This window comes from Xanthomonas sp. NCPPB 1132 (assembly GCF_056629235.1).
In genome coordinates this window covers 4,610,502-4,666,609 of record NZ_CM152819.1, presented here as the reverse complement: position 1 = coordinate 4,666,609, position 56,108 = coordinate 4,610,502, and the positions used below count along the sequence as shown (strand labels likewise).

General features: G+C 68.5%; 53 protein-coding genes (2 of these 53 cut by a window edge). 27 read left to right on the top strand and 26 right to left on the bottom strand.

The features are described from left to right. Positions 1-249, top strand: partial view of a PepSY domain-containing protein gene (locus AC1G9L_RS20045; RefSeq protein ID WP_481071200.1) — the 3' portion only. Its footprint begins 2,259 nt before the window's first position; the window shows 249 of its 2,508 coding nt (coding positions 2,260-2,508); its start codon lies beyond the left edge, outside the window; it ends in the stop codon at positions 247-249. Between the two features lie 395 nt (positions 250-644). On the opposite strand, the gene AC1G9L_RS20040 is transcribed toward AC1G9L_RS20045, so the two are convergent. Beyond that, positions 645-1,535 (bottom strand): TolB family protein, encoded by an 891-nt coding sequence (locus tag AC1G9L_RS20040; RefSeq protein ID WP_481069811.1) that lies wholly within the window; start codon positions 1,533-1,535, stop codon positions 645-647. Positions 1,536-1,587: 52 nt separating this feature from the next. On the opposite strand from AC1G9L_RS20040, the gene aroE reads away from it, so the two are divergent. The 8 genes from aroE (at position 1,588) to AC1G9L_RS20000 (ending at position 10,290) form a co-directional block, all read left to right on the top strand. After that, the gene (gene aroE, locus AC1G9L_RS20035; RefSeq protein ID WP_481069810.1) at positions 1,588-2,436 is read left to right on the top strand and encodes a shikimate dehydrogenase; all 849 of its coding nucleotides are present in this window, start codon (positions 1,588-1,590) and stop codon (positions 2,434-2,436) included. A 49-nt stretch (positions 2,437-2,485) separates the two neighbouring features. Further along, entirely contained in the window at positions 2,486-2,812 is a 327-nt protein-coding gene (locus AC1G9L_RS20030; RefSeq protein ID WP_019799419.1) for a hypothetical protein, read from the top strand. 63 nt (positions 2,813-2,875) lie between these two features. Further along, positions 2,876-3,208, top strand: a complete 333-nt coding sequence (locus AC1G9L_RS20025; RefSeq protein ID WP_481069809.1) for a hypothetical protein — start codon at positions 2,876-2,878, stop codon at positions 3,206-3,208. A gap of 67 nt (positions 3,209-3,275) precedes the next feature. Beyond that, positions 3,276-5,414, top strand: coding sequence for an ATP-dependent DNA helicase DinG (dinG, locus tag AC1G9L_RS20020; RefSeq protein ID WP_019799421.1), 2,139 nt, complete (start codon positions 3,276-3,278; stop codon positions 5,412-5,414). A 125-nt stretch (positions 5,415-5,539) separates the two neighbouring features. Beyond that, positions 5,540-6,037, top strand: coding sequence for a hypothetical protein (locus AC1G9L_RS20015; protein ID WP_234006623.1), 498 nt, complete (start codon positions 5,540-5,542; stop codon positions 6,035-6,037). A 305-nt stretch (positions 6,038-6,342) separates the two neighbouring features. Then, positions 6,343-7,866, top strand: coding sequence for a catalase KatB (gene katB / locus AC1G9L_RS20010; protein WP_481069808.1), 1,524 nt, complete (start codon positions 6,343-6,345; stop codon positions 7,864-7,866). 64 nt (positions 7,867-7,930) lie between these two features. Next, on the top strand, positions 7,931-8,488 hold the full coding sequence (locus AC1G9L_RS20005) for an ankyrin repeat domain-containing protein (RefSeq protein WP_481069807.1): 558 nt from the start codon (positions 7,931-7,933) through the stop codon (positions 8,486-8,488). 233 nt (positions 8,489-8,721) lie between these two features. Next, positions 8,722-10,290: an SDR family NAD(P)-dependent oxidoreductase gene (locus tag AC1G9L_RS20000; RefSeq protein ID WP_019800553.1), complete on the top strand. Its 1,569-nt coding sequence runs from the start codon at positions 8,722-8,724 to the stop codon at positions 10,288-10,290. Positions 10,291-10,384: 94 nt separating this feature from the next. Here the strand turns inward: AC1G9L_RS20000 and AC1G9L_RS19995 are convergent, their stop codons facing one another. The 3 genes from AC1G9L_RS19995 to AC1G9L_RS19985 all read right to left on the bottom strand — a co-directional run bounded on the left by AC1G9L_RS19995 (position 10,385) and on the right by AC1G9L_RS19985 (position 12,061). After that, entirely contained in the window at positions 10,385-10,915 is a 531-nt protein-coding gene (locus AC1G9L_RS19995; protein ID WP_481069806.1) for a hypothetical protein, read from the bottom strand. A 115-nt stretch (positions 10,916-11,030) separates the two neighbouring features. Beyond that, complete coding sequence (locus tag AC1G9L_RS19990; RefSeq protein ID WP_019800555.1) at positions 11,031-11,453, bottom strand: hypothetical protein; 423 nt, start codon at positions 11,451-11,453, stop codon at positions 11,031-11,033. A gap of 140 nt (positions 11,454-11,593) precedes the next feature. Further along, a complete protein-coding gene (locus AC1G9L_RS19985; RefSeq protein ID WP_019800556.1) occupies positions 11,594-12,061 on the bottom strand; it encodes a YfcE family phosphodiesterase in 468 nt (155 codons plus the stop codon). Between the two features lie 373 nt (positions 12,062-12,434). On the opposite strand from AC1G9L_RS19985, the gene tcuC reads away from it, so the two are divergent. After that, positions 12,435-13,742, top strand: a complete 1,308-nt coding sequence (tcuC, locus tag AC1G9L_RS19980; protein WP_019800557.1) for a tricarballylate/proton symporter TcuC — start codon at positions 12,435-12,437, stop codon at positions 13,740-13,742. A 67-nt stretch (positions 13,743-13,809) separates the two neighbouring features. Here the strand turns inward: tcuC and acpA are convergent, their stop codons facing one another. The 7 genes from acpA to AC1G9L_RS19945 all read right to left on the bottom strand — a co-directional run bounded on the left by acpA (position 13,810) and on the right by AC1G9L_RS19945 (position 19,654). Further along, positions 13,810-15,531 carry an acid phosphatase gene (gene acpA, locus AC1G9L_RS19975; protein WP_019801956.1) on the bottom strand — a complete coding sequence of 574 codons (1,722 nt, stop codon included), beginning with the start codon at positions 15,529-15,531 and terminating at the stop codon, positions 13,810-13,812. 155 nt (positions 15,532-15,686) lie between these two features. After that, on the bottom strand, positions 15,687-15,977 hold the full coding sequence (locus tag AC1G9L_RS19970) for a hypothetical protein (RefSeq protein WP_019801340.1): 291 nt from the start codon (positions 15,975-15,977) through the stop codon (positions 15,687-15,689). 37 nt (positions 15,978-16,014) lie between these two features. Next, on the bottom strand, positions 16,015-17,013 hold the full coding sequence (locus AC1G9L_RS19965) for an AI-2E family transporter (protein WP_010340324.1): 999 nt from the start codon (positions 17,011-17,013) through the stop codon (positions 16,015-16,017). A gap of 255 nt (positions 17,014-17,268) precedes the next feature. Beyond that, on the bottom strand, positions 17,269-17,658 hold the full coding sequence (locus tag AC1G9L_RS19960; protein ID WP_019801338.1) for a VOC family protein: 390 nt from the start codon (positions 17,656-17,658) through the stop codon (positions 17,269-17,271). Continuing rightward, positions 17,655-17,993, bottom strand: coding sequence for a hypothetical protein (locus AC1G9L_RS19955; RefSeq protein ID WP_019801337.1), 339 nt, complete (start codon positions 17,991-17,993; stop codon positions 17,655-17,657). Before AC1G9L_RS19955 ends, AC1G9L_RS19960 begins: the two co-directional genes overlap by 4 nt. Positions 17,994-18,699: 706 nt before the next feature. Then, positions 18,700-19,146, bottom strand: a complete 447-nt coding sequence (locus AC1G9L_RS19950) for a hypothetical protein (RefSeq protein WP_481069805.1) — start codon at positions 19,144-19,146, stop codon at positions 18,700-18,702. A gap of 106 nt (positions 19,147-19,252) precedes the next feature. Continuing rightward, a complete protein-coding gene (locus AC1G9L_RS19945; RefSeq protein WP_481069804.1) occupies positions 19,253-19,654 on the bottom strand; it encodes a hypothetical protein in 402 nt (133 codons plus the stop codon). Between the two features lie 380 nt (positions 19,655-20,034). Between AC1G9L_RS19945 and AC1G9L_RS19940 the strand changes: the two genes are divergently transcribed. Continuing rightward, entirely contained in the window at positions 20,035-20,253 is a 219-nt protein-coding gene (locus tag AC1G9L_RS19940) for a SymE family type I addiction module toxin (protein ID WP_481069803.1), read from the top strand. 93 nt (positions 20,254-20,346) lie between these two features. On the opposite strand, the gene AC1G9L_RS19935 is transcribed toward AC1G9L_RS19940, so the two are convergent. The 4 genes from AC1G9L_RS19935 to AC1G9L_RS19920 form a co-directional block, all read right to left on the bottom strand. Further along, on the bottom strand, positions 20,347-20,733 hold the full coding sequence (locus AC1G9L_RS19935; RefSeq protein ID WP_481069802.1) for a hypothetical protein: 387 nt from the start codon (positions 20,731-20,733) through the stop codon (positions 20,347-20,349). Between the two features lie 86 nt (positions 20,734-20,819). After that, a complete protein-coding gene (locus tag AC1G9L_RS19930) occupies positions 20,820-21,293 on the bottom strand; it encodes a hypothetical protein (RefSeq protein WP_481069801.1) in 474 nt (157 codons plus the stop codon). A gap of 1,186 nt (positions 21,294-22,479) precedes the next feature. Beyond that, complete coding sequence (locus tag AC1G9L_RS19925; RefSeq protein WP_481069800.1) at positions 22,480-22,938, bottom strand: surface-adhesin E family protein; 459 nt, start codon at positions 22,936-22,938, stop codon at positions 22,480-22,482. Between the two features lie 149 nt (positions 22,939-23,087). After that, on the bottom strand, positions 23,088-23,534 hold the full coding sequence (locus AC1G9L_RS19920; RefSeq protein WP_481069799.1) for an HIT family protein: 447 nt from the start codon (positions 23,532-23,534) through the stop codon (positions 23,088-23,090). 87 nt (positions 23,535-23,621) lie between these two features. On the opposite strand from AC1G9L_RS19920, the gene AC1G9L_RS19915 reads away from it, so the two are divergent. The 3 genes from AC1G9L_RS19915 to AC1G9L_RS19905 all read left to right on the top strand — a co-directional run bounded on the left by AC1G9L_RS19915 (position 23,622) and on the right by AC1G9L_RS19905 (position 26,073). Then, positions 23,622-23,927: a hypothetical protein gene (locus AC1G9L_RS19915; protein WP_481069798.1), complete on the top strand. Its 306-nt coding sequence runs from the start codon at positions 23,622-23,624 to the stop codon at positions 23,925-23,927. 652 nt (positions 23,928-24,579) lie between these two features. Continuing rightward, on the top strand, positions 24,580-24,804 hold the full coding sequence (locus AC1G9L_RS19910) for a SymE family type I addiction module toxin (RefSeq protein ID WP_481069797.1): 225 nt from the start codon (positions 24,580-24,582) through the stop codon (positions 24,802-24,804). 222 nt (positions 24,805-25,026) lie between these two features. Then, positions 25,027-26,073 carry an integron integrase gene (locus AC1G9L_RS19905; protein WP_481071198.1) on the top strand — a complete coding sequence of 349 codons (1,047 nt, stop codon included), beginning with the start codon at positions 25,027-25,029 and terminating at the stop codon, positions 26,071-26,073. Between the two features lie 13 nt (positions 26,074-26,086). Here AC1G9L_RS19905 and ilvD read toward each other — a convergent pair whose 3' ends face one another. Continuing rightward, complete coding sequence (gene ilvD / locus AC1G9L_RS19900) at positions 26,087-27,925, bottom strand: dihydroxy-acid dehydratase (RefSeq protein WP_019800549.1); 1,839 nt, start codon at positions 27,923-27,925, stop codon at positions 26,087-26,089. A gap of 246 nt (positions 27,926-28,171) precedes the next feature. Between ilvD and AC1G9L_RS19895 the strand changes: the two genes are divergently transcribed. The 4 genes from AC1G9L_RS19895 to AC1G9L_RS19880 all read left to right on the top strand — a co-directional run bounded on the left by AC1G9L_RS19895 (position 28,172) and on the right by AC1G9L_RS19880 (position 32,079). After that, positions 28,172-29,533 (top strand): glycoside hydrolase family 5 protein, encoded by a 1,362-nt coding sequence (locus AC1G9L_RS19895; protein ID WP_481069796.1) that lies wholly within the window; start codon positions 28,172-28,174, stop codon positions 29,531-29,533. Between the two features lie 102 nt (positions 29,534-29,635). Beyond that, on the top strand, positions 29,636-30,190 hold the full coding sequence (locus AC1G9L_RS19890) for a DUF1190 domain-containing protein (RefSeq protein ID WP_209245121.1): 555 nt from the start codon (positions 29,636-29,638) through the stop codon (positions 30,188-30,190). A gap of 34 nt (positions 30,191-30,224) precedes the next feature. Beyond that, a complete protein-coding gene (locus tag AC1G9L_RS19885) occupies positions 30,225-31,406 on the top strand; it encodes a glutathionylspermidine synthase family protein (RefSeq protein WP_019800927.1) in 1,182 nt (393 codons plus the stop codon). A gap of 67 nt (positions 31,407-31,473) precedes the next feature. Further along, entirely contained in the window at positions 31,474-32,079 is a 606-nt protein-coding gene (locus tag AC1G9L_RS19880) for a hypothetical protein (RefSeq protein ID WP_481069795.1), read from the top strand. Positions 32,080-32,373: 294 nt separating this feature from the next. Here the strand turns inward: AC1G9L_RS19880 and AC1G9L_RS19875 are convergent, their stop codons facing one another. The 8 genes from AC1G9L_RS19875 to AC1G9L_RS19840 all read right to left on the bottom strand — a co-directional run bounded on the left by AC1G9L_RS19875 (position 32,374) and on the right by AC1G9L_RS19840 (position 41,227). Continuing rightward, entirely contained in the window at positions 32,374-33,672 is a 1,299-nt protein-coding gene (locus AC1G9L_RS19875) for a DUF58 domain-containing protein (RefSeq protein ID WP_481069794.1), read from the bottom strand. A 166-nt stretch (positions 33,673-33,838) separates the two neighbouring features. After that, positions 33,839-34,831, bottom strand: coding sequence for an AAA family ATPase (locus tag AC1G9L_RS19870; RefSeq protein ID WP_481069793.1), 993 nt, complete (start codon positions 34,829-34,831; stop codon positions 33,839-33,841). Then, positions 34,828-36,015, bottom strand: a complete 1,188-nt coding sequence (locus tag AC1G9L_RS19865) for a DUF4350 domain-containing protein (protein ID WP_481069792.1) — start codon at positions 36,013-36,015, stop codon at positions 34,828-34,830. Before AC1G9L_RS19865 ends, AC1G9L_RS19870 begins: the two co-directional genes overlap by 4 nt. Beyond that, the gene (locus AC1G9L_RS19860) at positions 36,012-37,721 is read right to left on the bottom strand and encodes a DUF4129 domain-containing protein (RefSeq protein WP_481069791.1); all 1,710 of its coding nucleotides are present in this window, start codon (positions 37,719-37,721) and stop codon (positions 36,012-36,014) included. The genes AC1G9L_RS19865 and AC1G9L_RS19860 overlap by 4 nt, the downstream gene beginning before the upstream one ends. After that, complete coding sequence (locus AC1G9L_RS19855; protein ID WP_481069790.1) at positions 37,711-38,766, bottom strand: stage II sporulation protein M; 1,056 nt, start codon at positions 38,764-38,766, stop codon at positions 37,711-37,713. The genes AC1G9L_RS19860 and AC1G9L_RS19855 overlap by 11 nt, the downstream gene beginning before the upstream one ends. Beyond that, positions 38,763-39,440: an RDD family protein gene (locus AC1G9L_RS19850; protein ID WP_209245107.1), complete on the bottom strand. Its 678-nt coding sequence runs from the start codon at positions 39,438-39,440 to the stop codon at positions 38,763-38,765. The genes AC1G9L_RS19855 and AC1G9L_RS19850 overlap by 4 nt, the downstream gene beginning before the upstream one ends. Before the next feature lie 172 nt (positions 39,441-39,612). Continuing rightward, complete coding sequence (locus AC1G9L_RS19845; RefSeq protein ID WP_019800506.1) at positions 39,613-40,536, bottom strand: DUF2167 domain-containing protein; 924 nt, start codon at positions 40,534-40,536, stop codon at positions 39,613-39,615. Between the two features lie 130 nt (positions 40,537-40,666). After that, positions 40,667-41,227: an alpha/beta hydrolase gene (locus tag AC1G9L_RS19840; protein ID WP_019800505.1), complete on the bottom strand. Its 561-nt coding sequence runs from the start codon at positions 41,225-41,227 to the stop codon at positions 40,667-40,669. A 124-nt stretch (positions 41,228-41,351) separates the two neighbouring features. Between AC1G9L_RS19840 and AC1G9L_RS19835 the strand changes: the two genes are divergently transcribed. After that, positions 41,352-41,825 carry an Lrp/AsnC family transcriptional regulator gene (locus AC1G9L_RS19835; RefSeq protein WP_010340355.1) on the top strand — a complete coding sequence of 158 codons (474 nt, stop codon included), beginning with the start codon at positions 41,352-41,354 and terminating at the stop codon, positions 41,823-41,825. A gap of 9 nt (positions 41,826-41,834) precedes the next feature. Here AC1G9L_RS19835 and AC1G9L_RS19830 read toward each other — a convergent pair whose 3' ends face one another. After that, entirely contained in the window at positions 41,835-42,386 is a 552-nt protein-coding gene (locus tag AC1G9L_RS19830) for a gamma carbonic anhydrase family protein (RefSeq protein ID WP_010340356.1), read from the bottom strand. 155 nt (positions 42,387-42,541) lie between these two features. Here AC1G9L_RS19830 and AC1G9L_RS19825 point away from each other — a divergent pair, with 155 nt between their 5' ends. The 5 genes from AC1G9L_RS19825 (at position 42,542) to AC1G9L_RS19805 (ending at position 48,487) form a co-directional block, all read left to right on the top strand. Beyond that, complete coding sequence (locus AC1G9L_RS19825; protein ID WP_481069789.1) at positions 42,542-43,141, top strand: methyltransferase domain-containing protein; 600 nt, start codon at positions 42,542-42,544, stop codon at positions 43,139-43,141. Positions 43,142-43,348: 207 nt separating this feature from the next. Beyond that, positions 43,349-44,863, top strand: coding sequence for a right-handed parallel beta-helix repeat-containing protein (locus AC1G9L_RS19820; protein WP_481069788.1), 1,515 nt, complete (start codon positions 43,349-43,351; stop codon positions 44,861-44,863). Then, entirely contained in the window at positions 44,860-46,188 is a 1,329-nt protein-coding gene (locus AC1G9L_RS19815) for a carbohydrate porin (protein ID WP_481069787.1), read from the top strand. The genes AC1G9L_RS19820 and AC1G9L_RS19815 overlap by 4 nt, the downstream gene beginning before the upstream one ends. A gap of 36 nt (positions 46,189-46,224) precedes the next feature. Continuing rightward, entirely contained in the window at positions 46,225-47,130 is a 906-nt protein-coding gene (gene aroD, locus AC1G9L_RS19810; RefSeq protein WP_481069786.1) for a type I 3-dehydroquinate dehydratase, read from the top strand. Between the two features lie 49 nt (positions 47,131-47,179). Further along, positions 47,180-48,487: an MFS transporter gene (locus tag AC1G9L_RS19805; protein WP_019800864.1), complete on the top strand. Its 1,308-nt coding sequence runs from the start codon at positions 47,180-47,182 to the stop codon at positions 48,485-48,487. Positions 48,488-48,702: 215 nt separating this feature from the next. Here AC1G9L_RS19805 and AC1G9L_RS19800 read toward each other — a convergent pair whose 3' ends face one another. Then, complete coding sequence (locus AC1G9L_RS19800; RefSeq protein ID WP_481069785.1) at positions 48,703-51,132, bottom strand: membrane-bound PQQ-dependent dehydrogenase, glucose/quinate/shikimate family; 2,430 nt, start codon at positions 51,130-51,132, stop codon at positions 48,703-48,705. Positions 51,133-51,429: 297 nt separating this feature from the next. Here AC1G9L_RS19800 and AC1G9L_RS19795 point away from each other — a divergent pair, with 297 nt between their 5' ends. The 3 genes in view from AC1G9L_RS19795 to AC1G9L_RS19785 are tightly spaced (at most 10 nt apart) and all read left to right on the top strand, a layout consistent with a single transcriptional unit that may run on beyond the window. After that, positions 51,430-52,620 (top strand): efflux RND transporter periplasmic adaptor subunit, encoded by a 1,191-nt coding sequence (locus tag AC1G9L_RS19795; protein ID WP_481069784.1) that lies wholly within the window; start codon positions 51,430-51,432, stop codon positions 52,618-52,620. A 10-nt stretch (positions 52,621-52,630) separates the two neighbouring features. Next, complete coding sequence (locus AC1G9L_RS19790; protein ID WP_481069783.1) at positions 52,631-55,759, top strand: multidrug efflux RND transporter permease subunit; 3,129 nt, start codon at positions 52,631-52,633, stop codon at positions 55,757-55,759. Beyond that, positions 55,756-56,108, top strand: partial view of an efflux transporter outer membrane subunit gene (locus AC1G9L_RS19785; protein WP_481069782.1) — the 5' portion only. The gene runs 1,096 nt beyond the window's last position; only the first 353 of its 1,449 coding nucleotides appear in the window; its start codon is at positions 55,756-55,758; the stop codon falls past the right edge of the window. Before AC1G9L_RS19790 ends, AC1G9L_RS19785 begins: the two co-directional genes overlap by 4 nt.

Here is a 56,108-nt window from a genome sequence, read left to right as displayed (position 1 = left end):
GCCGGCCATCTGCAGCGCCTGGATCTGCTGTTCTCGCGCGACCAGGCGCACAAGCGCTACGTGCAGGACGGGCTGTGCGAATCCGCCGACGCGGTCCGCGACTGGGTCGCGCGCGGCGCCACCGTGTACGTCTGCGGCAGCCTCGCCGGCATGGCGCGCGACGTGGATGCGGCACTGCGCGAGATCCTGGGCGAGGACGCGCTGGATGCGCTCAGCGCCGAGGGGCGCTACCGGCGTGACGTGTACTGAGGCGCTGCGCCGATCGCGGCACGATCAGGGGCTTTTGCTTGCCTTGATCGTCGCTGATGAGGACGGTGGGAGCCATTTCAGGGAGCTTCTGATCCGGTGAAATGCACGCACGTAGGAGCGGCTTCAGCCGCGATGCGTTGTTGTTGGCGGCGCTGTTCGCTCGCGACAAGCGAATAGGGCGATGCGTCCAGCTGCCATGCGTCGGGACTGAAGTCCCTCCCACAACGGCCCTTTCTCACGCCGCTCGCCCGCCGGCATGGCAGCAGCCCGGGCATCCCGGAAAATGCCCGGGCGTGGTCGCCGGACGGGGGGCTGCCGCCACGTACTCCTTGGGCGAACCTGTGCGACTGCGCTCGACCAATTGCCACCGTGCGTCGCGCCGTCGCGCAATCCGCTTACCTGCAGTCGTCGCTACCGGTGGCGGCCGGTGCCTTGATCCGGTACAGGTCGCGCTTGCCGGCCCTGGGCGCGCGGGCGCTGCCGGACAGCAACAGCTCGCTGGGCTTGGACGCATCCAGCACGGCGCCGGCGGTGTGGCCGTCGCGACTGTTGAACGACAGCCCCAGCGGCTGAGGATTCGCGTAGCGGCCGCCTGCGCATTGCGCCAGCAGCACCTGGCTGCTCGCATTGCCGTGCGCACGCGCGAACAGCAGCGCGCGGCCGTCGCCCAGCCACGCCGCGCCGGTCTCGTCGTCGGCGCTGTTGACCCCGGCCAGCGCCTGCGGTTGCGCGAACGTCTGGCCCTGCAGGCGCGCCACGAACAGGTCCAGGCCGCCGGCGCCGCCATGGCCGTCGCTGGCGAACAGCAACCGCGTGCCGTCCAGCGACAGGGCCGGCGCGCGCTCGTTGCCCGGCGAATTCACCGCCGCGCCCAGGTTCTGCGGCGCACCGTAGCTGCCGTCGGCCAGCAGCGGCGCGCGGTACAGGTCGCTGCCGCCGTGGCCGCCGGGACGATCGGAGGCGAAGTACAGCCAGTGTCCATCGGCGCTGAAGAACGGGTCGCTGTCCAGGTTCGGCGAGTTGAGCGGCGCCGGCAGCGGCTGCGGATCGCGCCAGCGTCCGTCGCGCAGCACGGCCTGCCAGAGATCGCCGCCGCCGGGCCCGCCGGCGCGGTCGGGACTGGCCCAGACGATGCGCTGGCCGTCTGCCGATACGCTGGCGCGGGTCTCGTCGGCAGCGGTCGATACCACGCCCATGCCCTCGATGCCGAATTCGGAAAGCGCGAACGCACACGGCGCGCAGAGTAAACTCGCGGCCAGCGCGAGCGGCAGGGCAGGGGTCCGCATGAGGGATTCCATGGAATGTCGCCGCCAGTCTAAAACAACCAACGAGCGCTCCATGCCCAACTCCCGTTTTGCCGTGTTCGGCCATCCCGTCGCCCATTCGCTGTCGCCGCGCATCCACGCCGCCTTCGCCAAGCAGACCGGCATCGCCCTGCAATACGAGGCGATCGACGTCCAGGCCGACGGGTTCGCCGCGGCGCTGGCCGCCTTCGCCGCCGACGGCGGTGTCGGCGCCAACGTGACCCTGCCGCTGAAGGAAGCCGCGTTCGCGCTCAGCGTGGTGCACAGTGCACGCGCGCAGTCGGCCGGTGCGGTCAACACGCTCAGCTACCGCGATGGCCAGTGGCACGGCGACAACACCGACGGCGCCGGCCTGGTGCGCGACCTGACCGACCGCAACGGCCTGGACCTGCGCGGCCGCCGCGCGCTGCTGCTGGGCGCCGGCGGCGCCGCGCGCGGCGTGGCGCCGGCGCTTCTGGAGGCCGGCGTGCAGCAACTGGTGGTGGTCAACCGCGCGCCGGAACGCGCCGATGCGCTGGTCGATGCGCTGGGCGAGCCGGCACGCGCGATCTCGCGCTACTGGGAAGACCTGCGCGAGCTGGGCGATTTCGAACTGATCGTCAACGCCACCACCATCGGCCGCGACCCGGCCGCCAGCTTCACGTTGCCGCTGTCGCTGATCAACAGCATGACCCTGGCGGTGGATCTGAACTACGGCGAGGTCGCGATCGCGTTCCTGGCCTGGGCACGCGCGGCGCGCTGCCGCGACACCGTGGACGGGCTGGGCATGCTGGTGGAACAGGCCGCCGAGAGCTTCGAGGCATGGCATGGCGTGCGCCCGGACACCGATCCGGTGTACGCCGCGCTGCGCGAGCGCGATGCGGTCCTGGTCAGCGCCGACTGACGCCTGCGTCTTCATCGAGAGGAACGACTGCGTGGACACTGGACTTGCGATGCAATTGTTGACGACCCTGCTGTTCCAGCTGCCGGTCGTGGTGGTGTATGTGGTGGGCATGGCGCTGCTGGCCACGCGGCGCCCCGGCCGGCCGCGCACCTTGGCCCTGTGTGGGTTGAGCATCATGCTGCTGGTGATGCTGCTGGGCACGACGCTGACGATGTTGCCGATGTTGGCGATGTCGCGCGGCGCCAGCCTTTCCGAGTTCGCCATCTGGTCTGGGATTCTGCGCGCGGTCCTCGGCCTGATGTTGGCGGTGGGCGTGCTGTTGGTGGTGCTGGCGCTGCGCTTCGCCCTGCCACCGCGCGTGGCGCCGCCGCACTGACCGATGCCACCGGATGCGAGGGAGGACGCGATGCTGGCAACGGGGCTGCACCCGCTTCTGGACATGAGCGTACTGACCGGCGCGCTCGGCTTGCTGGCGCGCCTGTTGCTGCCGCTGATCGCCCTGCTGCTGCTCCCGCGGCTGGCGCCGGGCCGCGCGCGCACCCTGGCCCGGCTCGGGCTGACGGTGTTGCTGATGGACGCGATCCTGCCGCGCCTGTTGAACGCGGTGCTGGGCTCGGTGGCGCTGCTGTCTCCGCAGTTCCGCGGCGTCCATCCGGACGCTTCCGCGCTGGTGCATCTGCTGGACGATGCGCTGTACGTGGCCGGCCTGGCGTTGCTGCTGCGCGCGTTGTGGCTGGCGCTGCCGCGCAAGGCCGCGCCGCCGCTGCCATAGCGCGGCGCGCAGCACCGTTCAGTTCCCGCGTTTCAGTCCCTGCGACGGGACGTGAGAAAATGCCGGGATGACCGATTCCGCTTCGCCGTCGACGCCGCCCGCGTCCGGCCCGTCCCCGCGCCAGCTCACCGAACCGGTCAAGCTGGCGATCCGCGATGCCTACGCCAAGCTGCAGGCCAACACGCCGGGCTTTCGCGTGCGTCGTGCGCAGAGCCAGATGATCGGCGTGGTCTCGCGCGCGCTGGGCACCTCCGGCGGGGTGGGCGTGGCCGAGGCGCCCACCGGCGTCGGCAAGAGCCTGGGCTATCTGACCGCCGGCGTGCCGATCGCCCTGGCCAGCAAGAAGAAGCTGGTGATCAGCACCGGCACGGTGGCGTTGCAGTCGCAGCTGGTCGAACGCGACATCCCGGCCTTCCTCAAGGCCACCGGGCTGGAGGCCACGGTGGCGCTGGCCAAGGGCCGCACCCGTTACCTGTGCACGCGCAACGTCGCCGAGCTGCATGGCGAGGCCGCGCAGGACAGCATGTTCGAGGACGAGGCGCCGCTGTACGACCGTCCGCTGAGCCCGGCCGAGGCCGAGCAGGCGCGGGCGCTGGCCAAGGCCTACGCCGACCGGACCTGGAACGGCGATCTGGATGCCGCGCCGGAGCCGGTGCCGCCGTCGCTGCGCGCGCGCATCACCACCAATGCGGCCGGCTGCGCCGGGCGGCGCTGTTCGTTCGCGGTGCAGTGTCCGGTGCTGAAGGCGCGCAGCGAGGTGCGCGATGCGCAGATCGTGGTGACCAACCATGCCCTGCTGCTGTCGGCGCTGTCGCTGGGCGACAGCGACAACGGCCAGCCGCTGATCGCGCCGCCGTCGGACATGCTGCTGGTGCTCGACGAAGGCCACCATATCGCCGGCGTGGCCATCGACCAGGGCGCGGCGAACCTGCCGCTGGACGAGATGGCGCGGCGCACCGGCCGCCTGCAGGCGCTGGTCGGCGCCGCCTACCGGCTCGCCGACAAGGACCGCATCGGCAATCAGTTGCCCAACGAGGCGGTCGAACTCGCCGCGCGGGTGGCCAAGGGCCTGAAGGCGTTCCGCGCCGAGATCGAACGGGTGTGGGTGCCGGAGCCGGGCCAGGACGAGCCGATGTGGCGCGCGCCCAATGGCCGCCTGCCCGAGGACTGGAAGCCGCTGATCGATGCGCAGGCGCAGGACACCGGGGCGCTGCTGAACTGGGTGCAGGCCGCGCACCAGATGGCGGCCAAGTCCAAGCAGGAGGACGCGGCCAAGGAGCGCCTGCAGCGCAACCTGGGCATGGCCCTGGAGATGGTCGAGCAGCAGTACGCGCTGTGGCTGGGCTGGCGCCGCGAGGACCAGGACGGGCAGCCGCCGATGGCGCGCTGGATCACCGCCTCGCGCGATGCCGACCTGATCTGCCATTGCTCGCCGGTGTCGGCCGCGCAGGTGCTGCGCTCGCTGCTGTGGAGCGAGGTGGACGCGGCGGTGCTGACCTCGGCCACGCTCACCGGCGGCGGCGATTTCCAGGCGCTGGCGATCGACAACGGCCTGCCCGCGCACGCGGAGATGGTGTCGCTGTCCTCGCCGTTCGACCTGCCCAACCAGGCCGAACTGATCGTGCCGGCGTTCCCGGTGGCACCGGACGACCGCGAGGGCCATCCGCGCGAAGTGGCGCGCTACCTGGTGCGCGAGCTGGACTGGGGCAAGGGCTCGATCGTGCTGTTCACCTCGCGCTGGAAGATGCTCAAGGTGGCCGACCTGCTGCCGATCGCGCAGCGCAACCGCGTGCTGGTGCAGGGCGACGGTTCCAAGTCGCAGATGATCGGCGAGCACATGCGCCGCATCGCCGCCGGCGAGGGCTCGGTGCTGTTCGGCCTCAATTCCTTCGGCGAAGGCCTGGACCTGCCGGGCGAGGCCTGCACCACGGTGGTCATCACCCAGGTGCCGTTCGCGGTGCCGACCGATCCGCAGACCGCCACGCTCGGCGAGTGGTTCGAGAGCCGCGGCCTCAACGCCTTCAACCTGATTGCGGTACCGCACGCGCTGCGCACCCTGACCCAGTTCGCCGGCCGCCTGATCCGCACCGCCGACGACCACGGCCGCGTGATCATTCTCGATTCGCGGCTGCTGACCAAGCGCTACGGCAAGCGCATCATCGATGCGTTGCCGCCGTTCAAGCGGGTGATCGGTCAGCGGATGTGACGTCCGTTGGGCTGCCGATGTGACGCCGTGCGCCAAGCCGGCATCGCATGCGTGGGAACCCATAAGCACGCGGACAGGTCGCGCGCACTGGTCTAGTATCGCGGGCGACAGGGGGAAACATCATCATGCGAATCGCCACACGCTGGGCGTTCGGAGCGGCGTTGTGCGTGCTGACCAGCATCGCCGCGGCGGGTCCGATCGGTGCACCGACAGATGACGCTGCCGCGGCAGCGCCGGCCAATCCGGCCTATCGCACGCAACTGCTGCAGTTGATCAGCGACGACGCGCAGGCACGCGCCGATCTCAAGCGGGACTACTCGCCGCAGCGGCTGCAGCACGACACCGTATCGCTGCGCGCGTATGCACGCGAGGTGCGCATGGCGCAGAAGCAAAGCCAGGAGCGCCTGACCGATCTGATCCGGCGCCAGGGCTTTCCCGATACGCAGGCGGTCGGCGCCGAGACGGCGCACGCGGTGTTCCTGATCGCCCAGCGCATCAACGAGCCTGGCTTTCGCGCCGATTTCCAGCGCGGCATCGATGCGGCCGTGCAACGCGCCGCCTACAGCCAAGCCGATCAGGCACTGTTCGCCGATCGCAGCCGCGCGCTGAGCGCCAAGCGCTAGCGTCCGCCATCGCGGCGATACGCGGGGTACATCGCGCCGCGGTGCGCTCGCGGCTGCATCGCCAGGCATCGCCGCTGCCGCTGGCACGCGCGCGCGTCTACATTTTGCGGTCGATCTGCAGCTGCATCGTCGTCGGGTGACGCTGCGACGGCGCTGCAGCTGCAACGGATTGCGCGCTCTACCAATGGTCGCGATCACGGTGCGCGGGAGCGATTGGCCGCGTCGATGGCATCGATCGCAAGGAACGAATGTTCTGCGCGTCGCACTCCCGCCATGCTGCAGCTCCCTTCACGCGAGCCGACGCCATGCGCCCTGGATCCTTGTTGTTGCTTGTCCTGTTGTCGCCTTCCCTGATCCTGTCGGCCAGTGCCGCACAGTCCACGCTCACCCGCGACAACGGTGCGCCGGTGGGCGACAACCAGAACTCGCAGACCGCCGGGCCCAATGGCCCGACGCTGCTGCAGGACGTGCAACTGATCCAGAAGCTGCAGCGTTTCGACCGCGAGCGCATCCCCGAGCGCGTGGTGCACGCGCGCGGCACCGGCGTGCATGGCGAGTTCACCGCCACCGCCGACATCTCCGAGCTGAGCAAGGCCAAGGTGTTCGCGCCGGGTACGACCACGCCGGTGTTCGTGCGTTTCTCCTCGGTGGTGCACGGCAACCACTCGCCGGAGACGCTGCGCGACCCGCACGGCTTCGCCACCAAGTTCTACACCAGCGAAGGCAACTGGGACCTGGTGGGCAACAACTTCCCCACCTTCTTCATCCGCGATGCGATCAAGTTCCCGGACATGGTGCATGCGTTCAAGCCGGACCCGCGCACCAATCTCGACGACGATGCGCGCCGCTTCGATTTCTTCTCGCACGTGCCCGAGGCGACCCGCACCCTGACCCTGCTGTACTCCAACGAAGGCACGCCGGCCGGCTATCGCTTCATGGACGGCAACGGCGTGCATGCCTACAAGCTGGTCAACGCGCAGGGCCAGGTGCACTACGTCAAGTTCCACTGGAAGAGCCTGCAGGGCCTCAAGAACCTGGATCCGCAGCAGGTGGTGGCGGTGCAGGGCAAGGACTACAGCCACCTGACCAACGACCTGGTCGGCGCGATCAAGCGCGGCGACTATCCGAAGTGGGACCTGTACATCCAGGTGCTCGCGCCCGAGGACCTGGCCAAGTTCGATTTCGATCCGCTGGATGCCACCAAGATCTGGCCGGGCGTGCCCGAGCGCAAGATCGGGCAGATGGTGCTGAACAGGAACGTGGACAACTTCTTCCAGGAGACCGAGCAGGTGGCGATGGCGCCGGCCAACCTGGTGCCGGGCATCGAGCCGTCGGAGGACCGCCTGTTGCAGGGGCGCATCTTCTCCTACGCCGACACCCAGCTGTACCGCGTCGGCACCAATGGCCTGAGCCTGCCGGTGAACCGGCCGCGCGTGGCGGTGAACAACGGCAACCAGGACGGCGCGATGAACGCCGGCAGCACCAGCAGCGGCGTGAACTACGAGCCGAGCCGGCTCAGCCCGCGTCCGCAGGATCCGAACGCGCGCTACAGCCAGTTGCCGCTGTCCGGCACCACCCAGCAGGCCAGGATCGCGCGCGAGCAGAACTTCAAGCAGGCCGGCGAGCTGTTCCGCAGCTACAGCAAGAAGGAGCAGCAGGACCTGATCCAGAGCTTCGGCGAATCGCTGGCCGGTACCGATGACGCGAGCAAGCACATCATGCTCTCGTTCCTGTACAAGGCCGACCCGGCCTACGGCAGCGGCGTGGCGCGGGTGGCCAAGGGCGACCTGGCGCGGGTCAAGCAACTGGCCGCGCAGTTGCAGGATTGATGCGTCCCACGCGCGGCCCGGCGGCGCTATCGCCGCGCCGCGCACTTTCTTGCGGAGACTCCCCATGCGTCGTGTTGTCCTCTTCCTTCTTGGCCTTGCGGTCAGTGCCACGGCGGCCGCTGCACAGGCCGCGCCTGCGGCGCCCGATCCGGCGGCGGTGCAGGCGCAGTTGCGCACCTATTTCTTCGATGCCGCGCGGCAGGGCCGGCAGGACATGCTGGCCGAGTTCATCCGTGCCCATTACGACCTCGATACCCGCGACGACAAGGGCTACACCGCGCTGATCCTGGCCGCCTATCACGGCCAGCAGACGGCGGTGGAACAGTTGCTGCGCGCCGGTGCCGACCCCTGCGCGCAGGACAAGCGCGGCAACACCGCGCTGATGGGCGCGATCTTCAAGGGCGAGCTGAGCATCGCCAAGCGGCTGATGCAGGCCGATTGCGCGCCGGACCAGCGCAACAACGCCGGACAGACCGCAGCGATGTACGCGGCGCTGTTCCAGCGCACCGAGGTGCTGAAGGAGCTCGCCGCCAAGGGCGCCGACATGCAGGCCAGGGATGCGCAGGGCAACGACGTGGCCAAGCTGCAGCGCGGCGAGTTCGCGACCGCACCGGCACGCTGAGCGGCCCGGCCCGCCTCCGGGGCGGGGTGTCGGGCACGGCGATCGCACCGCGCGTGGATCGCAGGCCGCGGATCGGCGAAAATGCCGGGGTGGCCGGTTCCTCCGGCCCGCCGCGGCCCGTGCCGCTGCCGTTCCCGCTTCGGCGGGCGGTGGCGCATCCGGGTCGCGTGCTGCCCTGTCGGCGTCGTGCCGGCGCTCTGCCGCGGCCCGCCGTCGCCCATCCCGGATCTGTCTTGAACGCCACTGCCTCTGTTTCTCCCGACGACCTGCCCCTGGCCGAGCGCCTGCGCATTGCCCTGGACCTGCTCGAGGCCATCGCCGCCGATCGGCGCGTGCTCGATACCCTGCCGGAGGCCGAGCGCGTGCGCCTGCTGCAGGTGGTCGCCCAGGTCTTCAATCCCGAGCCCAAGGCGCGGCGCAAGCTGCTCAAGGAGCAGGCGCGCGAGCGCCACCAGGAGAAGGTGCGCAAGGCCGAGGAACTGCTGGCGCAGACCGGCATCCGCGCGCTGCGGCGCAAGCCGGTGTTCAGTACGCCCAACTATTTCCCGCCGCACACGCCCGAAGCGCTGATCCACGCGCAGGCCGCGGCGGCCGAGCCGGCTGCGCACTCGCCCGAATTGCGCCACTGCTACGTGTGCAAGCAGAAGTACACCGAGCTGCATCACTTCTACGACCAGATGTGCCCGCCCTGCGCCGAGTTGAACTACTTCAAGCGCACCGAGACCGCAGACCTACGCGGGCGCGTGGCGCTGCTCACCGGCGGCCGGGTCAAGATCGGCTACCAGGCCGGGCTCAAGCTGCTGCGCGCCGGCGCCGAGTTGATCGTGACCACGCGCTTCCCGCGTGACTCGGCCGCGCGCTACGCGCAGGAGCCGGATTTCGCCGAGTGGGGTCACCGCCTGCAGGTGTACGGGCTGGACCTGCGCCACACGCCCAGCGTAGAGGCGTTCTGCAGCGAACTGCTGGCGACCCGCACGCGCCTGGATTTCATCGTCAACAACGCCTGCCAGACCGTGCGCCGGCCGCCGCAGTTCTACGCGCACATGCTGGCCGGCGAAACCGCCGCGCTGCACGACCTGCCCGAGCACGTGCGCCGGCTGGTGGGCCAGTACGAAGGCCTGCGCGGCCCCGACCTGCTGCCGGCTGGTGGCACGTTGCCGGCCGTAGCCGGCAATGGACGCGCCGGTGCCGACGGCCTGCTGCGCGCCGCCGAACTGTCGCAGGTGCCGCTGCTGGCCGACGACCTGCTCGCCCAGCAGCACCTGTTACCGGAAGGGCGCCTGGACCAGGACCTGCAGCAGGTGGACCTGCGCGGGCGCAACTCCTGGCGCCTGCTGCTGGACGAAGTGTCCTCGGTGGAACTGCTGGAGACGCAACTGGTCAACGCGGTCGCGCCGTTCGTCCTCAACGCGCGGCTCAAGCCGCTGATGCTGCGCACGCCCGAGCGCGACAAGCACATCGTCAACGTGTCGGCGATGGAGGGGCAGTTCTACCGCAACTTCAAGACCACCCGGCATCCGCACACCAACATGGCCAAGGCCGCGTTGAACATGATGACCCGCACCTCGGCGGCCGATTATCAGAACGACGGCATCCACATGAACAGCGTGGACACCGGCTGGGTCACCGACGAGGATCCGGCCGAGATCGCCGCGCGCAAGGTGCAGGAAGAGCGCTTCCATCCGCCGCTGGACATCGTCGACGGCGCCGCGCGCATCGTCGATCCGATCATCCACGGCTTCAACACCGGCGAGCACGTGTGGGGCCAGTTCCTCAAGGACTACGCGCCGACGGACTGGTGAGAGGCGGCGCGGGAGCGGACTGCAGCAACGCGTCCGCTTCCATGTTCCGACGATCGCCGCGGCCATGCCGGCAGCGTTGTCGTGCTTGCGGATGTCAGTCGCCGGCGACCACACGCTGCATGGTGCCGCTGTAGCCCCAGGCGAATTGATACCACTGATCGGTCGGGGGAACGTCGAGATTGTTCACCGTGCGCTGCCAGTAGACGATCATCTCGTCCTTGGAGGTCCGCGCAAGCGTGAACGACGACGACTCGACCCAGACGCCGTCCTCATCGCGTCCCGAGGTGGTGCTGTAGATGAGCGCGTGTGGGCCGGAATTGCGCATGCGGAACTGCCCCGGCTTCATTTCCTGCCACGTTCCCCTGACCAGGTTGTACACGCGCACGTGCCAGCGCGAAACCACGAAGCGAAAACGCATGGGGAAGCCTGCGCTATCCACGTAATGCGGCGCGTCGAATCCGTCGAGCACGCCTTCCCATCTGCCTTGGAAGTCGAATCTGGCATCGATCGCGTGGTCCAGGACGGGGCGTGGCCGATACGTGTAGAGCGGTGCGGTGATGGTGGTGCAGGAGCTCGTCAGCAGGCACAACGCAAGCGCAACGGTCCAGGGTCTACATGCTTTCATGGCACATGGCATCCGATTCGATCGGCCAGCAGCCGGTTCGACATGGTGGGTGTGTAATAGACGCATCCGGATCGGGAAGATCGGGCGATGCGCTGGAAGTGTTGCTCGACGCCGCTCAACGGGATGGATCGGAGGCGGCGGTCGCCTCGTCTTGGTCACGTTCGCGGCCCCAGAACTCGACCATGATGGTCATCATGGTCCACACGATCAGCGTCGGCTGCACCTTGTCCGGCAGCAGTGCCTGGCCCTTGAGCATCACGTCGGTCACCTTCGGTAGCGCCAGCACCATCAGCAGGGTGTAGATCGCGTACGCCACCCGGTGGCGGCTGCTGGAAATGAACAGGATCGAGATGACCAGGCTGGCGAGCACGCCCAGGACCACACCGAACTGCCAGGCGTTGAGGTGTTCGGTGCCGGTGAGCACCAGGCCCAGGACGGCGCCGAAGAACATGTTCAGGCCGTTGAGATTGGCCTGGTACTCGTCCTTGGTCATGCGCCCGAGGCCGACCTTGCCGAACACGTTCCATCCCTTGCGCATGCTTGCTCCCCTTCGCGCTGTCGCATCCTGGCGCCGCCACGCCTATCCGCTGGCCGCGCGCCTCCCCGCGCCCACTGTAGCGAAGATCGCGCGCGTTCGTCGCCTGCCCGCCGCGAGCGTGGGGAATGCGGGTGCGTGCGCTAGCCCAGGGTCTGCAACTCGCCGCGTGGGCCGTCTGGTGTCAGGTACAGATGCCCGATGCCGATCGGCAGGCGGAAGCGACGCGGCCCGGCGCTGCCGGGATTGAGGTAGAGCACGCCATCGCGGGTTTGCAGCGACGGCGTGTGCGAGTGGCCGCTGATCACCACGTCCACGCCGTCGGCGACGTGGTCCAGTGTCTTCAGGTCGTGGCGCACGTGCAGGCGCACGCCGTCGATGTCCAGGTCCAGGGTCTCGGGCAGTGCCTGTGCCCACGGCGCTGTATCGATGTTGCCGCGGATCGCGTGCAGCGGCGCCAGCGCCCGCAGCGCCTCCAGCACCTCCGCTTTGCCGATGTCGCCGGCATGCACGATGGCGGCACAGCCGCGCAGCGCCTCCAGTGCCTCGGGCCGCAGCAGGCCATGGGTGTCGGCGATGACGCCGAGATGCAGCGGTCGAACGGGACGCATCGGTGTTGCTTCCTGGGGCATGACCAGCGTGCAGCCTACCGATTCGGAAGTGCTGGTGTGGTCGACATAAGCGTGCGCGCCAGATTCGGCGGAGGTGGCCGCGCCAAGCATCGTGCGCGGATGTGCGGGGTGGATCAACGCCGGTATCGGCACCTGGGCGCATCGCCGGCACGTCGCAGTGCATCCCGGCGTTGCAACAGCGAGTGTCCAGGAACCGCGCCCTCGGACCGCCTTGCATTAACCCGCACGTAGCGGCGCGCGGCTCCATGGCGGCATGCGCACGCGTCGTGTTGTACCGTTGCCACGCGCGCCGCCCACGCTGTCGTACCGCATCGCAACGCGGCGCCGTTTCTTCTCCAGCAGACTTCGACCGATGACCGCTCCCGCACCATCCCCAGCCGCCGCCGATGCCGCGCCGCACGGCGCCGCCGCCGTGTTCCGCGTGGTCACCGGCAACTTCCTCGAGATGTACGACTTCATGGTCTATGGCTTCTATGCCACGGCCATCGGCCATGCGTTCTTCCCGGCGAAAAGCGCGTTCGCCTCGCTGATGCTGTCGCTGGCCACGTTCGGCGCCGGTTTCCTGATGCGGCCGATCGGCGCGCTGGTGCTGGGCGGTTATATCGACCGGCACGGCCGCCGCAAGGGCCTGATCCTGACCCTGGGGTTGATGTCGGCGGGCGTGCTGCTGATCGCCTTCGTGCCCGGCTACGGCACCATCGGCGTGCTGGCGCCGGTGTTGGTACTGCTTGGCCGCCTGCTGCAGGGCTTTTCCGCCGGCGCGGAGCTGGGCGGCGTGTCGGTGTATCTGGCCGAGATCGCCACGCCGGGCCGGCGCGGCTTCTACGTGGCCTGGCAGTCGGCCAGCCAGCAGGTGGCGGTGGTGTTCGCCGCTGCGCTCGGCGTGGCCCTGCATGCGCTGCTGTCCGACAGCGTGATGGACAGCTGGGGCTGGCGTGTGCCGTTCGCCATCGGCAGCCTGATCGTGCCGCTGATCTTCCTGATCCGCCGCTCGCTGCAGGAAACCCCGGAGTTCGCCGCGCGCCAGGCGCCGGACCTGGCCGGCATCGCGCGCTCGCTGCGCGCCAATGTCGGCTTGATCCTGGCCGGCGTGGGCATGGTGATGATGACCACCGTGTCGTTCTACCTGATCACCGCCTACATGCCGACCTACGGCCGTGCCGAGCTGCACCTGAGCGAGCTGGACAGCCTGGTGGTGACCGGCTGCATCGGCCTGTCCAACTTCGTGTGGCTGCCGGTGATGGGCGCGCTGAGCGATCGCATCGGCCGCAAGCCCCTGCTGGTGTTCGCCAGCGTGGCGATGCTGCTGACGGTGTGGCCGGCGCTGCAGTGGCTGGTCGACGCGCCCTCGTTCGGGCGGCTGCTGCTGGTCGGCGAGTGGCTGTCGCTGCTGTACGGCGCCTACAACGGCGCGATGGTGGTGGCGCTGACCGAGGTGATGCCCGCCGAGGTGCGCACCACCGGCTTCTCGCTGGCCTACAGCCTGGCCACCGCCACGATGGGCGGCTTCACCCCGGCGGTGTCCACCTGGCTGATCCACACCACGCACAGCCGCGCGGCGCCGGCACTGTGGTTGTCGCTGGCGGCGCTGATCGGCCTGGTCTGCACCTGGCTGCTGTTCCGCCGCCAGCGCGGCGCCGGCACCTTCCAGGCCGCCTGAGCGCGGCACTGCGTGAGGCAGGGCAGGGCAGCGGCAGTCCGTCGCGCCCTGCGCAGCGCGCGCCGGTCTAACCCAGATCCAGCGCGGCGGTGAGGTCGCCCGGCACCACGCCGCTGGCGGCGTGCATCGCGCGTTCGCGTTCGACCAGGCCCGGCAACGGCTCCAGGCCGAAGCGGCGGGTGATGAAGCGCAGGATCGAGCCGGTGTCGTAGACGCTGTGGTCGACGTGGCCGCGCCTGGCGTGCGGCGACACCACCAGCGCCGGGATGCGCGAACCCGGACCCCAGCGGTCGGCCTTGGGCGGGGCCACGTGATCCCACCAGCCGCCGTTTTCGTCGAAGGTGATGAACACGACGGTCTTCTCCCACAGCGGGCTGGTGCGCAGCGCCTCCACCACCATCGCGATGTGGCGATCCCCGGCGGCCACGTCGGAGTAGCCAGCGTGCATGTTGAGGTTGCCTTGCGGCTTGTAGAACGTCACCGGCGGCAGCGTGCCGGCCTGCACGTCGGCGAGGAAGCGGTTCTCCGGAGCGCTGTCGCCCAGGCCGCCGTCGCGCAGGCGCCGCGCCCGTGCCGGCGTGCCCGGTGCGAGGTTGGCGAAGTAGTTGAACGGCTGGTGGTGGATCTGGAAGTTGGGGCTGCCCGGGAACTCGCTGGTGTCGCCGGTGTCGCCCTTGCCCTGCACCGCCAGCCCCCAGCCACCGGCGTACCAGGCCCAGTCCACACCCTTGGCGTCGAGCGCATCGCCGATATGGCGGTGGGTCTGCGCCGGCAACGTGTTGGGGCTGTTCGGGTCGGCGTAGTCCGGGCGCGTCGGGTCCTGGCTGGTGCTGGGCTGGAACGGCGGGCTCAGGGTGTTGATCGCCCAGAAATCCGGGGTCAGCGCGCCGTTGCGCACGAAGCGCGGCCGGCCGTTGAGTGCGGTGCCCGGCGAATCGTCCTGCACCGCCAGGCGGATCTCGTCGGGCCGGTCGCTGGCCAGCACGCTGATCTGCGTCCGCCCCGGGCTGCTGTCGGCCTTGGGGTAGTACGGCGCCTGCGCGGCGATCAGGTACTGGTGATTGAGGAACGAGCCGCCGAATGCACCCATGAAGAAGTTGTCGCACAGCGTGTACTCGCGGGCCAGGCTCCACAGCCGCAGCGTGGCCGGCGCGTCGGCGTAGTGGCCCATCACCAGGCCGCCGGCGTCGCTCCACGCGGCGAAGCCGTCGTTGCGGCCGCCATTGATTTGCATCTGGTTCTCGTAGAAGCGATGCACCAGGTCGCGGGTCACGATGCCGTGCGGCAGCAACTGACCGTCGGGCGTGCGCAGCGCGAACGGCGCGTTGGGCAGCGGCCCGATCGCGTCCTCGCCGATCTTGTAACGGCGGTGCGCCACCACCTGTTCGTCCGGCGCCAGCCCGCCCCAGATCGGCGGCAGGATATCGAGCACGCTGCCGTCGCGGTCCACCTGCCGCGCCTGCGCCGGCGTCACCTTGGACAGCGGCTGCTGCAGTCCGGGGAACTCCGGGAACAGGTTGTTGAAGCTGCGGTTCTCGGCGTAGATCACCACCACGTGCTCGATCTTCTGCCGCAGCTGCCGATCCAGTTCCGTCGCCGACAGCGCACGCGCTGGCGCGCGCTTGGCGGTTTCGGCGTGGGCCTCGGCGGGGCCGCCGAGCGCCATTGCGCTGCCGGCCAGCGCCAGGCCGCCGAGCAGGCGTCGGCGTTGCGGGTTTTCGGGGGTGGTGTCGGTGTCGGCGGGCGGGGTGGACGCGGGATCCTGGGGCGGCTTCTTCACGGGGGTCATCGGGCGAGGGAAAAGGCACCCGCCAGTGTGGGCCGCGTGAATGACAAGTCAAAGCCAGCCGGCCCCACTCCGGGGCCAGCGTTCAGCGACCGTATCGCAGGCCGCGTTTCTCGGATGACCGATGACGCTGCGGCGCGCGGTGCCAGCGCCCGACCTCAGCGGCGCGCTCGCGTGCTGCCGAAGACCTGCTCGCACAGCGCCACATAGACGCCCGAATCGTCGCGCGCTGCTGCACCGGTGGCGATGGCCGCGCTCAGCGCCGGGCCCAGCCGCGCCTCGCCCAGGCGCGCGGCCAGTTCGGTCAGATGCGTCTGGAACCGGTGCTGCATGTCGGCGATCTGCCGGGCATCGTGTCCGAGCCAGGCATGGCCCTTATCGTTGTACGCGGCGGCACCGTGCAAGGTCTCGGCCAGATCGCGTTGCAGGTCCTGCGGGTCGGTGGGCATCGTCGCGTGCGGAAAACGGGGCCGATCGTCCTGGAGCTCAGGCGGCGGGCTTTCCCGCTCCATCCGCGCCTTCGGCATCGCCCAGCGCGTGTTGCACGTACAAGCGCTTGACCAGCACGTAGAGCACCACGGTGAGCGGCGCAGCCAGCACCACGCCCATCGGCCCGAACAGCACGCCGATGCCGAACAGCGAGAACAGCAGCAGCGCCGGCGGCAGGTCCACCGCGCGCGCCTGGATCAGCGGCTGCAGGATATGGCCCTCCAACTGCTGCAGCACCACGAACAGCAACAGCGCGCCCAGCGCCACCTGCGGGCTGACCGTGAAGCCCAGCAGGATCGCCGGCACCGCCGCCACGATCGGGCCGACGATGGGGATGAAGTCCAGCAGCGCGGTCAGCAGGCCGATGCCCAGCGCCACCGGCACGCCCAGCAGCCACAGGCCGATGCCGGTCAGGGTGCCGATCACCGCCATCGCCAGCAATTGCCCGGTCAGCCACGCGCGCAGCGCCTGGCCGCTGGCGGTCAGCGCCTCGTCGGCGACCCCGCGGCGGTCGCGCGGCAGCAGGTGCAGCAGGCCATGCCGATACAGCCGCGGCTGCGCGGCCAGGTACAGCCCGCCGACCATCATCAGCACCGCATCGGTGACACCGCCACCGGCCGACAGCACGATGGCGCCGGCATGCGTGGCCAGGGTCGAAGCGCCGTCGCGCAACTGGTCGGGGATGCGCTCGATCTGCGGCCCCAGCGGGCCGGACTGCAGCCAGGCATGGAACTTGTTCCAGGCCGCCGGCAGGGTGGCGCGGAAGGTGTCGATCTGCGCGGCGACCTCGGCGCCGAACAGCAGCACGATCGCCGACAGCGCCAGCACCAGCACCAGGATCACCAGCGCCAGCGCCGCCCACTCCGGCAGTGGCAACCACTTGCGCAACAGCGTGGCCAGCCCGTGCAGCAGCACGCCCACCACCACCGCGCCGAACACGATCAGCAGCAGCTCCGACAACTGCCAGGCCAGCAGCGCCAGCGCACCCAGCGCCATGACGACCAGGACCCGCGCCGTGAACGCGCGCAGGGGCGAAGGGGAACCGGGGACGGAGGCATTCATCGGTGGCGCGGATCCCGATCAGGACAATGAGCGCGGACAGTAGTGGCAGGGCGGTGCAGGGCGGGCGAAGATCGTGCGCCGCCCGTCGGGGATGCATCTCCACCGGTCGGTGCGCGCCCGCGCATGTGGGGGGGCTTGATGCGCCTTGGTCGGGCTCAAGCGGCAACAGCTGACGGCCGGCGCCGGGCGCTACTGCCCGGCGGGAGGTTGCCAGAGTTCCACCTTGTTGCCTTCCGGGTCGATGACCCAGGCGAAGGCGCCGTATTCGGATTCGTCGATGCGGTCCAGCACGTGGCAGCCTTCCTCGCGCAGCGCCGCGACCAGCGCGTGCAGATCGTGCACCCGGTAATTGATCATGAAGGGCGCCGTGCCGGGGGCGAAGTGCGGCTCCTGCGCCGCCGCGCCGATCGACCAGACGGTGGAGCCGGTCACCGGCGCGCCGCTGTCGTCGTTCCAGGCGAAGGCGGTGCCGCCCCAGGCCTGCACGTCGATGCCGAGATGCCGCTGGTACCAGGCCTGCAGCGCGGCCGGATACTGTGCCTTGAAGAAGATGCCGCCAATCCCCGTGACGCGTTTCATGGAGCCTCCGCTGGTCCGATGGTGGGCTGGCCGGGCAGCGGCTCGTAGCCGTCGCCGCGGCCGCTCAGCCAGCGCAGTCTACGCTTGCCGGCCTCGCCCAGGTACGCGGCGGCCGCCAGCAGCAGCGGATGCCGCAGATCCGCGTCCGTCAGCGTCCGCGCGTGCCCATCGACTTCGATATTCAGGAAATGCGCCTGGTCCGCCTCGTCGTCGTAGCTGCGCGCCAGCAGCCGATCGCGGCCGTCGCTGAAGCGGTAGAGGGTGTAGGCGTAGTAATAGCCGTCTTCGTCGTCCGGCTCGCTGGCGTCCACGTGGTGGGTGATGTCGACGTGCATGCGGGTGGCTCCGGCGTCGTGCGCGTCACTGGGCAGTGCGCTTTGCGCAATGCTGCCACGTGGCGGCATCATTGCCTTTCAGGCCGGCTGCCGTTGAGTCAGGCGACGACCTAGCTTATCGGCGGCCTAACGCTTGAATTAAGCCGAGCCGCGAAGCGGCTTCGGCTTGAATGAATTGTTAGGCGGCCGCTGGTGACTCACGATAGGTGCGCCAGAATATCTTTGCCACGTTGTCTGTAGAAGGACTCGCTCTGATCTGCCTTGACAACAACTGTGTGGACGGAGAACCCACTCTTTCTAAGACGAGTCGCTAGCGCGTCATGGTTTGACCCTTGCTCTTCACGCGGTCGAGCGGCAAGAACAAGCCAATGGCTCTCCAAATACCTGCCAAGAAATTCTTGCAGATCAAGTAGGCGTCGTTCTTCTGTACTTTGGGAAAGAGCGTAGCCTAGCTTTCTCTCCTCTGTGCTCTGCGATAGAGCCGTTCCGCTCTTGTTGTGGAGCGAAAATATCCTTTGCCGGCCCGAGATGCCCACTAGCGGTTTGAAATACTTGCATATCGTCTTGCTCTTCCCGCTAAAGTGAGGGCCAACGACAAGGACTGCTTTCTTCATGATCGCACCAATGGCTTTTTGTTTCGCCTAACGCCTGAATTAAGCCGCGCTGCGAAGCGGCGTCGGCTTGAATGAATTGTTAGGCGCGTGTTTCATGGCTTGCTACTCCCGCTGATCTTGGCGACTTGCGCACAAGAAGCGGCTACATATGCCTTGTATAGTGACTCAAGCGCACCTTGATAAGGCTGCTTTTGCTCTAGCCACTTGATGTTTAGCTGAGAGAAGAAAAGAGCCGAGAAAAGAAAATCATCTTTTGGATCGAAGCTATAGCTGCGAACAAGACTGTTGAAGTAAGGGTCGTCGCTGGACCCCGTTTGCTTCGCCTTTGCGGCTTGATTGATAATGTCTGACAGCTTCCCGGCTGCATGCGCACTCACTGCGGCGTCTGCAACTTTGGCACAAGAGACAGCAATGATGCTCCTGTTCTGAACCCCAGACATTGTATCGGTGAGTTCAAGTTGAACGTGCCCTTGGGCTGGATCTCGCGCAAATGCGCTAGTGCAAAATAACGCAGCAAGGAGTGAAAGGATGCTCTTCATGCGGATTGGTTCCATTTTTCTCGATAGCGCCTAACGCCTGAGTTAAGCCGACCCGCGAAGCGGGTTCGGCTTGAATGAATTGTTAGGCAGCGCTTTGCAGAAGCCCTCAATTATCATTGAAATAATTGACTAATTGGCGCGGGTAGTTGAGCTTGCCTTGAAGTGATTCAAAGTAATCTTTTCCGCCAGAACTCATTCCCCTACTGAATTCTTGATCTTGTCGAAGCTCAAGCGATTTGACTGCATACGAATCCGTGTCATGCAGATAATCTTTGAGGAAGATATGCCCTTCAATTACAAACTCAAAGAATTCCTCGTCGGATTTCAAGCCGAGGTTAGCAAGCTGACTTGCTGCATCTAGAAATCCAACAAAGTACCCTCGAACATACGGGGACTGAAGCTTTTCCTTGAAATTTTTATTCTTGGACTTGCACATAAACATGTTCATGCCAATCATGGCCGCAGCACGTAAGGCGACGTCAACGCTTCTTTCGTCGAGATAAGCCATTGGCTGTCTTTTTTTCTTAAAAAATCTGAACACCTACACGACCTCATTGGATGTTGGAAAGCCGCCTAACGCCTGAATTAAGCCGACCCGCGAAGCGGGTTCGGCTTGAATGAATTGTTAGGTGGGTGCCGGCATTGGTTGACGACGCCCGCTGAAACCGCTACGTTGACCGCAGGTGCTGAACACACCTCTACTAGCGGACTGACCGTACCCGAAAGCTCGCGGTTTTTTTGTGCCTGTAGTTTATGACTATGGCCGGGTAGCGCGCAGCCATACAAGACCCGAAAGGGGAAAGCTGCGGGCCGTCTAGTAGCGGTGTTCAAGTACCCGGCCGCCCCTCTGGACAAGGGGCGTATTGAACAAACTACTAGGAGGCCATCATGGCTGCTCAAGCTCGTACGCTCCCCGCTCGTCGTGTGCTCACCGTAGGCTACAGTCCGTATGCCCTCAAGCGCGATCACCGGCCGCCACCACTGGCCGTCCCGTACCTGCGCCTGCGTGGCCATTGGTTGCGGCAGGCTGGCTTTGCCGTTGGCCAAAAGGTCAGCATCAATATTGCTGATGGGTGCATCACGATCATTCCGAGCTCGGAAGGCTGATCTGTAAAGATGGGTGGACGAAGCATGCTTTGTTCACCCGCCTAACACCTGAGTTAAGCCGCCGGGCGAAGCCCGTTCGGCTTGAATGAACTGTTAGAGGCCGTGCTCGCGGCGCTTCTGGAGGATGGAGGACAAAATTAGCGACCGATCCCTTTTATTTCCGGCCTCTACCATCTTATCAACCATAACTTTCTGATCGAGCTGGACTGCTTCTGTTGCTGAGGGATCGACGTACGTCCTTAGCAAGAAGTCGCGCATATCATCAAATTTCCCCTGGCAGGCCGACATGGCTGCGTCAACAAGGTCTCCCGCTGTCTCCTTTGTTGACAAGTAAGGCTCAACATGATCGATCATGCAAAGAATAATTGAACCGGCGTATTTGCTTGTCTGTTCTTTAACTTCAGGACTTAGCTCCTGAGCTAGCCCTGCTTTGGCGAAGCCAGAAAGTAGCACTGCTACGAAGACTAGCTTTTTTTGCATTGCAGGCCTCTAACGCCGGAATTAAGCCGCGCCGCGAAGCGGCGTCGGCTTGAATGAATTGTTAGAGCCCGCCCCGGAACGCATTGCTAACTACGCTTTCCGAGGCCCGGCGCTCCGCCTTGGACGCATGGATTCCCGCCGCGCCGCCCCTCTGGATTGAACAGTTTGGCAAGCACTTGCTGCCGTGTTGGTTTGGTTGGAACAATCCCGCCGACATCCTTGGCTGTGCCCGTGTACGTGGCCATGTAGGCTTTGAGGTCTCCCTCCAAGGTGCGAGCGCTAGAAGCACGCTTAAGCACCAGCTCTGCGCCAGAAAAGGAGTAATCAAGGCCGGCAGAATCACAGAACCAAAGTAGCATTGGCTTGAACGACTTGTGGCCCATGAACTGATCCAGCACGAGCTTGATGTAGCGGAAGTCCCCATGCTTTACGAAGTGATCAATCTGATCCTGTCCAATTGCCAAGAACTTTGGAGAAGACAGGAACTTGCGCCAGTCAACGAACTCCGCAATTCGCGGATCTAGAAGTGAACGAAGTAGTCTGCTTGCTTCCTTGTCCATGATCTCAAGTGCGGGCTCTAACGCCAGAATTAAGCCGAGCTGCGAAGCAGCTTCGGCTTGAATGAATTGTTAGGCGGTGGTGCCAAGGGGGCGGTGAAGGATGAACCGTGCTCCCCAGCACAGCCGCCGTGAGCCGAGCATGCCACAGATTGCGGTTGCGAGGCTTGCCCGAGGTGCTGGCCGCTGGATGTAGCCGAAGCCGAAAGCAATGAGCGCAGCGGGGTAATGAAATTGGCCGGCGAAGCGGCGGCCGACCCGATGGCTGGAGAAGAGAGGACAACGCCCCGGAGCCGACTGCTGAAGCGCCAGTGTTGTTGCCGAAGACGAAAGCCGCGCCGCCCGTACAGCACTACCGCCTAACGCCTGAATTAAGCCGCGCCGCGAAGCGGCGTCGGCTTGAATGAATTGTTAGGCGGTGGTGCCAAGGAGGCGGTGAACCATGGACCGTGCTCCCCAGCACTGCCGCCGCGAGCCGAGCATGCCACAGATTGCGGTCGCGAGGCTTGCCCGATGTGCTGGCAGCCGGATGTGGCCGAAGCCAAGGCAGTGAGTGCAGCGGGAGCGGTGAAGCGCGGCGGCGGAGCAGTGACCAAGCCGCTGGCAATGGACGTGAGGATTGCGCCCCGGAGCCGACCACTGAAGCGCCAGTGCTGTTGCCGAAGACGGAAGCCGCGCCGCACGTACAGCACCACCGCCTAACGTCCGAGATAAGCCGACTGGCGAAGCCAGTTCGGCTTGATTGAGTTGTTAGGCTACTTAGCGGGTATGGCAGTCCCTGGAGCACCAGAAGCAGCCATCGACGTTGCTGTAGTAGCCCCTGGCAGCAGCGATAGCATCTTTGCAATTAAAGAATACGCCAAGATAGGTCTTGTTAGTCGGGAGAAAAGCACAAGTCTCCTTGTGTACCTCGTGTTCACCCGTCAATTGAGGGTTGTTGTTTACGTAATAAGAACTCATTTAGACCTCTCTGTTGATTTAGTGGTACTGTGACCGAGCGCCTGAGTTAAGCCCAATTTTCGGAGCGACGTCTGCTTGAATGAACTGTCAGGCGTCATTGGATGAAAGTTGGGAGGGGCGACTTGTGCTTTGGCAAATCCACTGGCTGACTATAGGGGGAAACTTCATCCTATATGTAAGTCAACCTTACGCGGATCTTTGCTCTTGCTACACAAGCCACGCTTGCAGTTTACTTACATGCCCACTCAAGAAGCCATTCTGCATTGCTTCCCGGAGCAACATCAGTCGTTGGCTTAGGCGCATCGTCTGTGCTCAAAGGATTGCCGGCGGCATCGCGGAGAACGGCCGCTTGCACTGACGTTCTTCGGCTGTCGCAATAGAAGATGGTTCGCTGGATCAAAGAACTGTCCTCTGAAATTCCAGGCATTGATCCGGCCAGCACATCCGTGCGAACCCACGCAGTGACCGTATTGCCGGAGGACACAACTGACTTCATATCCACCAAGCTCAATTTAGAAACCGGCATCCATCTGGTTTGCTCAGTAGCGCCATGATTGCGCCAATACGCAACCGAAGTGCTGCGTTTATTCATCGCCTTTTCGAGCATCTCGCGCGAATGAATGTTCTCATCCTCTGATTGAGCTGTGCCAGCCAATGCGAAGAACGCCAGTATTGCCCATCTACCCATGATTTTCCCCTATGTTCTTGTAGCTAGTAGTCAAAACCAAGTGGTCTGACATGCCGCCTAACGCCTGAATTAAGCCGCGCCGCGAAGTGGCGTCGGCTTGAATGAATTGTTAGGCCCTACGGCAGCCCGACCCGCAAGCAAAGTGCACACTACCGCAGTGCAGCCTGGAGAATGCTCGCAAACCTTATGCGCTCCTCGATGGTGTAAGGCGCTTTCTGACCCGTATGCAGCCCGTCGTTTGTGTAGCGAGGAAATACATGAAGATGGTAGTGCCAGACATCTTGATTGCCGGCTGGCCCATTGTGTTGTCGAGTGGAGACTCCTTCACATTGGAAAGCGGTCCGCATAGCCTGCGTCAGACGACGCGTAGCACGAAAGAACTCGCTGCCAAGGTTCTCCGGGATGTCCAGCACGTTCTCATAATGGCTCCGAGGTATCACTAGACAGTTACCCTTTATCCCAGCGTAATGGTGAGTCGGGACGAGAGCGAACACGTTGGCATCCACCAAGACAACGGCTGACTCTCGGGCAGGCGATGGAAGCGTCTCCGAAATACCGCAGAATGGGCATTCGTATCCGGGTGGAGCATTCTTCATAAGGCCTAACGCCAGAATTAAGCCGAGCTGCGAAGCAGCTTCGGCTTGAATGAATAGTTAGACGGTGGTGCCAGAAGATGGTGAACCATGGACCGTACTCCCCAGCACTGCCGCCGAGAGCAGAGCATGCCACAGATAGTGGCCTTGGAGCTTGCCCGAGGTGCCTGCCGCTGGGATGTGACCGAAGCCAATGGCAATGAGCGCAGCGGGGGCGATGAAGCGAAAGGGCGAAGCGGCGACCTATTCAGTGGCATTGAACGTGAGGACTGCGCCCCGGAGCCGACCGCTGAAGCGCCGATGCTGCTGCCGAAGACGAAAGCCGCGCCGCACGTACAGCACTACCGCCTAACGCCAGAATTAAGCCGAGCTGCGAAGCAGCTTCGGCTTGAATGAATTGTTAGGCGGTGGTGCCAAGGGGGTGGTGAACGATGAACCGTGCTCCCCAGCACAGCCGCCGCGAGCCGAGCATGCCACAGATTGCGGTTGCGAGGCTTGCCCGAGGTGCTTGCAGCCAGATGTAAACGAAGCCAAAGGCAATGAGCGCAGCGAAGCAATGAAGCCGGATGGCGAAGCGGTAGCCAACCAGATGGTTGGAGACGAAAGGACTGCGTACCGGAGCCGACTGCTGAAGCGCCAGTGTTGTTGCCGAAGGCGGAAGCCGCGCCGCCCGTACAGCACTACCGCCTAACGCCTGAGTTAAGCCGCCCCGCAGCGGGGCGGTGACTGCGTGCTAGCGTAGCGTAAAGCACGCAGGCGCTGCCACGATGCGGGGTCGGCTTGAACGAATTGTTAGGCCCGTGCACGCGAGTTGACCGCAAGCCGGTGGAGCGCTAGATTGACCCAAGGTACTCAACATACCTTCCGCTAGCAGTGCCCGCGACTGAAACGCGGTTTTTTTGCGTCCATAGTTCCTATGGCCGAGTAGCGTCCAGTCATACAAGACCCGGCTTGCCGGGGAAAGCTGGGGGCCGTCTAGCGGCGGTGTTGAAGTACTCGGTCGCCCTCTCAACAGGGGCATAACTCAACAATCCGCTAGGAGGCCACTATGGCCGTGAAGAAAAAGACTGCACCGCAGGAGCCGCGCTTTTTAACCGTTGGCTATCAGTTCTACGAAAGCCAGCACAGAGACATAGAGCGTCGGACCCGACCACGACAAGTACCGTTCTTGCGTTTAAGTGGCGATTGGTTGCAAGCGGCAGGATTTGCGGTAGGTCAGAAAGCACGAGTGCAAGTGACGAAACGCGGCATCATGATCGTAGCCGAAGAGTAATGCGAACAATGCCGTAGGCGGTCAGACATCCGCCTGCGGCATTCTGCTTTTTACGGGCCTAACTACTATTCGAAGACAAAACCACCGGTAACGCCGGTGCGTAGTCCGGGAATTCCCACGTTGATTCCATGCATGATCCCACACCCTGCAAGGCTTTCCCCCGATCCAGGCGTGTAACTCTGGTGCGTAAACATGTCGCATCCCCCTGCGAGCTTTGTCTGCATGGCACGGTATCACTCGGATCGACTTCTCTCAACGCATTCTCCGGCATCAAGTGGTTCGAGCCAGAAGCAAGCGCCACGCCTGCTCGATCAGGTGCGCGAGCGTCTGCGGCGCCTGGGCAGGGCCAAGCGCACCGAGGAGGCCTACGTCGCTTGGATCCGCCGTTTCATTCTGGCCAATGGCAAGCGCCATCCTGACACGATGGGGGTACAGGAAGTGGAAGCGTTCCTGACCGATCTGGCGGCACGCGACAACGTGGCGCCGTCCACGCAGAACCAGGCGCTGGCCGCGTTGCTGTTCCTTTACCGGGAGGTGCTGGGTCGGGAGCTGCCCTGGATGGACGAGATCCAGCGCGCCAAGCGTCCGCGCCGGCTGCCAACGGTTCTGAGCGAGGGCGAGGTGACCGCACTGTTGGCGCAGATGGACGGTCGCCACGGGCTGATGGCCGCGCTGCTCTACGGTACCGGTATGCGCCTCATGGAATGCGTGCGCCTGCGCATCAAGGACGTGGATTTCGGCCGGAAGGAGATCGTGGTGCGCGATGGCAAGGGCGGGAAGGACCGCCGCACGATCCTGCCGCAATCGCTGCGCGCGGCGTTGCTGGCGCAGGTGGACGAAGCCCGGCGCGTGCATGCGCGCGATCTCCAGGCGGGTCATGGCGAGGTCTGGCTACCGCAGGCGCTGGCACGCAAGTATCCGAACGCGGCGCGCGAGACTGGCTGGCAGTACCTGTTCCCGGCGCCGCGCCGCAGCGTCGATCCGCGCGGCGGCGCGGTGCGCCGGCATCATGTGGACGAGAAGGGGCTGCAGCGCGCGGTCAAGGCGGCTTGTCGGCAGGCGGGACTGGAGAAGCCGGCCAGTTGCCACACGCTGCGGCATTCCTTCGCCACGCATCTGCTGGAAGCCGGTCACGACATCCGTACGGTGCAGGAGCTGCTCGGCCACAAGGACGTGACGACTACCCAGCTCTACACCCACGTACTGGGACGCGGTGCCTCGGCGGTGCGCAGCCCGCTCGATCGCCGGCTGCTGCCGCCTGCGACCTGAGCCTGACGCGGGCTCACCCGTCCAGCAACGCCCTGTCCCGCACCGCGCCCTTGTCCGCGCTGGTCGCCAGCAGCGCATACGCCTTCAGCGCGGTGCTGACCTTGCGCGGGCGCGGCTGCGCCGGCTTCCAGCCCTTGGCGTCCTGCTCGGCGCGCCGGGCGGCCAGTTCCTCGTCGGAGACCTGCAGGTTGATCGAGCGCTGCGGGATGTCGATCAGGATCCGGTCGCCGTCGCGCACCAGGCCGATGGCGCCGCCGGCCGCGGCCTCGGGCGAGGCGTGGCCGATCGACAGGCCGGAGGTGCCGCCGGAGAAGCGGCCGTCGGTGAGCAGGGCGCACTGCTTGCCCAGGCCCTTGGACTTCAGATACGAGGTCGGATAAAGCATTTCCTGCATGCCGGGGCCGCCCTTGGGGCCTTCGTAGCGGATCACCACGACGTCGCCGGCCTGCACCTGGTCGGCGAGGATGCCTTTGGCCGCGGCGTCCTGGCTTTCGAACACCTTGGCGTTGCCCTCGAACACGTGGATGGATTCGTCCACGCCCGCGGTCTTCACCACGCAGCCGTCCTCGGCGATGTTGCCGTAGAGCACCGCCAGGCCGCCTTCCTGCGAGTAGGCGTGGGCGACGTCGCGGATGCAGCCGCTGGCGCGGTCGGCGTCCAGGCTCGGCCAGCGCGTGGCCTGGCTGAAGGCGACCTGGGTGGGAATGCCGGCCGGGCCGGCCTGGTAGAAGGTCTGCACCGCGGGGTCGGCGCTCTGGGTGATGTCCCATTGCGCGATGGCGTCGGCGAGGGTACGGCTGTGCACGGTGGCCTGGTCGGTGTGCAGCAGGCCGCCCCGCGCCAGTTCGCCGAGGATGGCGACGATGCCGCCGGCGCGGTGCACGTCCTCGATGTGGTACTTCTGCGTGTTCGGCGCCACCTTGCACAGTTGCGGCACGCGCTTGGACAGGCGGTCGATGTCGCGCAGGGTGAACGGTACTTCGGCCTCCTGCGCGGCGGCGAGCAGGTGCAGGATGGTGTTGGTGGAGCCGCCCATCGCGATGTCCAGGGTCATCGCGTTCTCGAACGCCTCGAAGGTGGCGATGCCGCGCGGCAGCGCGCGCGGGTCTTCGGCGCCGTACCAGCGGTGGCACAGTTCCACCGCGGTGCGGCCGGCCTTGAGGAACAGTTGCTCGCGGTCGGCATGGGTGGCGACCACGGTGCCGTTGCCGGGCAGGGCCAGGCCCAGCGCTTCGGTCAGGCAGTTCATCGAGTTGGCGGTGAACATGCCCGAGCAGGAGCCGCAGGTGGGGCAGGCGCTGCGCTCGAACGCGGCGACCTTCTCGTCGGAGGCGGTGGGATCGGCGGCGATCACCATCGCGTCGATCAGGTCCAGGTTGTGGTCGGCGAGCTTGGTCTTGCCGGCTTCCATCGGCCCGCCGGAGACGAACACGGTGGGGATGTTGAGGCGCAGCGCGGCCATCAGCATGCCGGGGGTGATCTTGTCGCAGTTGGAGATGCACACCAGTGCGTCGGCGCAGTGCGCGTTGACCATGTACTCCACCGAGTCGGCAATGATCTCGCGGCTGGGCAACGAGTACAGCATGCCGTCGTGGCCCATGGCGATGCCGTCGTCCACGGCGATGGTGTCGAACTCCTTGGCTACGCCGCCGACGCGCTCGATCTCGCGCGCAACCAGTTGCCCGAGATCCTTCAGGTGTACGTGGCCGGGCACGAACTGGGTGAAGGAATTGGCGATGGCGATGATCGGCTTGTGGAAGTCGGCGTCCTGCATGCCGGTGGCGCGCCACAGCGCGCGGGCACCGGCCATGTTGCGGCCGTGGGTGGAGGTCTTGGAGCGATAGTCGGGCATGGGAGCAGCGAACGAGCGGGCGGGGAGGCTGGCGATGGTGGCGCGATCGGATCGTTGCTGCTGCAACCGTCCTGGGCATCCACCGGGTGGGCCGACCACGTTAGCACGCACGCTGGCGCCACCGCGCCCCCGGCCAGGAGTGAGAAGCGGTTCGCAGACCTGCCCGAACACGCTTGGCAGACTGCGGTGGCCGGTGCGTCAGGGGGCGTAGGCCCGGCTCGCCCATCATGACCACAGGAGGTGTCCATGCTTCGGCATGTGCGTTCGTCGTCTTCCGCTGTTTCCTCCCCCGCCCCGTCCCTTGTGTCCACCCCGGCCGATCCGGGCCGCCGCAGCGTGCTGCGCGCCGGTGTCGGCATCGCCGCCGGCGCCGCGCTGTGGGGCCTCGGCGGCCAGGCCCGCGCCGCGGGCACGCTGCCGTTCGCCGGCCTCAACCTGTCCGGATTGGCGTCCAACAACTTCGTCGACAACGCCATCATCGACCGGCACTACCGCGACATCCGCGACCAGCACATCGTCGCCGCTGGCGCCTGCCCGCTGTTCCGCCTGCCCACCACCGCCGCACGCTTCAGCACCGGTCAGGGCATGCCGCTCAACGCCACGTACTGCGACCAGGTCGAGCAAGTGCTGGACCGGCTCGCGCTGCGCGGCAAGGTGGCGATCCTGGAGCTGCACGACTACATGCGCCTGCCGATCAAGGTCGCGAGCAAGTCCGGTTACCGGCGCGATGGCTCCGGGCAATTGATCGGGCCGGACGGACGCGCGGTCACCGACCCCGCCGACCAGGCGGTGTGGAACGGCACCTACCGAAAGGGCAATTTCCTGTACCTGGCCTACTTCGACCCGGCCGACAACCTGCTCAAGCTCTACGAGTACCGCGTGATCGGCACGCCGGGCTGCACGCTGTACAACGCCGCCGGCCTGCCGGATCTGTGGAGCCGCATCGTGCAGCGCTTCCGCTCGCATCCGGCGATCTTCGGCTGGGGCCTGATGAACGAACCCTACGAGGGACCGGAGTACAACGCCGACGGCAGCAAGCTGGTGATGGCCGACCACTGGCTGCGCACCGCCACCGCCACCGCGGCGCGCATCTTCGATTTCGACCGGTCGCATTACGTGTTCGTCTGCGGCAACGAGTACGCTAGCGCCCGCCGGTGGAAAGAGGCGTCGAACACCCTGGACACGATCCCCGACCCGTACGACCGCATCGTCTACGAGGCGCACAACTATCTGGATAACGAGGGCCGCGGAGGCGGCGCCTGGGCCAATCCCAATGAGAACGTTGCGCCGGACACCGGCATCGAGATGGTCACGCCGTTCATCGACTGGCTGGCACGCAGAGGCAAGCGCGGCTTTCTCGGCGAGCACGGCTATCCGGCCGGCAACGCCAGCGCGGAATTGGCGACCAAGCGCATGCTCGCGCACCTGCAGGCCAACAACATCCCCAGCACGCAGTGGTGCTTCGGGCCCGGCTGGCCGGACAACGACGTGCTGGGCATGAGCCGCGACGTCGGCATGGACATCCAGGTCAAGTCCAATATCGCCGCGGTGCAGCCGTATTTCGACGCGCGCCTGTCCAGCTACGTGCCGCCGCCGCCGAAGAGCTGACGCGTCGCGACTGCGTCAGCAGCGAGGTCCAACCGCCGGCCGCGGGTTTCCGCGGCCGGCGGAACCGGGCATCATCGTGCCTGGACTCAGGAAGACGTTGCCATGAAAAGGTCAAAGACGACCGCGTTGTTGCTGATGAGCGCGGCACCATTGCTGTTCACCGCCTGCGGGCGCGAGCCGGAAGCCAAGGCCCAGGAAGGTCTCTACACCTCGGTGGATGCCTGTGTGGCGCAGACCCACGACATCGCCACCTGCCGCGAGGCCTTCGCGCAGGCGCAGAAGCAGGCGGCGGAACAGGGGCCCAAGTACGCCAGCCGCGAGCAATGCGCGCAGGACTATGCGCAAGATCGCTGCGTGGAGCAGCGCGACAGCCACGGCCATTCCTTCATCGGGCCGATGATGACCGGCTTCTTCCTGTCGCAGATGCTCAACAACAACCGCGCCGCCGGGTTCAATGCGGCCCCCGCCTACCAGGACCGGCAGAACCAGTGGCAGCGGCCGGCATCCTATTCCGGCGGCGCCGGTGCGGTGAGCAGCGGCACGATGCTGCGCGGCAACCAGACCATGACCCATATCGGCGCCACGCCGAACCGGGCGGTCACCGTCAGCCGCGGCGGTTTCGGCGAATCCGCCGGTGGGCGCGGCTTCGGCAGCTGAGTCCGGCTTTTTTCCTCAACGCACGAGACCCCGCATGAAACGCATCGCGATCGTCGAGCGCGGCGACTGGCGCGCCCAGGCCGCGGAGTACGGTTTCCGCTTCCACACCATCGACGGTCAGCGCTACTGGGACGAACGCGCCTACTACGCGTTCAGCCTGCGCCAGATCGAGCGCGACCTGGAAGATCCCAGCGCCGAACTGCACGCGATGGCGATGGGCCTGCTCGACGAGATCGTCGCCAGCGAGGCGCTGATGCAGCGGCTGGCGATTCCGCCGGCGTTCCGCGACTGGATCGCCGACAGCTGGCGTCGCCGCGAGCCGCATCTTTACGGGCGCCTGGACCTGGCCTACGACGGTCGCGGCCCGGCCAAGCTGTACGAACTGAACTACGACACGCCGACCTCGCTGTTCGAGTCGGCGTTCTTCCAGTGGCAGTGGCTGGAGGATCAGCGCGCGCAGGGCCGCCTGCCGGACGACGCCGACCAGTTCAACTCCATCCACGAAGCCTTGCTGGAGCGCTTCGCCGCGCTCGCCGGCGGGTTGCCGCCGCCGCTGTACTTCGCCGCGGTGCGCGATTCGGAAGAGGACCAAGGCACGGTCGCCTACCTGCGCGACTGCGCCGCGCAGGCCGGCGTCGGCGGCGAGCTGATCGCCATCGAGGACATCGGCCTGTCCAGCGACGGCCGCTATACCGATTTGGACGACACGGTGATCGGCGCGCTGTTCAAGCTGTATCCGCTGGAGGACATGTTCGCCGAGCGCTTCGGCCAGGCCCTGCCGGGCTCGGGCCTGCGCCTGCTGGAGCCGCCGTGGAAGGCGCTGCTCAGCAACAAGGGCATCCTGCCGCTGCTGTGGGAGCGCCATCGCGGCCACCCGAACCTGCTGCCGGCCGTGTTCGACGACGGCACCACGTTGCCGCCGGGCTGGGTGCGCAAGCCGCTGCATTCGCGCGAGGGCGCCAACATCGCGCTGCACCTGGACGATGGCAGTGTGCTGGAGAGCGACGGCCCCTATGCCGGGCCCTACATCCGCCAGCAGGCACATCCGCTTCCGGCGTTCGAGGGTCGTTACCCGATGGTCGGCAGCTGGATCGTCGGCGACCGCGCCTGCGGCATCGGCATCCGCGAGGACGACGGCCCGATCACCCGTGACAGCGCGCGGTTCCTGCCGCATGCCATCGTCGAAGACGCGCGGCCGGGCGTGCTGTATGCGTGAGTCGGTGTCGCGCGCCGACACGGCGTCGCCTGATGCGCCGCGTCGGCATCGCAACGACGGAACGCCGTTGGCTGCCTATGCCGACCAGGTGGCGGTGCGCTGTCATCGCTGCGGCGCGCCAGGCTGGGTGCTGGCGCAGTGGGAGCCGTATCGCTGGCAGGCACGCTTCCGTTGCGGGCAGTGCAGCGCTGCGTTGGACAGTGCGGCGGACGACTGGGTAGGAATGGTGCAGTTGGTCGGCCGCCGGGCCTGCGGCCACTGCGGACATCAGTGGGTGCATGTCTGCGCAGTGTCAGCCGCCGCTGTACCGCCGCCCAAGACCTTGCCCGGCCGCTGCGCGTCGTGTCGCAAGGACTGCGCAGTGGCGGTGCAGCCGCGGCGCGTGCGCGACGGCTCGCCCCACGATCCGCATTTCGGCATGCCGCTGGCGCTGGTCGCGCCGACCCGCGCCGGCGTGCTGTGGGCCTACAACCCGCGCCATCTGCAGGAGTTGCAGGACTACGTGGCGGCGACGCTGCGCGAACGCCGTGGCCTGTTCGGGCGCTCGATGGTGGCGCGGTTGCCGGCGTGGATGAAGCTGGCACGGCATCGGCCGCTGATGCTGCGGACCTTGCAGCGTCTGCAGCAGGCCAGTGCGCAGCTGCCGTCCGTGCCTGCGACGTCGGGTGTGTAAGCAGCGTCCGTGCGTGTTTTGCCTTTCAGGTGATTCGCGCGATCTGCGCAATCGATGGGGGCGTGCCGCTCAGTCTCTTTCGGTGGCCTGCATCGAGTGCACTGTAGGAGCGGCTTCAGCCGCGACAGAGTCCCGGTGAACGCCCGTCGCGGCTGAAGCCGCTCCTGCATGGGGGCGGCAATTGCAGTGGAACAACAACCGCTCGCACCTGCGTTGCCACGCGACGGCACTGTGCTGGCTGCTGGCATCCAAACCAAGCACGGGAAGGCGCAACGCCGCCCTGGCCAGGGCGCGCTACAGCAACCCGTCGCGCTTCACCGCCAGGTAGCGCTCGATCAGGGCGGCGGGCAGTTCCTCGCCGGTGACGTCGAGCACCATCACCCCGTGGCTGCGCAGCGCCTCGTGCGCGGCGCTGCGTTGCTGCAGGTAGCGCGCCACCGCGCCAGCCTGCACGGCCTGCGGCAGGTCGTGGACCTCCTCGCTCAGCGCCTGGTCCAGCTCGCGCTCGCGCAGGCTGGCCACGCACACCAGGTGGCGGCGCTGCAGCAGGCGCACCGCGGCCAGCAGGTCTTCGATGTCCTCGTCGCGCACGTTGCTGACCAGCATCACCAGCGCGCGGCGGCGCTGGCGCAGCGACAGTTCGGTGGCCGCGGCCAGGTAGTCGGTGGCCACCGGCTGCGGTTGCAGGTCGTAGCTGGCGCGCAGCAGCACGTCGACCGTGGCCATGCCGCGCTGCGGCGCCACCCAGCGCGCGTCGCCGCCGCTGGCCATCATGCCCACCGCATCGCCCTGGCGCAGTGCCAGGTACGACACCACCAGCGCCGCATTGAGCACATGGTCGAAGTGCGACAGGCCGGACTCGCTGGCCAGCATCCGCCGCCCGGTGTCGATCAGCATCAGCAACTGCTGGTTCTTTTCGTCCTGGTACTCGCGCGAGATCAGCTTGCGCGCGCGCGAGGTGGCCTTCCAGTCGATCTGGCGCAGGCTGTCGCCGACCCGGTACTCGCGCATCTGGTGGAAGTCGGTGCCTTCGCCGCGGCGCCGCTTCAGGTGCGCGCCGACCAGACGCGAGGCCTGTTCGGCGCTGAACAGGGCGAAGCGGGTCAGCGGCGCGAAGTTCGGGTACACGCGCACGGTCTGCGCCGGCCCGGCCAGGCGTTGCTGCCGCCACAGGCGCCAGGGCGCATGCAGGCGCAGGTGGGTGCCGTCGAAGACGACGCGGCCGCGCGCGGTCGGGCGCAATTGGTAGCGCACCTGGGTCTGGTGCGCGGCGGGCAGGGTCAGGCGCTGCGGCAGGCCCTGCAGCTCCCAGCCGCTGGGGACCAGGTCGAACAGGTCCACGCGCTGGCGCTGCGCGCTGTCCAGGTGCAGCACCACCTCGCGCTGCACGCCCAGCGGCAGCGCTTCGGGCAGCTCGCGGCGCACCTGCGGCGTCGGCCGCCGCCACAGCCGCCACGCATCCAGCGCCGCGACCAGCGCGATGCCCGCCGCGATCGCCTGCCAGCTCCACAGCGGCAGCCAGCCCAGCGCCACGGCCAGGCCGCACAGCGCCCACAGCGCGAGCAAGGCCAGCAGGAGCGGGGCGGGTCTCATCGCTGGGTGGCCGGGAGGGGGGAATGGGGAATGGGGAATGGGAAAAGCGGCAGCGCTGTAGCGCGACGCATCGCTGCGTTCGTCAGCTCACTGCAATCGGGAATAGCTGGAAACGCCGGGAACCCCGGCTTTTCCCATTCCCCATTCCCCATTCCCGACTCCCCGCTCATTTCCGTGGTGCCTCCACCTTGGCCAGCAGCGCACTGAGGGCGTCGTCGGCGCTCTGGCCTTCGATCTGCAGTTCCGGGGCCAGGGCGATGCGGTGGCGCAGGGCCGGCTTGGCCACGTCGCGGATGTCGTCGGGGATGACGAAGTCGCGGCCGGACAGCACCGCCTGCGCGCGCGCCGCGCGGACCAGGGCGATGCTGCCGCGCGGGCCGGCGCCGAGCGCAATGCCCGGCCAGCGGCGGGTGGCGGCGACGATGCGCACGGCGTAGTCGATCACCTGCGGGTCCACCGCGATGGCGGCGGTGCTGGCCTGCATCGCCACCACGTCCTCGGCGCCGAGCACGCGCGGCACCTGCGACAGGTCGAAGTCGCCGGCGCTGCGGCCGCTGGTGACCGCGGCGACCATGCGCGCCTCGTCCTCCAGTTGCGGGTAGTCGATCAGGATCTTCAGCAGGAAGCGGTCCAGCTGCGCTTCCGGCAACGGATAGGTGCCTTCCTGCTCGACCGGGTTCTGCGTGGCCAGGGCCAGGAACGGCGGCGCCAGCGGGAAGGCCGTGCCTTCGATGGTGACCTGGCCTTCCTGCATCACTTCCAGCAGCGCCGACTGGGTCTTGGCCGGGGCGCGATTGATTTCGTCGGCCAGCAGCAGGTGGGTGAACACCGGGCCGCGGCGGATCTTGAAGCTCTCGGTCTTGGGGTCGTACACGGCGTGGCCGCTGACGTCGCTGGGCATCAGGTCCGGGGTGAACTGCACGCGTGCGTAGTTCAGTTCCAGCGCCTGCGCCAGCGCGCGCACCAGCAGGGTCTTGCCGAGGCCGGGCACGCCCTCGATCAGCACATGGCCGCCGGCCAGCAGCGCGATCAGGATCTGCTCCAGCACCTCCGGCTGGCCGATGAAGGCGTGGCCGACCGCGGCGCGGATCGCCTCGGCGCGTTCGATCAGGGCAGGGCCGGCGAGCGGCGCGACGGCGTCGGAGGGGGCGGTGGTCATAACTGGTTTCTCATCTGGACGAGGAGGCGGATGCGCTCGCGCAAGGCGGCGGGTTGATTGGGCGGCGGCGGCTGCAGCGCCTGTTCGACCTGCGCTACCGGCAGTTGCAGGCGGTCGGCGATGGCGGCGGCCTGGGCCGGGCCGTCCAGCGCGGCGGCGAGCGGTGCGCGCCGGCGCAGCCGCGCCAGGAACGCCTCGCGCACCGCCGCGTGCAGCAGGTCGGCGCGGCCGAAGCGCAGCAGGTGTTCGCCGCTGGCACGCACGTGCTCCAGCAGCGAGCGGCGATCCTCGGCCGGCGCGGCGCGAAGCGGCCCGAAGCGCTGCATGCGCGACCACAGCCAGGCCAGCAGGATCAGCAGCGCCGGCAGCCAGGCCGGCCAGCCGCGGGTGAACAGGGTGCGCCACAGCGACGGCAGTTCGGCCGAGTAGATCAGGTGGATGGTGCCCTGGCCGTAGTTCGGCCCCAGCACCTGCCGCGCCAGCAGGCGGTTGCCGGCCTCGCGCAATCCGCCGCTGCGCAGCATCGGGTCGTTCTCCATCGGCGAATCCTCGAACATCCTGCCGAGCCGGTTGTCCTGGTTCTCGAGGAAATCCAGCTCCGACAGCACGTCCACGCTGCCGTCGCCGTAGGGCACGCGCGCAAACACGAAGTCGTCGTCCTCGCCGCTCCACCAGTTGTCGGGGGTGTCCGGATCGATGTGGAAGCGGCGACCGTCGCAGAACACCTTCTGCGGCGCCGCGCCGGGCACCGCCATCATCAGGCAGTTGTCCGGGCTGCTTGCCTCGACGGTGATGTCCAGTGCTTCCAGGATCGGCACGTCGCCGCGCTTGACCTCGACGGTGGGCGTGCGCAGCACCAGATGTCCGCCGTGCTCCACCCAATCCAGCAGGGTGTCGCCATCGGCCTTGCCGAGCATGCGCGGGTCGCCATACAGCACCACGCTGTCGTGCGGGCGCAGGCGCATCGCCGCCAGGTCCAGGCGTTGCCGCGACTCGGCGCGCACGCCGTCGGCGCGCAGGGTCTGGCGCAGCGCGTACAGCGGGTTGTAGGCGGCCTCGCCGCGCGGCGGCAGCACGATCTCCCGCTCGGCGCGTTCGTAGCGGCCGAAGAACCAGGCCGCGCCGACGCTGACCAGCAGCAGGCCGACCAGGAAGATCAGCGCATTGCGCGTGCCGCTGTTCATGCCTGCCACCGGAACTGGCGCTGCAGCTCGTCGACCAGCGTGTCGAAGGCGTCATCCTCCGGCAGCCGGCCAGCATAGGCGGCGTGCTGCCAGACCCGCACCATGCGCGCGAACAGGCCGCGGTCGGCGTCGTCGGGCAGGCGTTGCGCGGCGCGCAGGCACTGCGCCTCGGTGGCGCTGGGCGGCAGCACCAGGTCGGCGCGTTCGCACAGCGTCGCCACGCTGGCCCGGTACAGCAGCGCCAGCGCATCACGGTGGCGGCCCTCGCGCCAGGCACGTCGCGCCACCGTCGCCACGTCGTCGGGCAGCGGTTGCGGCGCCAGCACCGGCACGTGCTCCGGCGCCGCCGCCACCGTCGCGCGCCGGCGCCCGGTGCCGCGCATCCACGGCAGCCAGTGCCTGGCGGTGAGCAGCAGCACCAGCAGCAGGATTCCCGCCAGCAGCCACATGCCCCAGCGGCCGACGAAGGCGATGGCCTGGGCCGCGGCCTTGATCCATTTGCCGAACGGGGTGAGGTCTTGCTGCTTGTCGTCCGGCTTGGGCGGTTCGTCGGGATTGCGCTTCTTCCAGTAGCCGATGGTGCGCTTGGCGGTCAGCAGCGGGTCGGCGTAGGCACGGTCGGCGGCGCGGGCGAAGCGCGCATCGGCGGCGGGCTCTGTGTCGAACACTTCGTCCAGCGGGACCGGGTGTTCGGCGTTGTGGTGGTGGGTGTCGGCGGCGGGCGCGGCCGCGGCCTTGTCGTCGGTCTCGGCGTTTGCGTTGGTGTCGGCGTCCGCGTCGGTGTCCGTCGCGGGGTCGGTCTCGCCATCGCCATCGCGCGTGTCGTCCGCGGGCGCATCCTGCGCCGCCGCGGTCTGCGTTGCCGCGTCCTCGGCCACCGGTTGTGCACGCAGCGCCGCGGCCGGCGCGGCAAGCAGGGCCACGCACAGCAGCGCCAGCGGCGCGGCGCCGCGCAGGCGCGCGGCCATCCGGCGCAGCGCCATCTCCACGTCCCAGGCTTCGAGCTGGGTACGCCGGTTGAGGTACAGGCCGAAGCCGGCGCCGACGAAGAACGGTTCGATCAGGGTCATCGCCAGCCAGCCGATGACGTTGAAGCCGATGTCCGCCCATGCCGGCGTCTGGTCGCCGATCAGCGCCCAGGCCGCGCGCGCGGTTTCCGGCAGCAGGTCGATGGGCACGAACATGAAGATCGTGGCGATGCAGGCCACGCACAGCATCGCCTCGAAATGCCAGCACACGCTGGCCAGCAGCAGCGCATGGCCGTAGATGGCCCCGCCCAGGGTGCGGCGGCGCTCGCGCTGCTGGTCGGCGCTGGCGCCTTCCAGCAACTCCAGCGGCATGAACACGCTGCGTGCCGGGCTCAGCCGGCGCCAGGTCAGGTAGCCGAGCAGCGTGCGCCAGCCCCAGGCGCCCTGCGCGCGCACGGTGTCGCGCACGCGCGGTACGTCGCCGAACACCGCGCGCGAGATCACGAACAGCGGGATCCGGTCCAGCACCGGCTTCAGCCACCACAGCAACAGCGACGCCAGCCACAGCCGGTCGATCGCCCAGGCGCCGAGGTTGAGCGCGACGCACAGCGGCAGGGTGACCAGCACCCATGGCTTCCAGATCGCCCCGGCGTGGCGACGGACCAGCGCGGTGCCCAGTTCCATCGCTTCCCAGGCCGAGCGTGCGCGCAGCACCACGTCCAGGCGCTCAATCCGCATCGATGGCCTCCACCCGGCCGCGGCCGCCGCGCCACAGCCACGTCAGCACCAGCGTCCACAGCAGCGCCGACACGCTGTACTTGATCCACGCCGGCACGGTCGCGATGGACGACCAGAACGCCTCGATGAAGGCGGCCACCAGCAGCATCGCGGCCACGCCCAGGCACAGCCGTGCGCCGATCTTGCCGCCTTCGACCAGCGCATCGATGCGTCGCCGCCGTCCCGGCACCAGCACCTTCAGGCCGAGCTGCAGGCCGGCGCCGCCGGCGATCACGATCGCGGTCAGTTCGAACGGCGCATGCCCGGCGACGAAGCGCCAGAAGGTGACGCCGTAGCCGATCTGGTGCAGGTGCCCGGCCACCGCGCCGATGGTGATGCCGTTGAACAGCAGCACCAGCACCGTGCCCAGTCCCGCCAGCAGGCCGCTGGCGAAGGTGCGCAGACCGATGCTGATGTTGTTCATGATGTAGTGGCCGAACATCTGCCAATCGGTGCCGCTGTCGCGGCCGAGTTTCTGCGCGCTGGCGGCGGGGTCGTACATGCGCTCGATCTGGCTGACCTGCATCGGATCCATCAGCCCGTGGATCAGTTCCGGACGGAACTGCAGCAGCACGAAGATGGTCACCAGCGGCACCACGAACAGCGCGGTGGCCGCGGCCATGTAGCCGGCCTGGCTGCGCACCACCTGCGGGAATTCGGCGAACAGGAATTCCGCCGCGCGCCGCCAGCGCGGACGCGGCGCCCGGTACAGGACGGTGTGGCCCTGCTGCATCAGGTGCTGCAGGCGCGCGGTGACCTGCGGGCTGTAGCCGCGCTTGCACGCCAGCGCCTGCTGCTGGCACAGGCGCCGGTAGCGCGCCGGCACGTCCTCGTCGGCGAGCGGCGGCGGTTGCTGCGGATGCGGCGGCGCGACCGCGGCCGTGGCATCGCTGGGCGTGTCGGTGGCGGTCGGCGCCGGCTTGCGCGCGCTGCCGCTGCGCTGCAGCCAGGCCTCGAACGCCTGCCACTCGTGCTGATGGCGGAGGACGAACTGTTCCTGTTTCATCGGCGGCCCAGCAACCAGTTGGCCATCGCGTAAAGGCGCAGCACTCCGGCCTGGCCCGGCGTGTCGGTCAGCGGCTGCGCCAGCGCGGCCAGTTCCAGCTGCCGCTCCGGGGTGAGCCGCGGCGCGCGCTCGGCGAAGGCGATCAGCGCCGCCTGTTCGGCCGGCAGCAGCGGCCGCGGCGGTGCGAGGGCGCTGGCGATCGGCGGCAACGCCTCGTCCTCGCGCGGCGCTTGGTGCACCACCAGCGTGCCGGCGACCAGGTCGCCCAGGCGCCGCGAATGGGCATCGAACAGGCAGGCGATCAGGCCGACGGCATAGCCGAACGGCAGCATGTCCACGGTGCGCAGCAGGTTGCGGGTGATCGCGGCCATCCACCCCACCGGCGCGCCGTTGCGCGCCACCACGCGCAGGCCCAGCGCCTGCTTGCCCAGGGTCTGGCCGCGCCAGCCCTCCAGCACGATCGGGTAGGCCCAGAACACCAGGAACATCGCCACCAGGTACAGACCCTGGCCGAGGCCGCCGAGCAGGCCGAGGAGCATGCCCATGGCGGCGAGCAGGGCGAAGCGCAGCGCCAGGTCGATCAGCCAGGCCAACGCGCGCGGCACCGCGCCGGCGGCCGGCAGATGCAGCGGCACGCCTTCGGGGGTGACGACTTCGCGATAGGTATCGAGCATGCCCCTTACCGCCGCCGCATGGTGCGGCGGACACTGACGCCTGCGATGTGGGGAGGCCGTCCTTCCGTTCGGCCGGCTGCCTGTGGCGGCATGCTGCTCTCGACTGCGTCCTGCTCCGACACGGAACTTTAGCCGGGGTGGCGTGAATTGCCCAGCGTGACGGCGGTGCCGGTCAGCGCACCGTGCCGCCGTCGCGCTGGCGTCCGCCGAACAGCTTGCGCACGCCGGCGACCAGGCCCATCAGGCCGACCAGCACCAGCTTCCAGGCCTTGGCCAGCAGCAGGCCGAGTTTGGCGAACAGGCCGGCCTTGGCCGCCAGGCCGCCGCCGATCAGGGTGGCCAGGCCGTAGCTGGCGATCTTGTCAGTGGACGGGTTGTGGTCGGCATAGCGGGCGCCGCTGTCGAACTCGGCCATCGGCAGCAACTGCTGCATGCCCGCGCGCACCTGCGCCAGTTCGCCCATGCCCGAGACCGCATTGAGGCTGAGGTAGCCATGCCGGCCGAGCACGCGGATGTCGTAGTTGAGGGTGTGCTCGCGCTCGCCTGCGAACGCCAGCTCGCGCGCCCAGTACAGCTTCTTGCTGCCGGTGTCGTAGCGCGGCGGCACCGCCCAGCCGACCAGGTCGACCTGCTCGTAGCCGGCCTTCTTGCGCTGCGTGTTCTCCTCGCGGGTGGCCTCCTGCATGTCCTTGAGCATGGCCTGGTAGTCGATCTTGCTGGCGTCCTCGTCGGACACGTAGCCGTCATCGGAATAGGTGACCACCACCGCCCAGCTGCCCTTCTCGTCGAGCGCCGGCCGGCGCGGCACGATCAGGCCCAGCACGTCGTCGTCGGGCGGGTTGCCCCAGTAGCTCTCCAGCACCCGCCGCGCATCGGTCTTGTCCAGGTAGCGGAATTCCGGGCCGAGGTCGAAATGCACCTTGGCCTGCGGGACCTCGATGTGGCCGTCGCGAAAATGCAGCGTGCCGACGAACTGCTCGGCGGTCATGTCCGGGCCGCTGTCCTGGGCCAGCGCCGGGACGGCGCTGAAGCACAGCGCACAGCAAAAAGCGGCCAGCAGGCCGCGCAGCGAGATCTTGAGCATCTGCGATTCCATTCGTTCGGTGGCGTCCCCACGCCAGAGACGCATAGTGTCGCGCAGGCGCAGGAAGCGCGCCAGTCGCGCGCGCGCTTTTTTCCCCTCCACGGCGTCGCGCGGCGTCCTGCCGGGGAGGCGTCGGCAGCGCTCAGGCGGGCGAGGCCGGTGCGGGTCCGAGGCCGGCGTCGAAGGCGGCCAGCAAGTGCGCGCCGTGCGGCCATGCGCCCAGGCCGCTGGCGGCATTGAGGTGTCCCAGGCGGTCGAGTTCCACCAGTCCGCTGCCCCAGGCGGCTGCGCAGCGGCGGCTGTAGGACGGTGCCGCGTAGGGATCGTCGCTGCTGGCCACGATCAGGCTGGGAAACGGCAGCGGCGTCACCGGCGCCGGGACGAAGCTGGCCGCCTGCGCATGCGGGAACGCAGCGCTGTCCGGATCGGGCACCGCGACCAGGAAGGCGCCGCGCGGCAGGCGTTCGGCACGCGCGGCCCAATGCGCGACCAGCAGGCAACCCAGGCTGTGCGCGACCAGCAGCGGCGGCGTGGCGCAGTGCTGCACGCAATGGTCGAGCGCGCGCAGCCAGTCGTGCAGTTGCGGATGCGCGAACGACGCCGGTTGCAGCCGGCGCATGCGCGGGTCGTGCCGCTGCCAGAGGGTTTGCCAGTGCTCCGGTCCCGAGTCGCCGATGCCCGGCACGATCACCACGTCCTGCATGCGCTACGCTCCGTCGGAAGAAAGCGTGAGTGTCGCGCTGCCTGCCTGGCATCGCCATGGCGATGCATCGGCGCAAGCGACGGTTTTCCGATGAATCCACGGTGCATGAGGAAGGGGCGAGCGAGTGGCGGCGAAGACCTGGCGGGGCGATGCCCTGGATTACGCGATCCTGGAGGCGCTGCAGTGCGACGGCCGCATCGCTCTGGCGGCCCTGGGTCGGCGCATCGGCCTGTCGCAGCCGGCGATGTCCGAGCGCGTGCGCCGGCTCGAGGAGCAGGGCGTGATCACCGGCTATACCGCCCGGGTCGATCCGCGCGCGCTGGGCCTGGCGACCTCGGCCATCGTCCGCCTGCGCACCACGCATGCGCAGATCGGCGCGTGCCTGGCGCTGTTCGCGCAGATGCCGCAGGTGCTGGACGTGCATCGGGTCACCGGCGAGGACTGCTTCGTGCTGCGCGTGCTGGTGCCCGCGCCGGCGCAGCTGGAGCCGGTCATCGATGCCCTGGCGCGTTTCGGCGCGGTGACCACCAGCGTGGTGTTGCGCAGCGAGACGCCGCGCCCGATCGGCCGTGCCTTGCTGGCGTTGGCGGCCGAGTAGCGGTGCGGGCTACTGCGGCGCTGCCGCGGCCGCGTCCAGGTAGCGACCCTTCAGCCGCACGTAGTGCTGCGCCGAGTAGTGCAGGCTCTCGATCTCCTTGTCGCTGAGCATGCGCGCCTTGCGCGCCGGATTGCCCAGCCACAGCTCGCCTTCGCCGACGGTCTTGCCAGGGCCGACCACCGCGCCTGCGCCGACGAAGCCGTACTTCTTCACCGTGGCGCCGTCGAGGATGCACGCGCCCATACCGATCAGGCACAGGTCCTCGATGGTGCAGGCATGGATGATGGTGCCGTGGCCGACGGTCACGTCCGCACCGATCAGGGTCGGGTAGCCGGCCGCGTTGTAGGGGCTGTGGTGGCTGACGTGGATGATGGTGCCGTCCTGGATGTTGCTGCGCGCGCCGATGCGCACGTAGTTGACGTCGCCGCGGATCACCGTGCCCGGCCACACCGACACGTCGTCCTCCAGCACCACGTCGCCGATGAGGGTGCAGGCCGGGTCCACATAGACGCGCGCGCCCAGCTGCGGGGTCTTGTCGAGGTAGGGGCGGATCGGGGACACGGCGCTCTCCGGCGGTGGGCGGCCGGCGGCCACGCGGGCGCCGATGATAGCGCGGTCGCTGGGGCCGGCCGCCGCGGGCGCGTCCCCCGACGCGTGTCGCACGCAAGGACTAAGCTACGCCGGGCGTCGTGCGACGCCGTTGCGGAGCAATCGCCATGGTGGACCGCCCGACCGTCGCGGCCTACGACGCCGATGCCGCGCGCTATGCGCAGGACTGGCGCGACCAGGCCCCGCCCGAGGACATGTACGCACTGCTCCGGCGGCATTTCGCGCCGGGGCCGACCGCCGACGTCGGCTGCGGCGCGGGGCGCGATACGGCCTGGCTCGCAGCGCGCGGTTTCGAGGTGTGCGGCTACGATGCGAGCGCCGGGCTGCTCGAGGAGGCGCGGCGGCGCTACCGCGGCCTGCGGTTCGAACTGGCCGCATTGCTGGCACTGGCCGGCGTCCCGTCCGGCGCGTTTCGCAACGTGCTGTGCGAAACGGTGGTGATGCATCTCGACCAGGCGGACGCGGCTGCCGCCGCGCGGCTGGCAGAGCTGCTGATGCCGGAGGGCACCTTGTACCTGAGCTGGCGGGTGGCCGGAAACGACGCGCCGCGCGATGCGCATGGCCGCCTGTATGCCGTGCTGGATGCGGCGCGGATGCGTGCGGCGCTGGGCGCCGGCGTGCAGGTGCTCGACGACCACGAGGTCGTCAGCGCCTCCTCCGGCAAGCGCGTGCATCGGCTGATCGCGCGCAGGGCCGCCGCCGCATAGCGCCATGCACCTGGCCTTGCGGCGCGGTCGACAGCGGCCAATTGTGCGATAAACGCACCGCGAATCGATATTCGCACTTGAATGGTGCAGTGCGATAAAACTAGCGTTGCCGCTGTCCCGGCGCCTGGCAGCGCGCGACGCGTGCGCCGCTGGCGGCCGCGGCGCCGCCCGCCGCCGGTGCGGTCCCGATCCTGTTGGAGATGGTGCATGTCCTGTGCGTTTTTCCGCGGCCTGGCCCTGTTGGCGGCGGCCCTGCTTCCCGGTGCCGTGCGCGCCTACCAGGCCGAGCCGGCGCCGCCGGAGCGCAGCGTGCTCACCGTGGACCGTTACGCCGACGACGATGCCCCGGGATCGCTGCGCTGGGCGATCACCACCGCCAACCAGGCGCCCGGCCGTTACCGCATCGAGATCGCCGCGGTGGGCGCGCCGCCGTACGTGATCCGCCCGCGCGCGCCGTTGCCGGCGCTGCAGGGGCCGCTGCAGGTGGTGGGCCTGGCGCGGGCGCACGATGGCCAGTACATCGCCATCGACGGCGCCGGCTACATCCACGGCAAGGGCACCGCCGCCTGCCCGGGCGCGGAGAAGGGCCAGTTCGGCACCAACGTGCGCAGCACCACGCTGCCGGGCCTGGTGCTGCGCGACACCCAGGGCGTGGAACTGAGCGGCCTGGAGATCCGCAACTTCTGCATCGGCGTGCTGCTCAACCGCGCCAGCGACAATGTGCTGCGCGACAACCGCATCGTCGCCAACCACGGCGGCGCCGGGGTGATGCTGACCGGCGACGACGGCAACGGCCAGTCCACCGCCACCACCACGGTGCGCAACCGCATCGAGCGCAACACCTTCCTCGACAACGGCGACGGCCTGGAACTGACCCGCGGCGCGGCCTGGAACCTGGTGGCCGACAACCTGTTCCGCTCCACCGACGCCAACCCCGAGCCCTCGCAGGGCATCGAGATCCTGTGGGGCAACGACAACACCGTGCTGCGCAACCGCTTCGAGCGCTACTCCGACGGGTTGCAGATCAACTGGGGCAACCGCAACACCATCGCCGACAACGACTTCGCCGGCAATTCGATCGGGGTCAGCGTCACCGGCCGCGACAACCTGATCGAGGGCAACCGCCTGGCCGGCAACGGCATCGGCATCGCGGTGCGCCCGCAGCCGCGCAGCGAAGCCAACCGGTTCAGCGCCAACCTGCTGTCCGGCAACGGCCTGAAGATCGAGCGCTGTTTCGCCGGCGGCGCCTGCGTGCCCGGCCAGCCGCGTGGCGCCATCGTGTTCGACGTGCCGGGCCTGGAGCATGCGCCCTTCGTCGGCTCGCGCGGCATCGGCGTCGATCCGGACCCGCGCAAGCGCGCGACGATCTGCGGCGCCGCCGCGGCGGCGGACGGTTGCCAGCCTGCGCCGAACTTCGGCCAGGCCGCCCCGCAGTTGCGCACGATCGAACGCGGCGCCGGCGTGCCGCAGGTGCAGGGCAGCTTCGTCGGCCGTCCCGGCCATCTGTACACGGTGGAGCTGTTCGGCAATCGCCGCCGCGGCGACGACGAAGCCGAACGCTATCTCGGCCGCGTCGAGGCGGCGGTGGATGCGCAGGGACAGGGCCGCTTCGCGCTGCCGCTGGACGGCGACAGCGCAGGATTGGCCACGCTCACCGCCACCGTCACCAGCGACGATGGCGCGACCTCGCCGCTGAGCGCACCGCTGGCGGTGACGCCGTGAGCCGCGCCGTCTCCGCCGGCGCGCGTGCGCCGCACCGCCTGCCGTCGTTGCCGGCCTGGTCGTTGCTGGCCGTGGCCATCGCCTTCGTCCCGGCCGTTGCCGCCGCGCAGGACGCCACCGACTTGGCGCACAGCACTTTGACCGGCGACTGGGACGGCACACGCAGCGACTGGCTGCGGCGCGGCGTCAATGTGCGCGGCGACTACGTCGGCGAAGCCATGGGTCTGGTCGACGGCGGCCGCGGCGAGCGCGGCGCGCGCTACGCGCAGCAAGTGCGGCTGGGCGTGGACCTGGACCTGGCGAAACTCGCTGGCTGGGACGGCGGCACGCTGCACGTGACCGTCAACGACCGCCGCGGCCGCAGCACCTCGGCCGACCTGCTCGGCAACCGCTTCCCGATCCAGGAAGCCTACGGCGGCCAGTTCACCCGGCTGACCGAACTGAGCTACGACCGCCGCTTCAACGACGGGCGCAGCTACATCAAGGCCGGCTTCTACGCGATGGGCAACCAGTTCGGCGCGCACACGCTGCTGACCAACTTCGTCAACGCCGCGTTCTGCGCGCATCCGCTGGCGATGTCCGGCAACAGCGGCTGGTACAACTATCCGAACGCACGCTGGGGCGCGGAGGTGGCGCAGCAACTGAAGCCGGCGGCGAACCTGCGGGTCGGCTGGTTCCAGGTCAACCCCAGTACCAACAACAACGTGCACACCGCGTTCGACCTGGACGCGCGCGGCACCACCGGCTCGCTGTTCCCCGTCGAACTCACCTGGACGCCGGGCGCCGGCGGCGCCTACCCGGGCACCTACAAGTTCGGCGGCTATTACGACTCCTCGCGGGTGCCGCGCAAGGGCTTGGACCCGCGCGCCACCACCGGCCGCGACGGCGCCTACCTGCTGGTGGAACAGAAGCTGTATTCGCCCGGCGGCGAGCGCGGCCGCGGCCTCACCGGCTTCGCCCAGTACATGGTGTCCGACCATGCCACCGCGCAGATCACCCGTTGGTACGCCGTGGGCGGCGTGTACCAGGGCATCGGCCGGCGCAGCCAGGACCGCATCGCGCTGGGCTACGTCGGCGCCGACATCAACCACCGCCTGCTCGACGCGCGGAGGGCGGCGCTGCTCGACGCCGGCGTGCCGCCGGAGGCGCCGGTGTTCGCGCTCGACACCGCCGAGGAACTCTACGAACTGTCCTACAGCGCGCAGCTGACGCCATGGCTGATGCTGCGGCCGGACGTGCAGTACATCGTCAACCCCGGCACCTTCGCCTATGCGCGTACCGACAACGCGCTGGCGGTGGGGCTGCAGGTCAAGCTCACCTTCTGAGCGCGCACTGCGCGCCTCCTGCCCAGGCCGATCCCGATGCCCCTGTTGCCACGACGACTGACCTTCCTGTGCTGCGCCGGCCTGCTGCTGGCATCGCCGCTGCGGGCCGCACCTGCGCCGCCTGCGGCAGCGGCGCCCGCCGCGTCGTCCGCGGCCGCGCCGCTGCCACCGCCGCGCGTGCTGCAGATCCGCGGGCTCGACATCGGCGCCGGCCTGCCCAAGATCATCGTGCCGATCACCGCGCACGACGCCGGGGAGGCGCTGGCGCAGGCGCAGCGCATCGCCGCCTCGCCCGATGCGGACCTGGCCGAGTGGCGCATCGACCTGATGGACGGGGCCACCGACGCGGCCGCGCTGGCGGCCCTGGGGCCACGCCTGGCGCAGGCGCTGCACGGCAAGCCGCTGCTGCTGACCTTCCGCACCAAGGGCGAGGGCGGCGCGGTGGCGATCGACGATGCCGCCTACGGCGCGCTGTACGCGCGCCTGCTGGATGCGCGCTTCGCCGACCTGCTCGACGTGGAGATGTTCCGTGACCCGGCGGTGCTGCGGCAGGTGGTCGAGCGCGCACACCGGCAGGGCGTGTACGTGGTGATGTCCAGCCACGACTTCCACGCCACCCCGCCGGTGGCGGAGATCGTGGCGCGGCTGCAGCGGCAGCAGGCTCTGGGTGCCGATGTGCTGAAGATCGCGGTGATGCCGCGCGATCCCGGCGACGTGCTGCACCTGCTCGACGCCACCTGGCAACTGCGCCAGCGCAGCGGGCAGCCGCTGCTGACCATGGCGATGGGGCCGCTGGGCGCGGTGTCGCGGCTGTCCGGCGGCACCTTCGGGCAGAGCCTGACCTTCGGCATGCTCGGCAGCGCCTCGGCGCCGGGGCAGATCGACGCGGCGCGCCTGCGCCAGGCGCTCGACGCCCTGCACGCGGCCGCGCCCGCCAAGTGACGCCGCGTCGCCGCGGTTCTCGTTCGCCGTTCCAGCAGGAGTGACCCCCATGAGCCATGCCGCCGCCCCGCCCACCGCGCTCGTCCTGGACCGCATGAGCGGTTTCCAGTGGACGGCCATCGCGGTCTGCGTGCTGTTGAACATGCTCGACGGCTTCGACGTGATGGTGATGGCCTTCATCGCCCCGCACGTGTCGGCGGCCTGGCACCTGTCCGGCAAGCTGCTGGGGATCGCGCTCAGCGCCGGGCTGGTGGGCATGGCGCTGGGTTCGCTGCTGTTGGCGCCGCTGGCCGACCGCTGGGGCCGGCGCAACATGATCCTGTGCTGCCTGGCGATCCTGACCGTCGGCATGGCCGCCTCGGCGCTGGCGCAGGACATCTGGCAACTGGCCGCGCTGCGCGTGTTCACCGGCATCGGCATCGGCGGCATGCTCGCCGGCGTCGGCGTGATCACCGCCGAATACGCGAGCCCGAAGTGGCGCAGCACCGCGGTGGCGCTGCAGGCCACCGGCTATCCCATCGGCGCCACCCTGGGCGGGCTGATCGCCGCGATGCTGCTGGAACGCTGGGGCTGGCACGCGGCCTTCGTGTTCGGCGCACTCGCCTCGCTGCTGTGCATCCCGGTGGTGCTGGCGCTGCTGCCCGAATCGCTGGATTTCCTGCTCAGCCGGCGCCCGCCGGATGCGCTGGCGCGGCTCAACGCGCTGCTGACGCGCATGCGCGCACCGACCCTGGATGCCCTGCCGCCGCGCCCGCCGGTGCAGGAGAAGGCCGGCTACGCGGCGCTGTTCACCCCGCGCCTGCGCCGCAACAGTGTGCTGATCGCGTTGGGCTTCTTCATGCACATGTTCGCCTTCTATTTCGTGCTGAGCTGGACGCCGAAACTGCTGGTGCAAGCCGGGCTGTCGGCCGAGCAGGGCGTCACCGGCGGGGTGCTGTTGAACCTGGGCGGCATCGTCGGCGGCGCCTTGTTCGGCTGCCTGGCCGCACGTTTTCTGCTGCCGCGGCTGACCGCAGCCAGCTTCCTGATCGCCGCACTGGGCATGGCGGCATTCGCCACGCTCGGCACGCAGTTGCAGCTGGCCTTCCCCGTGGCCTTCGTGATCGGTGCGGCGCTGTTCGGCTCGATGGCCGGCCTGTATGCGGTGGCGCCGATCGTGTTCGCGCCCACCGTGCGCACCACCGGCCTGGGCTGGGCGATCGGCATCGGCCGCGTCGGCGCGATCCTCTCGCCGATGACCGTGGGCGTGCTGGTCGACGCCGGCTGGCAGCCGGCCAATCTGTACTACGTGCTGGCGTTGCCGCTGCTGGTGGCCATTGCCGCGGTGCTGACGATGCGGCTGCAGCCGGCGCGGTGAGGGCAGGGCGGCGCGGGCGCGGGTCTGTCTAGGCTTCGAGGACAACGCGCTTTGCGGCACGGCCTGGCCTGCGTCACCCGATCGGCGCCGTGCCCGGCGCCGTACCCCCCATGTGTCGGCCAACCTGCGGCGTCTCGGTCGAGGCGCTGTGAGGTCTCACGAACGCGGGTCCATCCATTGCCACCGCACGCAGGTGGCAATGGCGTGCCGTTTTCCTACTTGGCGTTCGGCAAGGCGTAGGCGATCACGTAGTCGCCGCGGTCCGGCGACTGCCGCGCGCCGCCGGCGGTGATCACGATGTACTGCTTGCCGGTCTTGGTCGACACGTAGGTCATCGGCCCGCCCTGGCTGCCCACCGGCAGCCGCGCCTTCCACAGTTCCTTGCCGGTGCCGCTGTCGAACGCGCGCAGGTAGTAGTCCTGGGTGCCGGCGATGAACACCAGGCCGCTCTGCGTGGCCAGGGTGCCGCCCAGGGTCGGCATGCCGACCGGAATCGGCAGGTGCATCTTGAAGCCGAGCGGGCCGGTGTCCTGCACGGTGCCCACCGGCACCTGCCAGGCGATGCGGCGGGTCTTCAGGTCGATCGCGCTGAGCGTGCCGAACGGCGGCGCCTGGCAGGGGATGCCCAGCGCCGACAGGAAGCGGTTCTTGTTGACCGCGTACGGCGTGCCCTTCAGCGGCACCGCGCCCATGCCGGTGTTGACGGCCTCGCCGCCGCTGGAGGCGGCGGCCTTCTCGGCCTTCTGCGGAATCATCTGCACCCACAGGCCCAGGCGCATGTCGTTGGCGAACACCACGTCGTGCACCGGATCGACCGACAGCCCGCCCCAGTTCATGCCACCCAGCGAGCCGGGGAAGCTCAGCGACACATCGGTGCCGGGCGCGGTGTACAGGCCCTCGTAGCGCATCTTCTTGAAGGCGATGCGGCACAGCATCTGGTCCAGCAGGGTCGCGCCCCACACGTCCGCCTCGCTCAGGTGCTTGGTGCCGATCTGCGGCATGCCCACCGACAGCGGTTGGGTCAGCGCATACGGTTCGTGCGGGATGTCGGCGGCCTTCACCGGCACCTCGCGGACCTCGGTCAGCGGCGTGCCGGTGGCGCGGTCGAGCACGTACAGCTGGCCGGCCTTGGTGCCGATGATCAGCGCCGGCACCTTGCGGCCGTCGGCCATCGGGAAGTCGATCAGGCTCGGCTGCATCGGCAGGTCGAAGTCCCACAGATCGTTGTGCACGGTCTGGTAGACCCACTTGACCTGGCCGGTGCTGGCATCCAGCGCGGTGATCGAGGCGCCGAAGCGGTGGTCCAGCGCGCTGCGCTCGGCACCGTACAGGTCGGTGGACGGGCTGCCCATCGGCAGGAACACCGTGTTGGACGCGGCGTCGTAGGACATCGGCGCCCACACGTTCGGCGTGCTGCGTACGTAGGTCTTGCCCGCGGCCGGCGGCTGCGTGTCCTGCGGGTTGCCCGGGTCGAAGGCCCAGCGCTGCGCGCCGGTGATCACGTCGAAGCCGCGGATCACCCCGCCGGGCATGTCGGCCTGCACGTTGTCGGCGACGCGGCCGCCCACCACCACCGTGGTCCCGGCCACGGTCGGCGCCGAGGTCAACTGGTAGAACGGATCGGGTGCGGCGCCGAGGCCGGCCTTCAGGTCGACCTGGCCGTTCTGGCCGAAGCCGCTGCAGAACGCGCCGGTGTCCGCATCCAGCGCGATCAGCCGTGCGTCGATGGTGTTGGTCAGCACGCGGCGCCGGCAGTTGGCGCCGGCCGGCAGCACCGCCGCCGCGACCGGCGAGGCATTGGCGGCGCTGGGCTGGGCCAGCGCCGCGTCGGCATCGAAGTAGGCCAGGCCGCGGCAGCGCTGCCAGACCGAGGACTGCGCGTTGATCTCGCGCTTCCACAGCTGCCGGCCGCTGCTGGCGTCCAGCGCGATGACATTGTTGTGCGGGGTGCACACGTACAGCGTCTCGCCGATCTGCAGCGGGGTGGTCTGGTCCTCGGCGCCGTTGCCGTCGCTGACGGCGATGTCGCCGGTGCGGTAGGTCCAGGCCACCTGCAACTGGTCGACGTTGCCGCGGCCGATCTGGTCCAGCGCGGCGAAACGGCTGCCGCCGGCGGTGTTGCCGTAGTGGCTCCAGTCGCGCTGCGCCTGCGCCGGGGTCACCGGCACCGGTGCCGGGCCGGGGCCGCTGGCCGCCACCGGCGGATGCGGCACGAAAATGCCGGCCAGGCCGCCGGCGCAGGCCAGCGCCAGCACCGCCGCCAGCGCGTATGCGCCGCGGCCGCCGGGCAGGCCGCGGGCGCGGCGCAGGCTCGGGTAGACCAGGGCGACCAGCAGCGCAAGCACCGCCGGCATCATCAGCCGCGACACCAGCGGCCAGAACGCCAGGCCGGCGTCCCAGTACGCCCAGGCCACGCTCAGAACGAAGGCCAGTGCGTACAGCCACGCACCGGCCGGACGCCGGCGCAGCAGCAGCACGGCCGAGACCACGCAGGCCGCGCCCATCGCCAGGAAGTAGAGGCTGCCGCCGAGAGTGGCCAGGCGGATGCCGCCGACCAGCAGCGCCAGCCCGATCAGCGCCAGCAGCAGGCCGACGCTCCACAGCACGATCCGGCCGCCGGCCGACACATCCGATTGGGTTTGCACGTTTTCGATCCTCTGCAGGGGAGCCGCACGGCGTCCGCGGTCGGCCACGAGGGCGGCGAAGGCGGGCGTGCGCACGATGACATGCCGCGTCTGGAAAGGACGTCGCCACGTTGGGCGATTATCGCATTTGTGTTCGGTAATAGAACGAATGGCCACGCCCGCCGACGCGACGCTGCGTGCCGGTTTCCGACGTTTCTCCGACCTTGGTGAAGCCCGTACAACGCACTGTTACAGGGATGGTGCGATGCGACACATCCGTGGAGTAGCGTTGCGCGTTTCTTCCCAGCCGCACTCCCCATGTCCGACCTCTTCCAGGCGCCTCGTCGTCCCGTTCGCTGTGCCGTATTGCTGGCCATTGCCGTGGCCGGAGGCTGCTCCGGCGACAAGCCGGCGGCCGCGCCACCGCCGCGGGTGGGGGTGCTGATCCTGGGCGCGCGCACGCTGCCGGTGGAGCGCACCCTGGCCGGCCGCACCGTGGCCTACGAGACCGCCGACGTGCGCCCGCAGGTCGGCGGGCTGCTGCGCCAGCGCCTGTTCCAGGAGGGCCAGGAGGTCAAGGCCGGGCAGGCGCTGTACGTGATCGATCCGGCGCCGTACCAGGCCGCCTACGACATCGCCCGCGGCAACCTGGTGCAGGCCGAGGCGGCGCTGGCCAGCGCGCGGCCCAAGGCCGAGCGCACCCGCAGCCTCACCGACATGGACGCGGCCAGCAAGCAGGACGCCGACGACGCGGTGTCCGCGCTGCGCCAGGACGAGGCGGCGGTGGTCGCGGCCAAGGCGGCGTTGCAGGCGGCGCGCATCAACCTCGACTACACCCGCATCACCGCGCCGATCTCCGGCACCATCGGCACCTCCGCCTACACCGTCGGCGCGCTGCTCACCGCCGCGCAGGACGCGGCGCTGACCACCATCCAGCGGCTGGATCCGATCTACCTGGACGTCACCCAGTCCAGCACGCAGATGCTGGCGCTGCGCCGCCAGCTCGACGCCGGGCAGATCCACGCCATCGACGGCAAGGCGCAGGTGCAGGTGCGGCTGGAGGACGGCAGCACCTATCCGCATGCCGGCACCCTCGAATTCGTCGGCACCCAGGTCAACGCCGGCACCGGCAACGTCACCCTGCGCGCGGTGGTGCCCAACCCCGAGCACCTGCTGCTGCCGGGCATGTACCTGCGCGCGGTGCTGCCGATGGCCACCGACCAGGGCGCGGTGCTGGTGCCGCAGCAGGCAGTGACCCGCGACAGCAAGGGCGAGCCGGTGGTGAAGCTGCTCGATGCGCACGACAAGGTGGTGGAGCGGCACATCCGCACCGGCGAGGCCATCGGCCATGACTGGCTGGTGGAGTCCGGGCTCAAGCCGGGCGAGCGCCTGATCGTGGTCAACGGCAGCCGTGCCGAACTCGGCAAGCCGGCGCAGCCGTATCCGGTCACCGCCGCCCAGCTCGATGCCGCGCCGGCGCAGCCGGGCGACGACGCCCAGGCCGACTGAGGACTCCCGCATGTCGCGCTTCTTCGTCAACCACCCGGTGGTGGCCTGGGTCATGGCCATCGTCATCGTCCTGATCGGCATGCTGGCCATCCATGGCCTGCCGGTCGAACGCTATCCGCACATGGCGCCGCCCACCATCACCGTGCGCGCCAGCTACACCGGCGCCTCGGCGCAGACGGTGGAAAACACCGTCACCCAGCTGATCGAGCAGTCGCAGCAGAGCCTGGACCACCTGCTGTACATGACCTCCACCAGCGCCTCGGACGGCACCGCGCAGGTCAACCTGGTGTTCGAGACCGGCACCAACGCCGACACCGCGCAGGTGCAGGTGCAGAACCAGTTGCAGTCGGTGATGTCGGTGTTGCCGCAGGCGGTGCAGCAGAACGGCCTGGTCATCACCAAGTCCAGCGGCTCGCTGTTCGAGGTGGTGGCGTTCACCTCCGACGACGGCAGCATGGACAACTTCGATGTCGCCAACTACATGGAATCGAACATCGACGACCAGATCAGCCGCGTCAGCGGCGTCGGCAACATCCAGCCGATGGGCTCGGAATACGCCATGCGGATCTGGCTGGACCCGGAGAAGCTGCGCAAGTACGCGCTGATGCCCTCGGACGTGGAGAACGCGCTGCAGTCGCAGAACACCGACGTGTCGGCCGGCGAGATCGGCGGCCAGCCGGCGCTGCGTGGGCAGCGCCTGGACGCCACGGTGACCACCCGCAGCCGCCTGCAGACCCCGGCGCAGTTCGGCGCGATCGTGCTCAAGAGCGATGCCAGCGGCGCGGCCGTGCACCTCTCGGACGTGGCCAGGATCGGCCTGGGCCCGGAGACCTACGACAGCATCACCCGCTTCAACGGCAAGCCCTCGGCCTCGCTGGGCATCGAGCTCAACTCCGACGCCAACGCGGTGGAAACCTCCAAGGCCATCGACCAGCGCCTGCAGGAACTCAAGCAGTACTGGCCGCACGGCTTCAACTACCACATCGCCTTCAGCACCACGCCGTTCGTCACCACCTCGATCAAGGAAGTGGTCATCACCCTGATCGAGGCGGTGCTGCTGGTGGTCGCGGTGATGTACCTGTTCCTGCAGAACTGGCGCGCCACGCTGATCCCGACCATCGCCGTGCCGGTGGTGCTGATGGGCACCTTCGGCGTGCTCGCCGCGTTCGGCTACTCGATCAACACCCTGACCATGTTCGCGATGGTGCTGGCGATCGGCCTGCTGGTCGACGACGCCATCGTGGTGGTGGAGAACGTGGAGCGGGTGATGGGCCAGGAAGGCCTGCCGCCGAAGGAAGCCACGCTGCGCTCGATGCAGCAGATCGGCGGTGCGCTGGTCGGCATCGTGCTGGTGCTGACCGCGGTGTTCGTGCCGATGGCCTTTTTCAACGGCGTCACCGGCGTGATCTACCGGCAGTTCTCGATCACCATCGCCGCCTCGATGATCCTGTCGGTGCTGGTGGCGATGACCCTGACCCCGGCGCTGTGCGTGACCATCCTCAAGCCGCTGCACCAGGGCGAGGCGCCGATCGGCTCGCACGGCCGCCTGGGCTGGTTCTTCATCTGGTTCAACACCCGCTTCCGGCATCTGTCCGAGCGCTACCGCACGCTGGTCGAGCGGGTGCTGGGCAAGCGCGCGCTGGGCCTGGTCGCCTATGCGCTGCTGATCGCGGTCACCGGCCTGCTGCTGTGGCGCCTGCCCGGCGCGTTCCTGCCCGACGAGGACGAAGGCATGCTCAACGTGCTGGTCAAGCTGCCGGCCGGCTCCACCCTGGAGCAGACCCTGGCGGTGACCGACCGGCTGACCAAGGCCGCGCTGAAGGATCCGGGCGTGCGCTCGGTGCTGTCCTCGGCCGGCTTCAGCGTCACCGGCGCCGGCCAGAACGTCGGCATGGCCTTCGTGAGGCTGAAGGACTGGGACGACCGCGACGACGATGCCGCGACCATCGCCGACCATCTGAACAAGGCGCTGGCCGACGTGCCCGACGCCGAATTGTTCGTGACCTCGCCGCCGGCGATCACCGGCCTCGGCGACGCCTCCGGTTTCACCTTCGAACTGATGGACTACGAAGGCGCCGGCCATGCCGCGCTGGTCGCCGCGCGCGACAAGCTGCTGCACCTGGCCCAGCACGATCCCAAGCTGATGAACGTGCGCTACGCCAGCCTGGAAGACGCGCCGGTGTACGCGGTCAAGATCGACGATGCCAAGGCGCAGGCGCTGGGCGTGGACCCGGGCGACATCAACGCCACGCTCAACAGCGCGCTCGGCGGCGACTTCGTCAACAACTTCATCTACAAGGGCCGCATCAAGAAGGTGTTCGTGCAGGGCGACGCCGACGCACGCATGGCGCCGCAGGACCTGGACCGCTGGACGGTGCGCAACGGCGGCGGCGACATGGTGCCGATGTCGGCGTTCACCCGCTCGCACTGGACCAGCGCACCGGCCGCGCTGGAACGCTACAACGGCGTGTCGGCGATGGAGCTGACCGGCCAGGCGGTGCCCGGGGTCAGCTCCGGCGCGGCGATGGACGCGATGGCCGAACTCAGCAAGCAATTGCCGCACGGCTTCGGCTACGCGTGGTCGGACATGGCCTACCAGGAAAAGCTGTCGGCCAACCAGGCGCCGGCGCTGTACGCGATCTCGCTGCTGTTCGTGTTCCTGTGCCTGGTGGCGCTGTACGAGAGCTGGTCGATCCCGTTCGCGGTGATGCTGGCGGTGCCGGTGGGCGTGTTCGGCGCGGTGCTGCTGATGACCCTGCGCGGGCTGGAGAACGATGTGTACTTTCAGGTCGGCCTGCTGACCACGGTGGGCCTGGCGGCGAAGAACGGCATCCTCATCGTCGAGTTCGCGCGCGACCTCGAGCACCGCGGCGAAAGCCTGCTGGCCGCCACCCTGCACGCGGTGCAGATGCGCCTGCGGCCGATCCTGATGACCTCGCTGGCGTTCCTGCTCGGCGTGCTGCCGCTGGTGTTCAGCAAGGGCGCCGGCTCGGCCGCGCGCCACTCGCTGGGCACCGGCGTCACCGGCGGCACCCTGGCCTCGATCACCCTGGGCCTGTTCTTCGTGCCGCTGTTCTACGTGATCGTGCGGCGCCTGTTCCCCGGACCGGCGATCGCCAAGTCGGAGGCGCAGGCATGAGCGCGTTGACCCGCATGAGCGTGGCGGTGGCCACGCTGCTGGCCCTGTCCGGCTGCACCCTGGCGCCGACCTACGTGCGCCCGGCGGCGCCGGTGCCGGCCGATCTGGCCGCGGTCGATGCGGCGCCCGCCGCGGGCGCCGCCACCGACGCGCTGGCGATGCCGGACTGGCAGCAGGTGTTCCTGGATCCGCGGCTGCGCCAGACCATCGCGCTGGCCTTGCAGAACAACCGCGACCTGCGCGTGGCGGTGCTGTCCATCGACAAGGCGCGTGCGCAGTACCGCCTCCAGCGCGCCGCGCAGCTGCCGGCGTTCGACGCCAACGCCAGCATGAGCCGTGGCCGCAGCAG

Coding starts and splice junctions, on each gene's coding strand:
- AC1G9L_RS20040 (WP_481069811.1), bottom strand. CDS start 1,535: ATGCGGACCCCTGCCCTGCCGCTCGCGCTGGCCGCGAGTTTACTCTGC.
- aroE (WP_481069810.1), top strand. CDS start 1,588: ATGCCCAACTCCCGTTTTGCCGTGTTCGGCCATCCCGTCGCCCATTCG.
- AC1G9L_RS20030 (WP_019799419.1), top strand. CDS start 2,486: ATGCAATTGTTGACGACCCTGCTGTTCCAGCTGCCGGTCGTGGTGGTG.
- AC1G9L_RS20025 (WP_481069809.1), top strand. CDS start 2,876: ATGAGCGTACTGACCGGCGCGCTCGGCTTGCTGGCGCGCCTGTTGCTG.
- dinG (WP_019799421.1), top strand. CDS start 3,276: ATGACCGATTCCGCTTCGCCGTCGACGCCGCCCGCGTCCGGCCCGTCC.
- AC1G9L_RS20015 (WP_234006623.1), top strand. CDS start 5,540: ATGCGAATCGCCACACGCTGGGCGTTCGGAGCGGCGTTGTGCGTGCTG.
- katB (WP_481069808.1), top strand. CDS start 6,343: ATGCGCCCTGGATCCTTGTTGTTGCTTGTCCTGTTGTCGCCTTCCCTG.
- AC1G9L_RS20005 (WP_481069807.1), top strand. CDS start 7,931: ATGCGTCGTGTTGTCCTCTTCCTTCTTGGCCTTGCGGTCAGTGCCACG.
- AC1G9L_RS19995 (WP_481069806.1), bottom strand. CDS start 10,915: ATGAAAGCATGTAGACCCTGGACCGTTGCGCTTGCGTTGTGCCTGCTG.
- AC1G9L_RS19990 (WP_019800555.1), bottom strand. CDS start 11,453: ATGCGCAAGGGATGGAACGTGTTCGGCAAGGTCGGCCTCGGGCGCATG.
- AC1G9L_RS19985 (WP_019800556.1), bottom strand. CDS start 12,061: ATGCGTCCCGTTCGACCGCTGCATCTCGGCGTCATCGCCGACACCCAT.
- tcuC (WP_019800557.1), top strand. CDS start 12,435: ATGACCGCTCCCGCACCATCCCCAGCCGCCGCCGATGCCGCGCCGCAC.
- acpA (WP_019801956.1), bottom strand. CDS start 15,531: ATGACCCCCGTGAAGAAGCCGCCCCAGGATCCCGCGTCCACCCCGCCC.
- AC1G9L_RS19970 (WP_019801340.1), bottom strand. CDS start 15,977: ATGCCCACCGACCCGCAGGACCTGCAACGCGATCTGGCCGAGACCTTG.
- AC1G9L_RS19965 (WP_010340324.1), bottom strand. CDS start 17,013: ATGGCGCTGGGTGCGCTGGCGCTGCTGGCCTGGCAGTTGTCGGAGCTG.
- AC1G9L_RS19960 (WP_019801338.1), bottom strand. CDS start 17,658: ATGAAACGCGTCACGGGGATTGGCGGCATCTTCTTCAAGGCACAGTAT.
- AC1G9L_RS19955 (WP_019801337.1), bottom strand. CDS start 17,993: ATGCACGTCGACATCACCCACCACGTGGACGCCAGCGAGCCGGACGAC.
- AC1G9L_RS19950 (WP_481069805.1), bottom strand. CDS start 19,146: ATGAAGAGCATCCTTTCACTCCTTGCTGCGTTATTTTGCACTAGCGCA.
- AC1G9L_RS19945 (WP_481069804.1), bottom strand. CDS start 19,654: ATGGCTTATCTCGACGAAAGAAGCGTTGACGTCGCCTTACGTGCTGCG.
- AC1G9L_RS19940 (WP_481069803.1), top strand. CDS start 20,035: ATGGCTGCTCAAGCTCGTACGCTCCCCGCTCGTCGTGTGCTCACCGTA.
- AC1G9L_RS19935 (WP_481069802.1), bottom strand. CDS start 20,733: ATGCAAAAAAAGCTAGTCTTCGTAGCAGTGCTACTTTCTGGCTTCGCC.
- AC1G9L_RS19930 (WP_481069801.1), bottom strand. CDS start 21,293: ATGGACAAGGAAGCAAGCAGACTACTTCGTTCACTTCTAGATCCGCGA.
- AC1G9L_RS19925 (WP_481069800.1), bottom strand. CDS start 22,938: ATGGGTAGATGGGCAATACTGGCGTTCTTCGCATTGGCTGGCACAGCT.
- AC1G9L_RS19920 (WP_481069799.1), bottom strand. CDS start 23,534: ATGAAGAATGCTCCACCCGGATACGAATGCCCATTCTGCGGTATTTCG.
- AC1G9L_RS19915 (WP_481069798.1), top strand. CDS start 23,622: ATGGACCGTACTCCCCAGCACTGCCGCCGAGAGCAGAGCATGCCACAG.
- AC1G9L_RS19910 (WP_481069797.1), top strand. CDS start 24,580: ATGGCCGTGAAGAAAAAGACTGCACCGCAGGAGCCGCGCTTTTTAACC.
- AC1G9L_RS19905 (WP_481071198.1), top strand. CDS start 25,027: ATGGCACGGTATCACTCGGATCGACTTCTCTCAACGCATTCTCCGGCA.
- ilvD (WP_019800549.1), bottom strand. CDS start 27,925: ATGCCCGACTATCGCTCCAAGACCTCCACCCACGGCCGCAACATGGCC.
- AC1G9L_RS19895 (WP_481069796.1), top strand. CDS start 28,172: ATGCTTCGGCATGTGCGTTCGTCGTCTTCCGCTGTTTCCTCCCCCGCC.
- AC1G9L_RS19890 (WP_209245121.1), top strand. CDS start 29,636: ATGAAAAGGTCAAAGACGACCGCGTTGTTGCTGATGAGCGCGGCACCA.
- AC1G9L_RS19885 (WP_019800927.1), top strand. CDS start 30,225: ATGAAACGCATCGCGATCGTCGAGCGCGGCGACTGGCGCGCCCAGGCC.
- AC1G9L_RS19875 (WP_481069794.1), bottom strand. CDS start 33,672: ATGAGACCCGCCCCGCTCCTGCTGGCCTTGCTCGCGCTGTGGGCGCTG.
- AC1G9L_RS19870 (WP_481069793.1), bottom strand. CDS start 34,831: ATGACCACCGCCCCCTCCGACGCCGTCGCGCCGCTCGCCGGCCCTGCC.
- AC1G9L_RS19865 (WP_481069792.1), bottom strand. CDS start 36,015: ATGAACAGCGGCACGCGCAATGCGCTGATCTTCCTGGTCGGCCTGCTG.
- AC1G9L_RS19860 (WP_481069791.1), bottom strand. CDS start 37,721: ATGCGGATTGAGCGCCTGGACGTGGTGCTGCGCGCACGCTCGGCCTGG.
- AC1G9L_RS19855 (WP_481069790.1), bottom strand. CDS start 38,766: ATGAAACAGGAACAGTTCGTCCTCCGCCATCAGCACGAGTGGCAGGCG.
- AC1G9L_RS19850 (WP_209245107.1), bottom strand. CDS start 39,440: ATGCTCGATACCTATCGCGAAGTCGTCACCCCCGAAGGCGTGCCGCTG.
- AC1G9L_RS19845 (WP_019800506.1), bottom strand. CDS start 40,536: ATGGAATCGCAGATGCTCAAGATCTCGCTGCGCGGCCTGCTGGCCGCT.
- AC1G9L_RS19840 (WP_019800505.1), bottom strand. CDS start 41,227: ATGCAGGACGTGGTGATCGTGCCGGGCATCGGCGACTCGGGACCGGAG.
- AC1G9L_RS19825 (WP_481069789.1), top strand. CDS start 42,542: ATGGTGGACCGCCCGACCGTCGCGGCCTACGACGCCGATGCCGCGCGC.
- AC1G9L_RS19820 (WP_481069788.1), top strand. CDS start 43,349: ATGTCCTGTGCGTTTTTCCGCGGCCTGGCCCTGTTGGCGGCGGCCCTG.
- aroD (WP_481069786.1), top strand. CDS start 46,225: ATGCCCCTGTTGCCACGACGACTGACCTTCCTGTGCTGCGCCGGCCTG.
- AC1G9L_RS19805 (WP_019800864.1), top strand. CDS start 47,180: ATGAGCCATGCCGCCGCCCCGCCCACCGCGCTCGTCCTGGACCGCATG.
- AC1G9L_RS19795 (WP_481069784.1), top strand. CDS start 51,430: ATGTCCGACCTCTTCCAGGCGCCTCGTCGTCCCGTTCGCTGTGCCGTA.
- AC1G9L_RS19790 (WP_481069783.1), top strand. CDS start 52,631: ATGTCGCGCTTCTTCGTCAACCACCCGGTGGTGGCCTGGGTCATGGCC.